Source organism: Bacillus sp. RO2, assembly GCF_012911845.1.
Lineage (GTDB): Bacteria > Bacillota > Bacilli > Bacillales > Bacillaceae_I > Sutcliffiella_A.
The window spans coordinates 1-57,671 of record NZ_JAAXCU010000031.1 but is presented as its reverse complement, the minus strand read 5'-3'; the positions used below and the strand labels follow the sequence as shown (position 1 = coordinate 57,671).

General features: G+C 40.7%; 68 protein-coding genes, 1 pseudogene and 1 other annotated feature (1 of these 70 running past the window's edge). Of the genes and pseudogenes, 62 read left to right on the top strand and 7 right to left on the bottom strand.

Going from position 1 to position 57,671, the window contains the following annotated elements:
- The 29 genes from HF078_RS06910 to HF078_RS06770 all read left to right on the top strand — a co-directional run.
- Positions 1-569, top strand: partial view of a hypothetical protein gene (locus HF078_RS06910; RefSeq protein ID WP_169290461.1) — the 3' portion only. It extends 250 nt beyond the left edge of the window; the window shows 569 of its 819 coding nt (coding positions 251-819); its start codon lies beyond the left edge, outside the window; the stop codon is at positions 567-569.
- Positions 570-739: 170 nt separating this feature from the next.
- On the top strand, positions 740-958 hold the full coding sequence (locus HF078_RS06905) for a hypothetical protein (protein WP_169290460.1): 219 nt from the start codon (positions 740-742) through the stop codon (positions 956-958).
- A gap of 185 nt (positions 959-1,143) precedes the next feature.
- Entirely contained in the window at positions 1,144-1,752 is a 609-nt protein-coding gene (locus HF078_RS06900; RefSeq protein WP_169290459.1) for a hypothetical protein, read from the top strand.
- A gap of 199 nt (positions 1,753-1,951) precedes the next feature.
- A complete protein-coding gene (locus tag HF078_RS06895) occupies positions 1,952-2,239 on the top strand; it encodes a hypothetical protein (RefSeq protein WP_169290458.1) in 288 nt (95 codons plus the stop codon).
- A 99-nt stretch (positions 2,240-2,338) separates the two neighbouring features.
- Entirely contained in the window at positions 2,339-2,710 is a 372-nt protein-coding gene (locus tag HF078_RS06890) for a hypothetical protein (protein WP_169290457.1), read from the top strand.
- 27 nt (positions 2,711-2,737) lie between these two features.
- Positions 2,738-2,953: a hypothetical protein gene (locus HF078_RS06885; protein ID WP_169290456.1), complete on the top strand. Its 216-nt coding sequence runs from the start codon at positions 2,738-2,740 to the stop codon at positions 2,951-2,953.
- Positions 2,954-3,033: 80 nt separating this feature from the next.
- On the top strand, positions 3,034-3,321 hold the full coding sequence (locus HF078_RS06880; protein ID WP_169290455.1) for a hypothetical protein: 288 nt from the start codon (positions 3,034-3,036) through the stop codon (positions 3,319-3,321).
- A 59-nt stretch (positions 3,322-3,380) separates the two neighbouring features.
- Positions 3,381-3,710 (top strand): HNH endonuclease, encoded by a 330-nt coding sequence (locus tag HF078_RS06875; protein ID WP_169290454.1) that lies wholly within the window; start codon positions 3,381-3,383, stop codon positions 3,708-3,710.
- 107 nt (positions 3,711-3,817) lie between these two features.
- A complete protein-coding gene (locus tag HF078_RS06870; protein WP_169290453.1) occupies positions 3,818-4,132 on the top strand; it encodes a P27 family phage terminase small subunit in 315 nt (104 codons plus the stop codon).
- Complete coding sequence (locus HF078_RS06865; RefSeq protein WP_169290452.1) at positions 4,129-5,814, top strand: terminase TerL endonuclease subunit; 1,686 nt, start codon at positions 4,129-4,131, stop codon at positions 5,812-5,814. Before HF078_RS06870 ends, HF078_RS06865 begins: the two co-directional genes overlap by 4 nt.
- A 17-nt stretch (positions 5,815-5,831) precedes the next feature.
- Positions 5,832-6,977 (top strand): phage portal protein, encoded by a 1,146-nt coding sequence (locus tag HF078_RS06860; protein WP_169290451.1) that lies wholly within the window; start codon positions 5,832-5,834, stop codon positions 6,975-6,977.
- A complete protein-coding gene (locus HF078_RS06855; RefSeq protein ID WP_169290450.1) occupies positions 6,974-7,744 on the top strand; it encodes a head maturation protease, ClpP-related in 771 nt (256 codons plus the stop codon). The genes HF078_RS06860 and HF078_RS06855 overlap by 4 nt, the downstream gene beginning before the upstream one ends.
- Before the next feature lie 24 nt (positions 7,745-7,768).
- On the top strand, positions 7,769-8,932 hold the full coding sequence (locus tag HF078_RS06850; RefSeq protein WP_169290449.1) for a phage major capsid protein: 1,164 nt from the start codon (positions 7,769-7,771) through the stop codon (positions 8,930-8,932).
- 13 nt (positions 8,933-8,945) lie between these two features.
- Entirely contained in the window at positions 8,946-9,242 is a 297-nt protein-coding gene (locus tag HF078_RS06845; RefSeq protein WP_169290448.1) for a hypothetical protein, read from the top strand.
- On the top strand, positions 9,229-9,597 hold the full coding sequence (locus HF078_RS06840; protein WP_169290447.1) for a phage head-tail adapter protein: 369 nt from the start codon (positions 9,229-9,231) through the stop codon (positions 9,595-9,597). Before HF078_RS06845 ends, HF078_RS06840 begins: the two co-directional genes overlap by 14 nt.
- Positions 9,594-9,986 (top strand): hypothetical protein, encoded by a 393-nt coding sequence (locus tag HF078_RS06835; protein WP_169290446.1) that lies wholly within the window; start codon positions 9,594-9,596, stop codon positions 9,984-9,986. Before HF078_RS06840 ends, HF078_RS06835 begins: the two co-directional genes overlap by 4 nt.
- Positions 9,986-10,363 carry a gp17 family tail completion protein gene (locus HF078_RS06830; protein WP_169290445.1) on the top strand — a complete coding sequence of 126 codons (378 nt, stop codon included), beginning with the start codon at positions 9,986-9,988 and terminating at the stop codon, positions 10,361-10,363. The genes HF078_RS06835 and HF078_RS06830 overlap by 1 nt, the downstream gene beginning before the upstream one ends.
- Positions 10,364-10,381: 18 nt before the next feature.
- Complete coding sequence (locus tag HF078_RS06825; protein WP_169290444.1) at positions 10,382-10,984, top strand: major tail protein; 603 nt, start codon at positions 10,382-10,384, stop codon at positions 10,982-10,984.
- 2 nt (positions 10,985-10,986) lie between these two features.
- Positions 10,987-11,334: a hypothetical protein gene (locus HF078_RS06820; RefSeq protein WP_169290406.1), complete on the top strand. Its 348-nt coding sequence runs from the start codon at positions 10,987-10,989 to the stop codon at positions 11,332-11,334.
- Positions 11,335-11,377: 43 nt separating this feature from the next.
- Positions 11,378-11,740 (top strand): phage tail assembly chaperone G, encoded by a 363-nt coding sequence (gpG, locus tag HF078_RS06815; protein WP_169290443.1) that lies wholly within the window; start codon positions 11,378-11,380, stop codon positions 11,738-11,740.
- A complete protein-coding gene (gpGT, locus tag HF078_RS06810) occupies positions 11,737-11,925 on the top strand; it encodes a phage tail assembly chaperone GT (protein ID WP_169290405.1) in 189 nt (62 codons plus the stop codon). The genes gpG and gpGT overlap by 4 nt, the downstream gene beginning before the upstream one ends.
- A gap of 34 nt (positions 11,926-11,959) precedes the next feature.
- Complete coding sequence (locus HF078_RS06805; protein ID WP_169290442.1) at positions 11,960-15,421, top strand: phage tail tape measure protein; 3,462 nt, start codon at positions 11,960-11,962, stop codon at positions 15,419-15,421.
- 14 nt (positions 15,422-15,435) lie between these two features.
- Entirely contained in the window at positions 15,436-16,869 is a 1,434-nt protein-coding gene (locus HF078_RS06800) for a distal tail protein Dit (RefSeq protein WP_169290441.1), read from the top strand.
- Between the two features lie 46 nt (positions 16,870-16,915).
- Positions 16,916-21,658, top strand: a complete 4,743-nt coding sequence (locus tag HF078_RS06795) for a phage tail spike protein (RefSeq protein WP_169290440.1) — start codon at positions 16,916-16,918, stop codon at positions 21,656-21,658.
- Between the two features lie 54 nt (positions 21,659-21,712).
- On the top strand, positions 21,713-22,144 hold the full coding sequence (locus HF078_RS06790; protein WP_240951688.1) for a hypothetical protein: 432 nt from the start codon (positions 21,713-21,715) through the stop codon (positions 22,142-22,144).
- On the top strand, positions 22,144-22,371 hold the full coding sequence (locus HF078_RS06785) for a hypothetical protein (RefSeq protein WP_169290439.1): 228 nt from the start codon (positions 22,144-22,146) through the stop codon (positions 22,369-22,371). Before HF078_RS06790 ends, HF078_RS06785 begins: the two co-directional genes overlap by 1 nt.
- Positions 22,372-22,449: 78 nt before the next feature.
- The gene (locus HF078_RS06780; RefSeq protein ID WP_169290438.1) at positions 22,450-22,830 is read left to right on the top strand and encodes a hypothetical protein; all 381 of its coding nucleotides are present in this window, start codon (positions 22,450-22,452) and stop codon (positions 22,828-22,830) included.
- Between the two features lie 2 nt (positions 22,831-22,832).
- The gene (locus HF078_RS06775; RefSeq protein WP_169290437.1) at positions 22,833-23,075 is read left to right on the top strand and encodes a hypothetical protein; all 243 of its coding nucleotides are present in this window, start codon (positions 22,833-22,835) and stop codon (positions 23,073-23,075) included.
- A gap of 127 nt (positions 23,076-23,202) precedes the next feature.
- Positions 23,203-24,090, top strand: a complete 888-nt coding sequence (locus HF078_RS06770) for an N-acetylmuramoyl-L-alanine amidase (RefSeq protein ID WP_277350511.1) — start codon at positions 23,203-23,205, stop codon at positions 24,088-24,090.
- Between the two features lie 185 nt (positions 24,091-24,275).
- Here HF078_RS06770 and HF078_RS06765 read toward each other — a convergent pair whose 3' ends face one another.
- The 5 genes from HF078_RS06765 to HF078_RS21260 form a co-directional block, all read right to left on the bottom strand.
- Positions 24,276-24,905 carry a hypothetical protein gene (locus tag HF078_RS06765; RefSeq protein WP_169290436.1) on the bottom strand — a complete coding sequence of 210 codons (630 nt, stop codon included), beginning with the start codon at positions 24,903-24,905 and terminating at the stop codon, positions 24,276-24,278.
- Positions 24,906-24,921: 16 nt separating this feature from the next.
- Positions 24,922-25,254, bottom strand: coding sequence for a hypothetical protein (locus tag HF078_RS06760; RefSeq protein WP_169290435.1), 333 nt, complete (start codon positions 25,252-25,254; stop codon positions 24,922-24,924).
- A 122-nt stretch (positions 25,255-25,376) separates the two neighbouring features.
- Entirely contained in the window at positions 25,377-25,928 is a 552-nt protein-coding gene (locus tag HF078_RS06755; protein ID WP_169290434.1) for a hypothetical protein, read from the bottom strand.
- 146 nt (positions 25,929-26,074) lie between these two features.
- Positions 26,075-26,332, bottom strand: coding sequence for a hypothetical protein (locus HF078_RS06750; RefSeq protein ID WP_169290433.1), 258 nt, complete (start codon positions 26,330-26,332; stop codon positions 26,075-26,077).
- Positions 26,329-26,532, bottom strand: a complete 204-nt coding sequence (locus HF078_RS21260; protein ID WP_481748003.1) for a helix-turn-helix transcriptional regulator — start codon at positions 26,530-26,532, stop codon at positions 26,329-26,331. Before HF078_RS21260 ends, HF078_RS06750 begins: the two co-directional genes overlap by 4 nt.
- A 226-nt stretch (positions 26,533-26,758) precedes the next feature.
- On the opposite strand from HF078_RS21260, the gene HF078_RS06740 reads away from it, so the two are divergent.
- From HF078_RS06740 to pheA, 18 genes and pseudogenes are all read left to right on the top strand, one after another.
- Positions 26,759-26,902: a hypothetical protein gene (locus HF078_RS06740; RefSeq protein WP_169290431.1), complete on the top strand. Its 144-nt coding sequence runs from the start codon at positions 26,759-26,761 to the stop codon at positions 26,900-26,902.
- Between the two features lie 392 nt (positions 26,903-27,294).
- Complete coding sequence (locus HF078_RS06735; protein WP_169290430.1) at positions 27,295-27,585, top strand: hypothetical protein; 291 nt, start codon at positions 27,295-27,297, stop codon at positions 27,583-27,585.
- Between the two features lie 290 nt (positions 27,586-27,875).
- A pseudogene (radC, locus tag HF078_RS06730) lies at positions 27,876-28,181 on the top strand (RadC family protein); the annotation flags it as partial.
- Between the two features lie 193 nt (positions 28,182-28,374).
- Positions 28,375-29,391, top strand: coding sequence for a rod shape-determining protein (locus tag HF078_RS06725; protein WP_010195904.1), 1,017 nt, complete (start codon positions 28,375-28,377; stop codon positions 29,389-29,391).
- Between the two features lie 14 nt (positions 29,392-29,405).
- A complete protein-coding gene (gene mreC, locus HF078_RS06720) occupies positions 29,406-30,299 on the top strand; it encodes a rod shape-determining protein MreC (protein WP_169290429.1) in 894 nt (297 codons plus the stop codon).
- Positions 30,296-30,820 (top strand): rod shape-determining protein MreD, encoded by a 525-nt coding sequence (gene mreD / locus HF078_RS06715; RefSeq protein WP_169290428.1) that lies wholly within the window; start codon positions 30,296-30,298, stop codon positions 30,818-30,820. The genes mreC and mreD overlap by 4 nt, the downstream gene beginning before the upstream one ends.
- 309 nt (positions 30,821-31,129) lie before the next feature.
- Positions 31,130-31,849 carry a septum site-determining protein MinC gene (gene minC, locus HF078_RS06710; RefSeq protein ID WP_169290427.1) on the top strand — a complete coding sequence of 240 codons (720 nt, stop codon included), beginning with the start codon at positions 31,130-31,132 and terminating at the stop codon, positions 31,847-31,849.
- A gap of 3 nt (positions 31,850-31,852) precedes the next feature.
- Positions 31,853-32,653: a septum site-determining protein MinD gene (gene minD, locus HF078_RS06705; protein WP_148987777.1), complete on the top strand. Its 801-nt coding sequence runs from the start codon at positions 31,853-31,855 to the stop codon at positions 32,651-32,653.
- Between the two features lie 332 nt (positions 32,654-32,985).
- The gene (locus tag HF078_RS06700; RefSeq protein WP_346775318.1) at positions 32,986-33,585 is read left to right on the top strand and encodes a peptidoglycan DD-metalloendopeptidase family protein; all 600 of its coding nucleotides are present in this window, start codon (positions 32,986-32,988) and stop codon (positions 33,583-33,585) included.
- The gene (locus HF078_RS06695; protein ID WP_277350510.1) at positions 33,578-34,447 is read left to right on the top strand and encodes a M50 family metallopeptidase; all 870 of its coding nucleotides are present in this window, start codon (positions 33,578-33,580) and stop codon (positions 34,445-34,447) included. The genes HF078_RS06700 and HF078_RS06695 overlap by 8 nt, the downstream gene beginning before the upstream one ends.
- A 31-nt stretch (positions 34,448-34,478) precedes the next feature.
- Entirely contained in the window at positions 34,479-35,930 is a 1,452-nt protein-coding gene (locus HF078_RS06690; RefSeq protein ID WP_169290425.1) for an Rne/Rng family ribonuclease, read from the top strand.
- Between the two features lie 58 nt (positions 35,931-35,988).
- Positions 35,989-36,077: a sequence feature (ribosomal protein L21 leader region), on the top strand.
- Between the two features lie 15 nt (positions 36,078-36,092).
- Positions 36,093-36,401: a 50S ribosomal protein L21 gene (rplU, locus tag HF078_RS06685; RefSeq protein WP_060664909.1), complete on the top strand. Its 309-nt coding sequence runs from the start codon at positions 36,093-36,095 to the stop codon at positions 36,399-36,401.
- A 15-nt stretch (positions 36,402-36,416) separates the two neighbouring features.
- Positions 36,417-36,743, top strand: a complete 327-nt coding sequence (locus HF078_RS06680; protein ID WP_169290424.1) for a ribosomal-processing cysteine protease Prp — start codon at positions 36,417-36,419, stop codon at positions 36,741-36,743.
- Positions 36,744-36,755: 12 nt separating this feature from the next.
- Entirely contained in the window at positions 36,756-37,046 is a 291-nt protein-coding gene (rpmA, locus tag HF078_RS06675) for a 50S ribosomal protein L27 (RefSeq protein ID WP_168863583.1), read from the top strand.
- A gap of 225 nt (positions 37,047-37,271) precedes the next feature.
- A complete protein-coding gene (locus HF078_RS06670) occupies positions 37,272-37,802 on the top strand; it encodes a Spo0B C-terminal domain-containing protein (RefSeq protein WP_169290423.1) in 531 nt (176 codons plus the stop codon).
- Positions 37,803-37,858: 56 nt separating this feature from the next.
- Positions 37,859-39,142, top strand: a complete 1,284-nt coding sequence (gene obgE / locus HF078_RS06665) for a GTPase ObgE (RefSeq protein ID WP_169290422.1) — start codon at positions 37,859-37,861, stop codon at positions 39,140-39,142.
- A 248-nt stretch (positions 39,143-39,390) separates the two neighbouring features.
- Entirely contained in the window at positions 39,391-39,834 is a 444-nt protein-coding gene (locus HF078_RS06660; protein ID WP_010195933.1) for an ACT domain-containing protein, read from the top strand.
- Between the two features lie 49 nt (positions 39,835-39,883).
- Positions 39,884-40,744 (top strand): prephenate dehydratase, encoded by an 861-nt coding sequence (gene pheA / locus HF078_RS06655; RefSeq protein ID WP_169290421.1) that lies wholly within the window; start codon positions 39,884-39,886, stop codon positions 40,742-40,744.
- Positions 40,745-41,546: 802 nt separating this feature from the next.
- Here pheA and HF078_RS06650 read toward each other — a convergent pair.
- Entirely contained in the window at positions 41,547-42,083 is a 537-nt protein-coding gene (locus HF078_RS06650; protein WP_010195937.1) for a transcription repressor NadR, read from the bottom strand.
- Between the two features lie 4 nt (positions 42,084-42,087).
- Entirely contained in the window at positions 42,088-43,230 is a 1,143-nt protein-coding gene (locus HF078_RS06645; protein ID WP_169290420.1) for an IscS subfamily cysteine desulfurase, read from the bottom strand.
- A gap of 143 nt (positions 43,231-43,373) precedes the next feature.
- Between HF078_RS06645 and nadB the strand changes: the two genes are divergently transcribed.
- The 15 genes from nadB to yajC all read left to right on the top strand — a co-directional run bounded on the left by nadB (position 43,374) and on the right by yajC (position 57,416).
- Positions 43,374-45,005 (top strand): L-aspartate oxidase, encoded by a 1,632-nt coding sequence (nadB, locus tag HF078_RS06640; protein ID WP_169290419.1) that lies wholly within the window; start codon positions 43,374-43,376, stop codon positions 45,003-45,005.
- The gene (gene nadC, locus HF078_RS06635) at positions 44,962-45,807 is read left to right on the top strand and encodes a carboxylating nicotinate-nucleotide diphosphorylase (RefSeq protein ID WP_169290418.1); all 846 of its coding nucleotides are present in this window, start codon (positions 44,962-44,964) and stop codon (positions 45,805-45,807) included. The genes nadB and nadC overlap by 44 nt, the downstream gene beginning before the upstream one ends.
- Positions 45,807-46,910, top strand: a complete 1,104-nt coding sequence (gene nadA / locus HF078_RS06630; protein ID WP_169290417.1) for a quinolinate synthase NadA — start codon at positions 45,807-45,809, stop codon at positions 46,908-46,910. Before nadC ends, nadA begins: the two co-directional genes overlap by 1 nt.
- Before the next feature lie 346 nt (positions 46,911-47,256).
- A complete protein-coding gene (gene safA, locus HF078_RS20785) occupies positions 47,257-48,663 on the top strand; it encodes a SafA/ExsA family spore coat assembly protein (RefSeq protein ID WP_240951687.1) in 1,407 nt (468 codons plus the stop codon).
- Positions 48,605-49,435: a hypothetical protein gene (locus tag HF078_RS06620; protein ID WP_169290416.1), complete on the top strand. Its 831-nt coding sequence runs from the start codon at positions 48,605-48,607 to the stop codon at positions 49,433-49,435. Before safA ends, HF078_RS06620 begins: the two co-directional genes overlap by 59 nt.
- Positions 49,436-49,493: 58 nt before the next feature.
- Entirely contained in the window at positions 49,494-50,234 is a 741-nt protein-coding gene (gene nadE / locus HF078_RS06615) for an NAD(+) synthase (protein ID WP_169290415.1), read from the top strand.
- Positions 50,235-50,334: 100 nt separating this feature from the next.
- Complete coding sequence (locus HF078_RS06610; RefSeq protein ID WP_169290414.1) at positions 50,335-51,090, top strand: YhcN/YlaJ family sporulation lipoprotein; 756 nt, start codon at positions 50,335-50,337, stop codon at positions 51,088-51,090.
- A gap of 166 nt (positions 51,091-51,256) precedes the next feature.
- Positions 51,257-51,823 carry an intercompartmental signaling factor BofC gene (locus HF078_RS06605; RefSeq protein ID WP_169290413.1) on the top strand — a complete coding sequence of 189 codons (567 nt, stop codon included), beginning with the start codon at positions 51,257-51,259 and terminating at the stop codon, positions 51,821-51,823.
- A gap of 168 nt (positions 51,824-51,991) precedes the next feature.
- The gene (gene ruvA, locus HF078_RS06600; protein ID WP_169290412.1) at positions 51,992-52,603 is read left to right on the top strand and encodes a Holliday junction branch migration protein RuvA; all 612 of its coding nucleotides are present in this window, start codon (positions 51,992-51,994) and stop codon (positions 52,601-52,603) included.
- A 43-nt stretch (positions 52,604-52,646) separates the two neighbouring features.
- Positions 52,647-53,648 carry a Holliday junction branch migration DNA helicase RuvB gene (ruvB, locus tag HF078_RS06595; RefSeq protein ID WP_169290411.1) on the top strand — a complete coding sequence of 334 codons (1,002 nt, stop codon included), beginning with the start codon at positions 52,647-52,649 and terminating at the stop codon, positions 53,646-53,648.
- Positions 53,645-53,845 carry a DUF2905 family protein gene (locus tag HF078_RS06590; RefSeq protein ID WP_168862821.1) on the top strand — a complete coding sequence of 67 codons (201 nt, stop codon included), beginning with the start codon at positions 53,645-53,647 and terminating at the stop codon, positions 53,843-53,845. The genes ruvB and HF078_RS06590 overlap by 4 nt, the downstream gene beginning before the upstream one ends.
- Positions 53,846-54,262: 417 nt before the next feature.
- The gene (gene queA / locus HF078_RS06585) at positions 54,263-55,291 is read left to right on the top strand and encodes a tRNA preQ1(34) S-adenosylmethionine ribosyltransferase-isomerase QueA (protein ID WP_169290410.1); all 1,029 of its coding nucleotides are present in this window, start codon (positions 54,263-54,265) and stop codon (positions 55,289-55,291) included.
- Between the two features lie 29 nt (positions 55,292-55,320).
- Positions 55,321-55,848, top strand: a complete 528-nt coding sequence (locus HF078_RS06580; protein WP_169290409.1) for a GNAT family N-acetyltransferase — start codon at positions 55,321-55,323, stop codon at positions 55,846-55,848.
- Positions 55,849-55,968: 120 nt separating this feature from the next.
- Complete coding sequence (tgt, locus tag HF078_RS06575; protein ID WP_169290408.1) at positions 55,969-57,108, top strand: tRNA guanosine(34) transglycosylase Tgt; 1,140 nt, start codon at positions 55,969-55,971, stop codon at positions 57,106-57,108.
- Between the two features lie 44 nt (positions 57,109-57,152).
- The gene (gene yajC, locus HF078_RS06570; protein ID WP_169290407.1) at positions 57,153-57,416 is read left to right on the top strand and encodes a preprotein translocase subunit YajC; all 264 of its coding nucleotides are present in this window, start codon (positions 57,153-57,155) and stop codon (positions 57,414-57,416) included.
- Positions 57,417-57,671: the final 255 nt, after the last annotated feature.

Genomic DNA, 57,671 nt, shown 5'->3' with positions numbered 1-57,671 from the left:
TTTTAGCAATTGTTATAACACTAACTGATTCTTATGGGCAAAAGGAAAATATAAAAAAACTAGAAGAAGTTAGTCACGAAATGGATAGCTCGGTAAGAAATACTCAATTAATTTTATCAAAAACCTTTGAGAAATCTGAGGAGCATATAAAAGAGTTGATAACATTAAAGGAGGAACTAAAAAAACATTATGAAGAGTCAATTAATGAATTGCAAAATAAAATACATGATGCGTATGATCAATCAGGTGTTATTGATAAAGACAAATTTGATAAAATTGTTGAACAGTCATTAAGAGAAGCGAATAAGAAAATAAAAAATGAAAGAAATTACAAGAAAGAATCACGTGAAGATATAGCATCATACGTTGTAAAAGAAATTGAATCCAAACATGGGTATGGCAACATACCTAAGGAAGATATTGAAATTGCCATTAAGGATACACTCACAATGATAGATTATATCGAACCAGATATTTTGAAATATGAAGTAGAAAAGATGTTTAAATATATGTTAGATAAAGGATACATTCATCAATTCAAAAATGGATATTCAACTTTACCTTTTTGAATGACAGATTTTTGGCAGAAACTTGGCAGAGCATTTCACTTTAAAGGTGTTATTATGGTATTAATGAAATATATAAAGAGGGCATCACTCAGTTTGAGTGGTGTCTTTTTGAGTGACAAGAAGGAAAAATGTCTCTTTTTGAAGAATTTTATCTTTAAGGGGGAGATTTTATGGATGAAAAAGTATTAGAGGTTAGGATGTATCCAAGAGAAGAACACGATAGCAGTTTTCAAATTTACGTAGATGAATTATTGAAATATGGTTTGTTAGAAGGTCCTGCTGTTATTGGGATAGCTAAACAAATTGTCGATAGGGGAGTAGATACTTTAAGCCAAAATCAAATTAAAACGTTTATTGAACACGGATTAACAAAAGGGAATTATGTATAGCAATGTGAAAGGTGCGCATTTGAAATTCCTTGGTCTGAAATGTTCACAGCACTAGATCATGATTATTGTGCCTATTGTAGACATATCTTAGAAAAAGAAGACTAGGTTGTCATAATTTGACGAACGATAGGAGTTGTCCTTGTAGTTCCTTTTGCTCATAATTGAGTGGAAGGGAGTGGAAGTTTATGAAATTTACTATTGATGTATCTACTATGATTAGAACGGAACACAGACTAAAGAAAGACGGTTCTTTTAAGAAATTTACTGGGGCTGAAGAAAAAGAATTACTTGAAGATGATATGACTTTTGATAGCTATAATGACGCTAAATATTGGAAGAGTAATACTGAATATATAGAAGTGGAAGAAGAAAGAATAGAGGTTAACCCAATAATATCTAACCTTACTGATCCACATGTAAGTATTAGGCCGCATAGAACAGGTAAACCTAGGTATAGTTTTTTTTCTGAAGAAGAACTAAAAGAAGTATTATTATCTGGAGATGATTCTACAAACAATTCTTTAATTGTTGATTTTGAAGGAAAACTACATTTAATACCTTTTGAAGAAGCAAAAACTAGAGGTTATGCTGCCAGGTTTGAAACTTATATGGCTGGGAACGGTTATGTTGGTGCAAGAAGTAGTTTAAATCACATAACAGATACTTATTTAAGTTTACTAGAGGCATGGAGCATTCATTTGTCAAGTCATGATATGATTTATAGAGATTATCCAAGTAGTCATACTAAGGAGCAATTAATATCAGAGATTAAAGAGAAAATTTCAAAACTGTAGTAGTAATATTCAATAATGTAATAGGAATTTTTTTATAGAAACATTTGATCCAGGTACAGGTGGTCATAAAGTTATGGACTTGGGAACGTTAGGAAACTAAATAGGTATTCATAAAAGCATCCTTTCGAGGGTGTTTTTTGTGCAGGAAAAACCTTCCTTTTGTAGAATGGTTAATTATAACAATTAAAGGGAGTTTAGTATGGATGAAGGTACATTATTTAGTAAGGGTAAGCCAAGTTGCCTAACAGTGAAAGACTATAAAAGATATATACTATTGATAGAAAAATACAGCAATCATGATGTTTTTTTAATAATTGATATGATAGTTAAAATTTTTGAAGCAGAGTCAATGAAAGAAGCTAAACAGAAGTATAAAGCTTCTTTGAAACAAATTAAGAATTTATCGTTTGGAAGTTATACAAAGCAAGATTTTTATGGGCTTTCTCACATTGCCTACATCTCTAAAATCACTGTTTATAGAAAATAGAAATTCATTGAAGGAAATTATTCTTATAAGAATATATACACACATATTTTATATTGCGTAGTAAAATAGTCTCATTAATATGTAAAAGGAAGATGAGACGTGAACTATGTTGACTATATAGATGCAGTAGATATTCTTGGTTGCTTACATGATAAAATTGAATCTATTATTGAAAAACTGGAATCATTTAGACTTACTCAAGGTGCTAAAGAGAAAGAGATGGTTAAAACTGAACTACAAGACATCAAAAGAAATGTGAAAAAGCATTTGGACTTGTTTCTGCATAACGATGCCAATATATATATTAATGAATATCTAATACCAACTTTAAGTATTTGTAGTTACATTCTTTCTAAAATTGGTACTAACCGAATCAATGCTAATAGTTACAAGAATGTGATACAACATTTTCACCAGGTCCAATTCTATGTCCAGAAATACTACAAATCTATTTTAAGCAAATCGTATTAAATATGGACTTGGAGAAGGAGAGAAAACATGAATTTGAAAAGATCATTTATTACAGCGTATTTGCCAGTTGAAGTGAGATTTGATGTGTTTCAAACAAACGAGAGTATTGACGTGTTTCTTTGGAGCAAAGGACTACGAGGTGCCCATATAAAAGGTACAGATGAGGAGGAAACTATTCAATTAGCAATTAAGCAGTTTGAAGAGGAAAATGGTGTAAAGGTGGAACTGCCAAAAAATAAATAATACATAAAGCATTCTTTCGAGGGTGTTTTTTTAAGATTTCTTAATGTGGAGCCGATAAAGTATTTGGAGGTGGTGCATGTATGAAATGGGAAAAATGTAGAAGATGTGGAAGTAACAGAGTTGTTAGTAGATCATCAGGTGGAACGGGCATAAAGCTTATAATATTAAGCTTTATTCTATTTGGTATATTAAATGCTAGGAATACCGAGAGTATGGTACTTTCATTGCAAAGTATGGCAAATTCATTGCCAAGTATTGTAGTTGGTGGAATAGGAGTAGTATTACTTCTATTCACAGGAAGATTGGTTTGTAAGGACTGTGAATTGCAATGGGTACCAAAAAAGGCTATGAATAAAAAAGCATCCTAATGAGGGTGCTTTTTATTTTGGAGAAAGTGAGGAGTCAAATATGATTAGGTTGGTTCTAATTGATTGAATACAAAACCAAAGAACAAAAGAGAAGGTTCTATCGTTCAAAAGAATGGGAGTCATTAAGGCAGCAAGCTTTGAAACGAGACAACTATGAATGCCAACACTGCAAGCGTGAGGGAAAGGTTCATATAAACTCTCGAAAGGTAGATGGAGAAAAGAAATCTATTGAGATAAATGTGCATCACAAGTACGAGATAGAGTTCTATCCTCAGCTTGCTCTTATGCTAGATAACTTGGAAACACTTTGTTTAAACTGCCACAACAAAACACATGGCCGAGTATTTAACCAGGCAAAGAAAAAGAAATGGGATGACGAAAGATGGTAACACCCCCCCATTCAAAGGTTAGTGAAATATATTCAACCCGGGGACCGGGGAGGGGGGTGTTCTGTCCAGATTTTAAGAGAAAATCTTCACGTAAGGGGGGTGGGTGAATGGCGGTAAGTGTATCAAAACTTCAAAAACAATTAATGAGCCGAATCGATACAGAGGATCTTGTGGAAGTTGAAAAAGTAGAACGTTATATTAGTCTTGTGAAGCTCAACAAGCAGCTGGATAGAGAAATAAAAAAAGAGGGGGCTACGGTCGTAACGGAGAACGGGGCTCAAAAATTTGTAAAAAGTCATCCTGCAGTAAATGACAAATTGAAAGTGAACGCTCAACTTTTGGCTATTGAAAAATCATTCAATTTTATAAGCGAGGGAACCCACCTTCCATCTGAGGAATATTCGGAAGCTGATTTAGTTTGATTGTTAATAAGTATGTAGAGGAATATATTAACCTCTGGAAATCAGAAAAAATAAAGCTAAATAAAGAACGTATTATGCTTATAAAATATTTAGAAGAACATGTGTTAAGTAGAGAAGATTTATATTTTAATGACGAAATGATTGAAAACTGTATTCGTTTTGGTGAGAAATGGTATTTTCCACTGCAGCCATTTCAGCGGTTTTTAATTGCTTTCGTCTTTTTGTTTTTCAAGCAAAACAATCGTGTATTTTATAGAAAACATTTTTGGATGAAGGGGAGAGGGGCAGGTAAGAATGGATTAATTTCTGTTGTTACTCACTTTCTAATAAGCTCATTACACGGGATAAGAGAATATCACATATCCATAGTTGCAAACTCAGAAGACCAAGCGAAAACATCTTTTGATGAATCTTACAATGTTATTGGTCGGTCAGGACCCTTAAAGGCAATGTTCAGAAGAACAAAAACACAAATTACCTCTAAAAAAACTGATGCAGTATTAAAGTTCCGAACTTCTAACGGTGAGACAAAGGATGGCTTGCGTGATGGGGCGGTTGTGTTTGATGAAATTCACCAATACGAGTCAAACAAAGATGTTCGAGTCCATATTAGTGGTCTTGGTAAGAAGCAACCACCGCGAGAATTTTATATTGGGACTGATGGATATGTTCGCGATGGATTTCTTGACAAGATGAAAGAAAAAGCAATGAAGGTATTAAAAGGAGAAGCCAGACCAAACGCTTTATTTCCTTTCATATGTAAATTGGACGCAGAAAGGGAAATAGATGACCAGGACAATTGGGAAAAATCAAATCCCATGTTAAGTCATCCTCGAAGCCAATATGCTCAAGGTCTTTTCGATACAATTCTAGAAGAGTATGAAGACTTAGAAGATGATCCAAGCAATAGAGAAGAATTTATGACAAAACGTATGAACTTACCTGTCACTGACCTGGAAAGATCGGTTGCTAAATGGGAGGAAATTGAAGCGACTAATCAGCATTTTCCTGAATTATCGGGGAAAGATTGCATAGGAGTTTTAGACTTTGCAAGTATTCGAGACTTCGCAGCTTGCGGTCTATTGTTTAGGCACGAAGGGAAATACCCGTTTTTAACCCATTCATACGCCAGAAAGGAATTTGTAGATAAATACTACAGTTATTCTAAAAAGCACGAAGCAGAAATGGCAAGAAAAAAGAAATTTGCACCTATTCGCGAATGGGAAGAAGCTGGCCATCTAACGGTACTGAATGAGGAAACCATCAATCCTAAACATATTGTTGACTACTTTATTAAACAAAGTCAGTTTTACAACATCAAAAAGATAATTGGAGATAACTTCAGGATGGAGGTCCTAAAGGTACCTTTAGAAAAAGCTGGTTTTGAAGTAGAAGTAATTAGAAATCCCAAAGCGATTCATAGTTTACTAGCACCTAGGGTGGAATTAGGTTTCGCAAATGGACAATTCATTTTTGGTGATAACCCTTTAATGCGATGGTACACCCAAAATGTATTGGTCAAAATTAAGAAAGATGGTAATAAAGAATACGAAAAGAAAGAACCAATCCGCAGAAAAACAGATGGGTTTCAAGCTTTTGTATGTGGGCTATATCGAATTGATGAAATCAGTGAATACAAGATTGAAGACACATTTGATGCCCTCGAATCCCTGAACTTCTAAATGGGAGGTGATATAAATTGGGATGGTTAGGTGATATTTTAAAGAAAAATAGTGAGTTGGAGTCCCTATTCGACTTAGACTTGTTTACGCAAGAATCCAGCAACAGAGCATATCTAAAAAAAATAGCGCTGGAAACATGTATAAGCTTTATAGGAAGAACCATTAGTTTAACGGATTTCAGAGTTTTGAAAGATAATGTGAGGCAAAAAGATGAATGGCATTACCTTTTGAATGTCCGTCCTAATACGGATCAAAGCGCAGCATCATTCTGGCAGGATTTTATATATAAGTTGATTTACCAAAATGAAGTTCTGGTTATTCTGACCGACACCAACGACCTTCTAATTGCAGATAACTTTGAAAGAGAAGAATATGCGGTGTATGCCGATCGATTTAAAGATGTAACCGTCAAAGATTATACTTTCCAACGAACCTTCTCAATGGATGAAGTCATCTATGTCACATTCAACAATGAGAAATTAACAAAATATATGGATGGTATGTTCAATGATTACGCAGAATTGTTCGGAAGGGTCTTTGATATCAACCTGATTAAAAATCAAGTGCGGTCAACTGTAGGGCTGGAGGCTACACAAGATTTAACGGATCAGAACAGACAAAGGCTTCAAGAGTTCCTAGATAAACTGTTTAACTCGTTCCGAAAAAATTTAGTGGCTATCGTTCCTAGATTGAAAGGGTTCGACTATAAAGAAGAGTATAAAGGTGAAGGAACACATTATACTGCTGAAGAGTTAGAAAAGATTAAGAAGTCACTAATTAATGATGTTGCTGAAATTTTAGGAATTCCTAATGCTCTTGTTCATGGTGAACTGACAGAATATGAAACTAGTATTACAGCATTCGTCAAATTTTGCATCAGTCCCCTTTTAAAAAAAATACAGGATGAACTAAACGCAAAGCTATTCGAAAAGAAGGAATATCTAAGTGGAAATCATATTGAAGCTAAATTCATACCGTACAGCAGCATCTTCGATATAGCACAATCATTTGATAAATTGGTAGCTTCCGGAGGCTTTACGAGGAACGAACTAAGAGTTGAAGTAGGTTATGACAAGTCTGATAATCCAGTCCTGGATGAATTTGTTTTAACCAAGAACTATCAAGCTGCTACAGAAACCGAAGGAGGTGAGACAAATACATGACAATAAGAATAGATGTTAAAGGTCCAATCATCTCTAATGATGAAGCCTGGATCTATGAATGGTTTGAAATTGAGGCAACTTGCCCAAAGACAGTGACATCAAAGTTGCTAGAAGCTAATGGAGAAGATGTGACAGTCTATATCAATAGCCCAGGTGGATATGTAGACGAAGGTTCAGAAATCTATACGGAATTAAAAAACTATTCCGGACATGTAGAGGTTCAAATTGTAGGTCTAGCTGCAAGCGCGGCATCCGTAATTGCGATGGCAGGAGATAAAGTGAAAATTTCACCGACAGCTCAAATAATGATACACAACGCATCGATGGGATACCGTGGTGACCATAGAGATATGGAAAAGGCAGCTGAAATACTAAAAGTTACAGACCGAGCCATTGTAAATGCATATGTCATTAAAAGTGGAATGTCAGAAGAAGAACTCCTGGGAAAAATGGCGGATGAAACCTGGATGGGTGCTCAGAAAGCTTTGGAGTACAAGTTTGTGGATGAAATAATGTTTATGGATAATGCAATCAAGCTAACAGCATCTTCATCTCCAAATATGATTCCTCCAAAAGTGATTAATAGTTTAAGAAACGGTTTTCCTAACAAAGCGGATCCAAACCTTGTGACACAAGATAATTTAAAAGAGATGCTAACTCATTTTAAGAAGGATTTCTTGGAAGAGACGAAAATGAATAATGAAAAGCCTAATGAACCTAAAGCGACTGTTACTGCAGAGAAACCGCAAATAAGGTTCATTTTTTAATTTTAAATAACGGAGGGAAATTATATGACCATGAAATTAAAGGGTACCATGAATAATTTTGAAGCAAAAAAAGCTGCTTATATGACGATGGTGAAGGAAGCAGAACAGGATACTGTAAAACTTTCGAATGCATGGGATGAAATGCAAACAGCCTTGGCAGAGGATTTAACGGAAACAATTACTGCAGAAGTGCGTTCTCAGCAAATGGATGCCCAAATCTTAACGGCTCGTGGACAAAATGTCCTTACTTCCAAAGAGAAGAAGTTCTTTAATGAGGTTATTGAGTTTGGTGGATTCAATGAAGATGCTATCCTTCCAGTAACAACTCAAGAACGAATTTTTGAGGATTTAGTGGAAGCGCACCCACTATTAGAGGCGATCGGTCTTCAAGATCTTGGAGCAGTTACTCGCTTTATTAAGTCTGATGCGACTAAAGCATATGCATGGGGCAAATTGTTTGGGGATATTAAAGGACAGGTTAGTGCAGCATTCTCTGAAGAGCAAATCGGTCAATTAAAGCTAACGGCTTTTGCTGTTATTCCAAAAGATATGTTGGAATTGGGGCCAGTGTGGGTTGAGCGTTACGTTCGCACCCTTTTAGTAGAATCCTATTCTGTAGGTCTTGAATATGGCCTAGTGAATGGACGAGGTCCATCACAAAATGAACCAATTGGACTTATGAAAAATGTTGATAAAGAAACAGGTGCTGTGACAACTAAAACTGCAACAGGTACATTGACGTTTGCGCCCTCTCAGTTTGGTGAAATCATCGCTGGAGAATTGCACGATGTAATCAAAGCGTTAGCAGTTAGTGAAGACGGAAAATCCCGAAAAGTATTAAATAAAATTGTGATGGTCGTTAATCCTATAGATGTAATCAGTGTCCAAGCTAGGAATACGATTCAAACAGCAAACGGTCAGTGGGTAACAGCATTGCCTTATAACATCAAAGTAGTTGAGTCCGAAGAGATTCCAACAAATCAAGCACTTTTCTTCGTAAAAGGGGAATATCTTGCTGCTGTTGCAGGTGGATACAAAGCTAACAAATTTGATCAGACACTGGCTATCGAGGATGCAATGCTTTACACGATTAAACAATTTGCAAATGGAAAACCGAACGACAACAAAGCGGCACTACTATACACTTTGGATATCAAGTTTCAAGCGCCACAACCAGCAGGTGCTTAAGGAGTTGGTTTGATTGGAAGTAACAGACCAATTGATTCAAGAATTCAAAGAAAGAATGCATATTAGCCATGATGAAGACAACAATCTAAAGCGCTTGTTGTCTTTTTCTATAGCTTATGTTAAATCAAAGGTAAAAAACATTGATATAGAGACGAACCTCCAAGCAAAAGAACTGGTATTTGAACGAACTCGATATGCTTACAATGATGCGTTGGAATATTTCGAGAACAATTTTATCAGTCAAATCAACTCTCTAATTTTAGAAGCAGCTTTGAAGGAAATGGAGGCAAGCGAAGATGCAACCATTTAAATACAAACCTCCAAAAACAACCTCAGGGAATCTTAGGACCCCTGTTACTTTCTATGAACCCAAGCCTAATGAAGGTCCTGAGCCTGGTGAGCAAGTGAATACCGTTCTTTATGAAGCTATGGCCAGTATAGATACGGTTTGGATGAAGGATATAGAAGTGGCCAAAGCAAACGGCACCCTTTCTGATCTCACCCTAACCATACGAGATTCGAAATCCACCTATATCCCAACCAATAAGCATTATATTGCAATTGATGCGGACGGTTATCGAGAGCATCGATATAACGTTAAGCATGTACAGCCAGATTTACAGAACCGACAGTTTATTAAAGTAGTCGCGAGCGTGGTTACATGAGCGTAAAAATCCATGGTTTAGATAAGTTATTGCAAGACCTTGAAAATCGCTTAGGTAATGTGGCCATGCAAAAAATTAGCGACAAAGCATTAATGGATGCAGCAGAAATATTTGTGGATGCGCTAATAAAAGAATTTGCTAGTTTCCGAGACACGGGGGGATCCATCGAAGAAATAACGATATCACCCATTATGGTTGTTAATGGTGTCCGAACTATTAAAATTCATTGGAGTGGACCTAAAGGTCGTTATCGCATTATTCATCTTAATGAGTGGGGGACCATTAAGAATCCACGTCCACGAGGGAAAGGCGCTATCGCAAGGACGCTGAACAATGCCAAAAAAACCTACCAAGACGCCTTGAAAAAGGCAATTAAGGAGGCTTTGTAGTGGATATTTTAGATGCGGTTTATCAAATATTAAAGGCTGATTCCTATATCGCTGAACAGATAGAGAACCGCATTAAATATTATGAATACCCAGAATCAGGCGCTGTAGACAAACCTTATATGGTTTTAGAGGAAGTTCAACCGGCGCAGCCTAGCACCTTCGCGGATGGGACGTGGCTCACATTGGATGTTCATTTGCATGTGGAAATATGGAGTCCTAATAGAACCATCACCCGGCTACTTGCCGAGAGAGTTCGAGATCTTATTTGGACGAAGTTTAAGATTGGCCAAAGAGGAGGAATTCCGGAATATGATAACGGCGTATTTCGTGATGCCAGAAGATATCAAGGCCTGATATATAAAGAAGATCTAAATTAATTAGAAGGAGAGATTTTGATGTCTGTAGAAAAAAATTACCGGGCTTCTACTGGTGTAGATGAATTTTATTACGGCCTAATAGGGGATGGCATTATAGCAAGTTCTATTGAACGTGTGAAATTCTTGCAGGAGATTACTGTTGAAATGCCTCAAGAAGTGGTGCGAGCTTATGGAGACAATACTACTGCAGAAATGGCCGTGTCAAACGGGGATATTTCCGTCAATTCTACGTTCCACAAAATCCCTATCGAGGATAAACAACGTCTATTGGGATTGGAAACGGTAGGGGGTTTAACCGCCATCGGGGGAACAGACAATCCTCCATATGTGGCAGTTGTTTTTGCCAAAACTTTTCAAGATGGGTCGAAGGAATATGTAGGACTACCAAAAGGAATCTTCACTCGTCCGAATGTTTCCGGTAGCTCAAAAGCTGGTGGAACTACTGCGTTTAATACAGAGGCAATTGTGGCTCAATTTATGGACAGAAAAGTAGACGGGTTTGACTCCGACAAGTCCGTCATCTTTGCAGCGGATGAGAAAGGTATTAATACAAATCGAGACGCATTATTTCTAAAAATATTCGGGACTGCTCACCCACTAGCAGGACCAGAAGGAGCGTAAACATGAAGGTAGCTGAAATTAAGTCCAAACTTACTACACTAGGCGTGGAATTTGATGATAAGGCAGGAAAAGAGCAATTGGCCAAATTGTTAAAGGAAAACGAAGAGAAGACGGAAGAACAACCTGTAGAACCCAAGGAAGAGACAGACGAACAACCCGAGGAGAAAGAGGAATCCGTAAAATACGTTGTTATCCATGACTTCAAAGATTTGGAGGATAACAATACCGTATATATCAAAGGGGATATCTTTCCAAGAAGAGCCGATGCAAATCCTAGCCAAGAAAGACTGCAAAAGCTGCTGTCCAAAAACAATAAGATAGGAAAACCATTGATTAAAGAACAGGCGTAAGCGCTTGTTCTTTTTTACTTTTTTTGAAAGAGAGGAACAAAACATGGCAAATTTAAAGCGAAACAGACTGGAACTTGTAAAAGAAGTGAACGGAGAAGAGGTAGTAACAGAAAACTACCTTACACCCGTCTTTATTCCGTTTGGGGTTGTGTACGAAGCGATGGACTTGAAAGACGAAATAGAGGGGCTTGTTAAAAAGTCCGATCCAGGAACAGAAAAAGAATTAATTGATAGAATGATTCTTTTTATTACAGAAAAAATCTACAATAACCAATTCACAAAGGAAGAATTGATAAACGGATTGCATGCGCCTAATGCCATGAGAGAGTTACAAGAACAGGTTGCTTTTGTTGCCAACGGTCACCAATCTGATGCTACAAAAAAGTTCTTAGAGAAGAAGAATTGAGTGATGAGGACTTTTCTTCTTCCAAACAAAAGGAATACATGGACAGGTTGATTCTTCAGATGATGAAGAATGGGAAGGACATCAATGAAATACTTAATATGCCCTTTCATTTCATAGTAGAACTCATGAGAGAAGAAAACAAGCCAAAAGAAGTTAAATCCTTATTCGCTGCATTTGGTGGTTAGGAAAAACTTGCATGGTTGGAAAGGAGGGTAAAAGATGGAGAAAATTGAGGGTCTTTCAATAGGGTTGGATTTAGATTCGATTAAAGTCGAGAGTGGTCTCAGTAGTCTAAATTCTAAATTAAAGCTCGTCAATAGTGAAATGGCTGCCAACATGTCCGCATTTGATAGAGGGGATAAGTCACTAGAAAAATATCAAACTAGTTTAAATGGTCTCAATAAGAAGCTGGAAGTACAAAAGGCTGTAACGGAGAGTGCATTGAAGACCTATCAAAAAATGGTGAAGGAATATGGAGAAGGTTCAAAAGAAGCAGAAAAAGCTGCACAAGATTACAACAAACAACGAGCCTCACTAAATAATTTATCGCGTTATATTGATCGCACAACTGAAGAAATGAAACAGTTCCGAAAAGAGCAGGAACGTGGAGAGTCCAAACTATACGCTTTTCGAAATTCCCTGGACAAAACAGGAGATTCACTAATCGGGATGGGAGACAAGATTAGAAATACGGGTCAATCCTTATCCATGCAGTTGACGGCCCCACTAATCGGTTTCGGAGTTGCAGCTGGTAAAGTTGCATTAGATTTCGATAAGGCTTCCGGACAGATCCAAGCAGAACTGGGGATATCTGAAGAAAAAGCAAAAGAACTTCACGAGACAGCCAAAGAATTGTGGGAAGACGGGTTTGGCGATAGTTTAGGTTCTGTTTCGGATAGGGTCGCTGGCGTCACCAAAGCACTTGGAGACTTGAGTAAAGTAGATCTTTCTTATGTTACTCAGGGTCTTGAGTTGTTCGAATCAAGAGGATGGGGAGACCAGCGTGAAACTTTAAGGGCCATGAAAGTCCTTATGGAACAGTTTGGTATGTCTTCACAAGAAGCGATGGACTACTTAACAAAGGGATTCCAAGAAAATCTGAACTATAGCGATGAATTTTTAGACACCGTTTCCGAATACTCAACTTACTTTGCTGAACTTGGATTTTCAAGTGATGATATGTTTGCAAAGTTGAAAAGTGGTGCGGAAACTGGCGCTTTCCAGCTGGATAAAGTAGGAGACTCCATGAAGGAGTTCTCTTTAAGGGCCAAAGATGGTTCCAAATCAAGTACAGAAGCCTTTCAACTTCTTGGTCTAAATGCTGAAAAAATGACAAGTGAGTTTAATAAAGGTGGAGACAGCGCCAAAAAAGCCTTTGAGAAGGTACTAAAAGCTCTCCAAAAAACCGAAGATGAGACTATTAGGAATCAAATTTCCACTGGACTATTTGGGACTCAATATGAAGATCTTGGAGAAAAAGCCTTTGATGCCATGCTAAAAGCCAGCAATGGACTAAATAATGTAGAAGGATCTACAAAAAAGGCTAGTGATGCTCTACGTGATAATTTTGGAACAAGAGCAACCAAAGTGTTGAGAGATTTTATATCTGACATGGAACCGGTTGGAGAAAACTTGCTTGTAATTGCTGAAGACATATTACCTAAGGCAGCAGATGCCATAGGAGATGTAACAGGAGCTTTTTCCGATTTATCTCCTGCAGCACAGGGGAATATCATAAAATTTGCAGGCTTGGCAGCTGCAGCCGGTCCGGCAGCCGTGGTGTTAGGCAGTGTGACCACTACTATCGGAGGATTGGCAAAAGGGGTTAGTAGCCTGTCGGGATTGCTTGGAAAGGCCGGAGGGACGGGCCTCCTTGGTCGAGTTGGTTTAATGGGAATCGCTAGTGGACCTGTTGGCTTGGCAATTACAGGGGTTGGCTTATTGGGGTTAGGTATTTATTCCCTAACAAGAGATACGGAAAAACTGCACGAAGTTAATTATAAATTGATTAATAGTGTCAACGAAGAAATTACCGCGATGGATAATTTATCTTCCAGTTTTGAGGATCTGCACAATAAAAACAAACTGACTACCGATGAAACACTTCGATATATGGATATCATGGACGAACTAAAAAAGGCGAAAAGTGAAGAAACTATTTCAGCACTGACCAAAGAACAAGAACGTCTACTTGAAAAATCAGGTTTTACAAACGAAGAAATGGCAAAGTTTCTTGAGTTAAATGATCAAATTGTTAAGAATACACCGAACGTCACTAGCGCGGTATCAGATCAAGGAAATGCCTACATTGACAATTTAAATACTTTAAGAGATTTGAACACAGAAAAACGTGAAGAGTTATTATTGACAGCTGAACGAGAACTGGAAAAGGCGCTAGAAAATGAAGTGCAATTACTCCGTGAAGAAAAAGAACTTATAGCTGACATAAATGTTACGAATAAAGAAATTGACGATACTTATCAATCCAGGCTTGGAAAAATCTCAGAGTTGGAACAAGAACAGATTAAACAAAAAAAGATTAATGATGAAATTAAAACATTAAAGGGTGAGCTGGATAATCTAGACGGAAATGCGCTAAATAAGGCAGAGTCCAAATTGGCCTTGCTCGAATTAGAAAAAGCAGAGCAGGATAGCATTGTAGAATCTATAGGTTTTGAAAAAAAAGAATTCGATAATGTTTATGATAAATTGCTAGAAAAACTTAAAACGAAAAACAAAGACCTGGAATTGACCCGGGAAGATATTAGAGAAGTAGGGAATCTAACTGCTGATTATGAGGAGTTAATATTAAAACAGGTTGGCTTAACTTCCGAAAAAGGAAGAGGGATTGAAAAGCTACAAGAAGAGCAAAGAAATATTGATGTTTTAAGAAAGAAGCTAGAAGAATTTAAAGGCCCTAATGGAGAAATAACTGACGAATATAACGAACAAAACGCAAAACTAACTGAACAGCAACGGAAAATAGACGCCGCAAAAAGAAAACTTGAAGATATGAACACCGTTGCTGGCAAGACGGTTTATAAGGACGTAAATATTCGTTCTAACCCCTCTATTATTGATTTCAATAGTGGTTTAGGTGCAACTATATCTAAACGTGTTCAATTAGCTCTTGGTGACGTTTACGGGCCACGTATTTCTGCTTTTGCAAAAGGAACCCGAAATTCTCCAGAGGGACTGGCTTGGGTAGGAGAAGAAGGTCCGGAGTTACTACATCTACCTGGAGGATCTAAAGTTATTCCGAATGAAGATAGCGTGTCACTCATGAAAAAATGGAATATCCCCATTGCCAATAAAGGCTTTGCAACAGGTGGTCTGGTTAACACAAGTGGACTCTATCCAATTGCAGAAAATGGTTGGCCTGAATGGGTAATACCTACGGATCCAAGTCGAAGGACAGATGCTATGAAACTACTAGCTTTGGCTGGAAGAGATATCAGTGGAAATAAGCGTCCTTCTCAGTTCCCGAATGTTGGTGGACAGGATGACTCTGTTCTAAAGGAAATTCTCCAAGCGACATTGCAACAGAACAAGATATTAGTGGGAATCCTTCAAAAAGGGAACTCTTCATCTGGTATTGATTTCTCAGAATTAGCAAGTAGATTATACGAACCAATGAAAGAAATTATGGATTTTGAAGAATACAGAACAAGCAAATTTTAAAAGGGGGTGAAGCGATGCTTTACTCTTTTTCCTTTAACTCTATTAAAAAATCTTATGTAATCTGTGAGGTAGGCAAAAGAAGGTCTGCATTTGCACCAATTAGACGAAACTTTGTAAGCCTACCGGGCTTACCTGGCGCGCATCTAGAGAGTACCGATACAGAAGTGAGAATTATTCAGCAGCCCATTGTGATAAACGGGAAAGATAGATTAGATGTGCGAAAACTTGAGGAAGACCTTGCGGATTGGTTAATAACCAAAGATCCGGTCAAACTTATTTTTGACGATGAACCTAATCGGGTATATTTTGCCGTTATTGACGGTTCGTTAAACATTGAAGACATTGCAAGGTTTGGCAAGGGAGTTATCACTTTCATTTGCCCTGACCCTTATAAATACGGTTCTGAACTAACTTTTGCATCCCAAGCGTCCCTAGAAGAAGTTAATACATTAGTAATGAACAACCCAGGGACAAGAGAATCCTACCCAGTGTTTACTATGATTGCGAAGAAACCCATCACACATTTGGATATTATCGGACCGGATGGATATATGAGGATAGGTCGCCCGGTATCTGTAGAGGAGACTGTAATCAATCCCAGAGAGTCTATTTTGAACGACACCATGTCTACATTAGTGGGGTGGACTACTGCTCACAACGTAGATGGTGGGGTTCGTACTGGAAGCTTTCAAGCAAGTAGCAAAGGTTTCTCTGTTAGTGACTATGGAACAGGCACATCATGGCACGGTCCATCCCTTCAGAAATCGTTGTCGCAACAGCTTGAAAATTTCGAAGTAGAGATGTATCTTACTCTACACTCATTAAGGAATACGGAAGTAGGGCGAGTGGAATTATATCTGCTTGATGAAAATGGACAACACATTGGAAAAGTTGCGATGAAAGACATTCTAACAGGTGATTATAGCAACCAAGTGGAGGCAAGAGTGGGACCGTTAGTAACTGGCACCTATATAGCCAGCAGAACACCAGCTAATCCTAATGACTGGTTGCCATTTAAAGGAATTATCCGCATAAGCCGTGTGGAGGGAAGATGGTTAATCTATGTCGCAAATATTGCAACCCGTCACCGTGGTCCTCTAAGTGGAACGTATTTGGAATCAGGAGATTTAAAGAAACTTGCAGCTATACAAGTTCACATTGGAGTGAGCAAGGATAGGTTACCGTCTAAGATGGAGATTCATTATGTAAAGGTAAATAAACGAAACGTCATAACAGATGATAATGTCCCTTATATCGCTCAAGCTGGAGATGAAATTATTATTGACCATAGAAATGATTCCATCCTTGTGAACGGTGAGGAAATGCAAAAACTTAAAGGAGACTTCTATGCGTCTTTCTTCCCCATTCAAAGTGGAGATACTGCCTTAGTAATCTCACCAGGTGATGCAGTGGATATTGAAGGGAAAGTAAGGGGGGCTTACCATTAGTCAGATTCACTTTTTAGACCATCAAACAGACGAGATACTTTGCACATTGGTAAACAAGGTGAATTCCCCTGCCTTTTTCGATGATAGCCACGTAGAGAACATTAAGAACCTAGAAACCTATGACTTTAGTATGTTAGCAACCATTCCAGCTGCAGCACATGCAACTAAACGAAATCGAGTAATCATTCTGGATGATGACGGGAACTTACGGGAATTTATCATCCTGGAAACGGCTCAAAGAGATAAGAAAAAAAAGATAAAGACAGTGGCATCTTACATCGAACTGAAGAAGAGCAAGCGTATCTCTCCGGTGGTCCTAGAATCTCAAACAGTCAACATGGGCTTGGATTGGACGTTAGCAGGAACGGGATGGCAACGTGGGATTACAGAGTACGCTGGCATACGAAAAGTAACGATTGACGGGTACAAGGATCCGTACCAAACGCTCAAACAATTAGCTAGTTTGTTTGAGTTAGAGCTTCGTTTCCGCATTGTCGTAGATGGCAGCCGTATTGTTGGTAGATACGTAGACATGATTAAGCGCAGGGGCGAGGACACCAAAAAAGAAACAAGACTTGGGAAGGACCTAATAGGTGTCGAGCGAATTGAAAACTCCGACATTGTAACTGCTTTGAGGGTACTTGGCCCTGAGCTTGAAGATGGCAGCCGATTAGTTGTCGAAGTGAAAAACGAAGAAGCTAAACAACGTTGGGCGAGAGATGGCGAACACCTATGGGAAGATTATGAGCCATCCATAAGTGAGGATAACCTAACAGTTGAACGGTTGACAGAGCTTGGGGAAGCACAGCTGGCAAAGAGGATAAACACCACGGTACAGTACACAGCTGACGTTGTTTCAATGGAGGAAATATTCGGGTACACACACGAGAAAGTTCGTTTAGGTGATACCAATAGGATAAAAGACACCTCTTACTCCCCACCTCTTTACTTGGAAGCAAGAGTCATTGAGATACACCGATCTATATCAGCCGGAAAAGTAAAGAGAAAGTATGTCCTTGGAGATTTTATTGAATATGCAGAAGAAGATTTGATGAAAACCTTTCTGCAGTTACAACAAATTTATGGAGCAAAAGTTATCCGGAGTGACACACCTCCACCTATTCCAAAAGCAGGAATGCTATGGGTAGATACGAGTGGAGAGCGTGATGTCATTTATACTTGGAATGCTGCTTCTCAACAATGGGATAAGGCCACTCCAACCTTTGCAGAAGAGGTTGGGGCATATGACAAGGAAACGGTAGATTCCAAAGACCAAAGTGTTTATGACGATTCTACCTGGTACACCGACATTGTTGCAGAGGAAAAGAAACAACAAGCAATTGGTGAAAGTAAAAGCTATACCAATGCAGAGTTGGAAGCTAAAAGTTTAGCGCTTGAAGCCAGTATGGACGTTATCAGGAATGACCTTTTAGCAGTCGAACAGCAAGCACAGGAATCTATTACCCAGATCATCACCGTTCAAGACCAATCTATTCTGGACATTAGTAATCTGCAAACAAGAGCTGATAACCTCCTTACTTTAGCAGAAACGAATAAAGCTGATTTAGTAGCGGCCAACGGAAAAATTGTGACGGTAGAACAAAACATCAATACGCTTGAAGGTAGCATGGTGACTACCATTGACCAATTGACAAGCATTGATGGAATAGTCTCACAGCAACAAACTACCATTGAGAATCACGCTGGCCTAATATCTGAAAAAGCTAGCCAAACTACAGTAAATACTCTCACCGGACGAGTTACGACAGTAGAAGGAAGTTACCAAACTTTAGCCGGACAGGTGACATTGAAAGCAAACTCAGCAGATGTTTATACCAAGTCTCAAATGAATACGGAACTGGGGAAGAAAGTAGATACAACTATCTACAACAATAAAGTGGCTCAACTTGATGTAAGCATTAATGGGATTCTGAACCGAGTTTCTGACACAGAAGTTTCTATAGATGACTTAAGTGGGGAAATTACAATCACTAAGCAGAGTGTTGCTACATTAGATATTAAAGCAAATGGGATTGTATCGGATGTGAGCCTTCTTACTCAAACCGTTACTAATCAGGGTAATCAAATTACTAGTGCGAACAGTACTATTTCTCAGCTATCTGATCAAATTACCCAGAGAGTAACTAAAACGGAGTTTAATGCTTTGGAAATTGGTGGGCGTAATTTGCTAGAAAATAGCAAATCACTGTACATGTTATCCAATAATAATAGTGTTTATCCAATAGAAGACCAAGCATATAGTGGGATAAGGAGATTCCGTCGTGTTGCGGGTACAAATAACGCGATTTCATGTTATACTCCTTCATTTGTTACTACAATCGTGGGAGAAACTTATACCGACTCTATAAAAGTAAAACCGGATAAAGATATCACTTTAAGATTGTATAACGGAACCAGCAAACTATGTAAGGCTGGTATATGGACTACATTATCCTTTACTTATGTTGCAACTGCGACAAGCACTAGATACTTTGGAATTTATGGTGACAATGGGTATGTCGGAGGTGTAGCAGTCTGGATAGAGTATAAAGAAGCAAAGACTGAAAAAGGTAATAAAATCACTGACTGGTCTCCCGCGCCAGAAGACGTACAAGGTCAAATTGATGGACATACAGGAAGAATCACAACTGCAGAGAGTAGTATTCAACAACAAGCAGGGCAGATTGCCAGTAAAGTAAGTCAAATATCTTACGATACGGACAAGGCTGGAATCGTTAGTAGACTCAATACTGCTGAAAGCACTATTACACAACAAGCTGGTTTGATTGAACAGCGCGTGACGACTACTACTTATAATGCTGGAATTTCAGGAAAAGAGGATACAGTATACAAACAAACAACCGCGCCATCCCATTTGAATGGTCGGTTATGGGTGGACACTTCGAAGACGCCTAATATTTTGTATAGAAGCACAGGGAGTGCATGGGTGAAAGCTACACCAACTACCGCTGGTGAAGTGAGTGCATATTCCTCATCTGATGGTACCGCCTTAGCTAGTCGTATAACCACAGCTGAAGCATCAATCACTACACAAGCAGGGCAAATACAGTCGAAAGCTTCGCAAACCTCAGTCGATACCTTAACCGGTAAGGTAAGTACGGCTGAATCGACAATCACACAACATGCTTCGGCTATCAATCTTAGAGTAGAAAAAAATGGTGTTATTTCGTCTATAAATCAATCTTCCGAAAGTATAAGGATAGCAGCTAACAAAATTCACATCGACGGGAGTGTAATATTTGCAAATGGGTATGACCCTACAGGGAAAATTTCAGAAATGGGCAGAAAAACTTCTGGAACGGGTTCCTCATACGGCAACCAATGGACGAAAATCGGGACGTTGAGTATAAAAGCCCAATATCATGCAGGAGATGTAGACATACACATCACAGGGAGTGGTAGTTCAAATGGTGATGGACGATGGGCGATTTTACATTGGCGTGTCAAACAGCAAGCACCTTTAGGCCAACTACCTTTTCACTCAATTGAATATGGAAGTGGCACCTATATAAAGCCAGAACACTTCAAATCCATCATTGTTACAAATACTACATCTGAAACAATAGCAGAATTGTGGATTAAGATTCCATCAACATATGAGAACTATGTTTATACCACTTCGAATATAGCGTATGCCGGAGGAGGCGGTACATTTACGTGGATCGAAAACTCTTCATTTGTTGTGGAAGGTAGTTTGCCAACTGGGAATACAGTAAAAGGGACAGATAAAAGTCATAATCCAACTACAAGTACAGTTGATGGTTGGCGAATGACAGGGAAAACAACAATTAATGGCGGACGAATTGAAACTGATACTATCACAGCAGTCCAGATAAAAGCCAATGAGATTTCAGTGGTCCATATTAAGGACTTAAACGGCCTAAATATTAACAATCAGTTCGTTGTGGATAGTTCTGGTAACGTAACCCTTAAAGGTAAGCTCGAAGGAGTAACAGGAAGTTTTTCTGGAAGTGTTTCAACTTCCGGAGCAGGCGGTAGTATCGTGTTATCTGGAGATAAATTAACCAGTTCCAATTCTTCTTGGACAAGTGAAATCACAGGTGGCAGGATGGTCTCTAGGCTTGGGACAGAAAGTGGTCTATCCACTACATTAAATCCAAATGGGGTTTTTCATAAACGCGATAACAGAACAATTTTTGCTTTAACTGACCGATTAGAAAATGGTAGGTATACTGCAGATCTTTGGGCGGAACAAGCTGATTCATTCGATTTAAAGGTAGGAAATTCGGGTGGAAATCCTATAGCGCGTTTTGGTTTTACTACTAGCACGGATGGACATTCCGTCTTACGAATAGGCAATGTATCCATTAAAGGTCTGGCTACAACAGCTAAAGTACAGATACGTGACTACAATGATAGTGTATATTCCGATTTACAGGTTGGAGCTTTCCAATATCAATCTATGAGTCAATTTTCTCGCAGGGATTACAAGAAGAATATATCAGATGTGGTTATCAATCCTCTTTCATTCTTGAACGAGTTGACCTTTAAAGACTTCCACTACAAAGAACAGTCCGATTTTGATAGGAAGCATCTTGGTTTAATCTTGGATGAAACCGACCCATATTTTCATGATGCCACTGGTGAGGGAATAGACACACTCCGGTTGTTACACGTAAATACGATGGCTATCCAAGACTTGGACAAGCGTGACAATCAACAACATCTTGAGATTGAAGCACTAAAGAAACAAGTGGCTGCGCAACAACAGCGTATTATTGCACTGGAAAACCAAAAAGCATCTTAAACAGACAAGGAGAAATCTTTGTCTGTTTTTTATTAACTTAAAATGGAGGAATACATGATGAAAGTAACGATTAAAAAAGGTTTAATGGTCCCTATTGCAAATTTTATGTATGAAATTGAGCTTGTGAGAAAGCAATCCAGAATGAGACGACAGCTTATCAAAATCTTGAACGAACATGAGGAAACACTCAAGGATGATAAACGTCACATGCTTGAGGAACATTCCAAGAAAGACGAAGAAGGAAAAGCCCTTATTAACGATGGCCAATATCAACTTACAGATAAGGACGCCTTTACAAAAGATTTAAAAGAATTAACCGAAGAAGAGATTGTCATTGAAGGGGAAGGGAATCGGGAGATGATTCGTTCCATCCGATCTACCCTAAAGAAACTAGAGGACAATGTATATAAAGGCTCTGATTCGGAGATTTACGACTACCTATGTGATCAATTCAGTGTGGATGAACTTGAAGGAGGTGAAAACTAATGCCAACAATCAAAATCCAAATTTCCCAAACTGCCTATTTGTATAATCAAGAAACTGGTGAAGTGGATGCAGTACATGTGCATTTTCACGGGTTTAACCAGGACAGAACTATCAACGTAAATGGGTTTATTCCTTTTACATTGGAAGAATTTCAGGGCAATGAGAGTCTAACTGTGCTAGCCGGGTTGGTAAGGCAGCAACTTGTGGCGCAATTATCAACAGAGTAATAGAAAAAGAAAAAAGGGGCAGAAATGCCTCTTTTAATGTTAGGGGGCGTCAAGTTGTTGTCATTGGAGGAGGAGCGAATGAGGGAGCAAGATGTAAGAGAAATGAAGGACGGAATTAAAGACATACAAAAGACCCTCCACGAAGTTGATAAAACGGTGTTCAGTCACACGGAGAAGTTTGAAAATCTTCGCAACGTAAAAGAAATGGCCGAACGTACGGACGAAAGCGCTAAGTCAGCTCACAAACGTATTGATAAGGTAGAGGACGATATAAAAAAGCAATTTGATGAATTTAAGGAACTGGTCGAAAATTCTAATAAAATGCATGAGGACAACTATAAAGGCATGAAGGCTTTCGCGTGGAAAGTCTTTTTTCTTTTTGCCACACCATTTGCAGCTGGATTCGGTGCTTTTTGCTGGATCATTTTTAAAAATGGATTAAGAATTGGAGGAAATTGATTATGTACACAAAACCACAAACATGGAAAGACTGGGGTATTTTATTAAGCGCTTGGGGTTCTGCGGTTGCTATCTTTCTAACTGCATTATTTGGATGGGATTTAGAGAAGTATGTAGGTCCCTTTGTAGCAGCTATCATGATGACAGCATTCCTTGCCTGGAACCTATGGGGAATATGGAAGAACACATATGTCAGCAAGAAAGCTCAACAAATGAAAGAGAACGCATTAAAATGCAAGGATTAGTCAAGAAGTAAAGCTGCCACTTGTGGTGGCTTTTTATTTTGGGGAGGTGAGGGAGATGTAGAAAATAGATTTTTAGTCTTAAAGGAGAAGTTATATATCAAAACAAAAATTTATGAGGTGATGAAGAATGTTAAAAGTATTTATTGATCCTGGTCATGGTGGAACAGACCCAGGTGCAGTCGGTAATGGTCTACAGGAAAAGAACTTAACTTTGCAAATTGGCACGCGAGTAAGAGATATGCTCGTTAATGAGTATAACGATGTTTCTGTATTAATGAGCCGTACTGGTGATCAAACTCTATCGCTTACTCAACGAACAAACGCAGCCAATGCTTGGGGAGCAGATTTCTTACTATCCGTCCATATTAATGCAGGTGGTGGAACCGGGTATGAAGATTTCATTTACCCAGGAGTAGGAGCCCCAACAACCACATATCAGAACCTAATTCATGAGGAAATTATGAAGCTCGTAAACTTCCGAGATCGTGGAAAGAAGACAGCAAATTTCCATATGCTGCGTGAATCTAACATGCCAGCTCTACTAACCGAGAATGGATTTGTGGATAATGCGGAAGATGCAGCAAAGCTTAAAACAGCTTCTTTTATTGAGAATGTTGCCCGTGGCCATGTGAATGGGATTGAACGAAGCTTTGATCTGACAAGAAAAACATCGGCCGTCTATCATACTGTAGTTTCAGGTGACACGGTTTATTCTTTAAGTCAACGATATGGCAGCACGGTCCAACAAATAAGAGACTGGAATAACCTCGATAGCAACTATACAATTGTTGTTGGCCAAGTACTATTGGTTGCGGGTGGGCCGAGCACTATTAGCAACACCTTCAAGGTAGCTCAAGGAAATTTACAAACTGATAGTATTGTTGAATACTTGAATTCCATTAATCAAGATTCTTCTTTTGCGAATCGGGAAAGGTTAGCGAAGAGATATAGTATCAATAATTACAAAGGGACTGCAGTACAGAACACTCAATTGCTGAATAAACTACGAAACTAAAATGAAAAGCCCTTCTCAATAGAGAGGGGCTTTAATAAATATAAATGAGGTGTTAATTATGTCTTTTATAAATGATGTTATTAATCTAACTCAAGGTCAATTATTAATTAAATATTGGTATGTCTGGATTACCGTTGTAATTATTTTTTTTCTGCTACTGAAATTTAATAACAAAAAATAAGTGATTATTCTAAGCAGAATTTACAAAATACTTGCCCAAAGGAACTAATACTGACGATTTCGTTAAGCATATTATCTAAACCACTACCGATAGTCATGCTACCTTGTCCAGTTTGTACAAAACCGTGTGATTTTAACTTCCCTATTGCCCCAACGATAGCATATTGATTAATGCCTGGTTTTTCTATAGCCCCAACACGAATATTAGAGCCATAATTATGATTTAAAAAAATTAATACTTCACATTCTAGTAAGCTCATTCCTCCTAATGTTTCAAGGAAAAACTTCCTCTCATCAAAGTTATTTGTTACAGGATTTATCAAAGTGTTTTTGAGATATTTTTTAAAGTATTCACGTTTTTGTGAAGTATGTTCTCTTTCTAAGGCTTCATTAAACTCTTCCATTATTGCAATAATTGCATCAGTATTATGCTCTTGGAAATCTTTAAATCCCTCTTTAAACCCTTCAAACTCAGCATATATTTCTTGATAAAAAGACTCGATTCTTTTAAATCTCTTCTCTTGTTTGGATCCGAAATAAGCAGTGGCCATTGCACCACCTACATAAGGTATTAATTGCATTCCTGATTGGACTGCTATTTCGAATTTGTCTTTTCCATATAATTTATCGCTCATAAACTCTTCTCCTTATCTATTGTAGGTTTACTGAAGGATGTATAGGATTTAACAACAACAGCATTTCCAATCCCGTCATATTAGGCAACTTTTCAAAAAAGTCTTTAGCTTCCTTGTATTTTTTAAACATAAATGCCTCTAGCTCTAAAACTATGTAATAACTTTCTGTATTGGTATCCTTTTGAATTCTGTATAGTCTAATCACTATTTCTTTCGAGAATTGGTTAAACCCTTTGGACAAAATTAAAACCCCTACACCAGGGTGCGAAGGACTAATTGCTGTCCCTTCAATCTGCATACCCTTTAACATTTCCTTTGGCACTTCAACTTTTACATCATTTAACCACATAATCATCCCCCCCATATTTACTATATTTCGACAATATAACAAATAATTCCTTTCTGATTTCCAAATAATATAAAAAGACAACCATCCTAAATGGAGGTTGTATCTATTTATATCTAAAATTATTAATCTACGACTAAAAAATGCTCCAGTTCTGAGCTCACTATTGGATAAACATAAGTAAATACTTCTATGGCAAACTGTACTTTTAATCTTCCTCCTAAATAATAACCTGATTGATCAACATAGGTGGAAGTAGCATCACTCGAGCTGTGGCCATTAGAAATTATAAATTGATTCTGCTTTCTTCCCTCCCCTTGATAATATTCAATCTCATGTTCTCTCATATTCCTGAGGTCTCTAATTTCAGGTAAATCGTTATCAATTTTTATTAAGAGTTCCTTAAGAACAGCATTATATCGGGTACCTAACTTAATCCAATCTCTAGCTTTATTCAAGGAGATGATTAGAAAATATTCTTTAGTTCTTGATTTATCCCAAATTTCATCAAGTTGTTTTTTTATCGTTACAGGATTATTTCTTATTATTTGTATTAATTTAGATTGTTTTTTTTGAAGTTCAATTATCTCTTTCGCTTCATCTAATACAGCTTTGGACCATATCTTAGCTTCCCATAAAGACATATATTTCAAACCTTGGTCTTGGGTATCATGCATTTTTAAATTTCCTTTCTAAAGAAAAGTTAATAAATTTATTTAATCCTCGGCAAGTAGCCTTACCAGCAACTCTCCTGTCAACCTTAGCTTTTCCCACAGCATTTACATCTCCAAAATGTTTGGCTAATGTGTAAAAAAACCTCTTATTATAAGTTATTCGTAAAATCACTCGTTGACTTCATATTATCATGCCAAGCGCTGATGTGTAATTTTATTATTCCCTTTCTTATACAATTACCATTTCTGATAATCTTTAAAGATCCACCGGCAGTTTGCCACTTGCCAGCATACTCATGTTCCCCATCAACATAGTAGTTTTTTCTTCCTTCCTCTTTCTTTAGAATACCAACAAGTCCATTTTCAGGATTTCTTATTAAATCCTCAACTTCAATTTTATTTCTCAAACACTATCACTCTCTTTAACTTCGACTCTATCGTCTAACTTTACCCAAATTCGTTCAATTGGTCGATTTAACTCTGTGGCTATGGCATAGGCTATCTCAAAACTCGGGAGACTCCTTTCGGTTACCAGGGCGCTTAAGGCTGTCGTACTCAATCCTATCTTCTTAGCAAACTTGATCTGGGTAAAGGTAGGACTCTTCATTTTCTCCTCAGCAAACATCAATCGTAAATTACATGTAAATCCTTTTATCGGCATCGTAACACCCCCACATATTCCATTCAACATCCACAAAAGCAATTCCTTTTATAAGAGTGAAGTGCACAAATAAAAAATGTAATCTAAGTTGTAATAATATAAGTCCGCTTACATAGATTTAATTAAAGGCGTACAAAAGACGCTAAATAGACGTAAGGAGGGGATTTTGTTAATGAAGATGACTAAAGAGTTAGCAGAAGTCTTATTGACGCGTACAGACGTATATCTAGCGTCTGAGGGGCACACATTGCTTTTAGAAATAGTGGAGGAGGTGACGTCCGATAATGGTGTACCGTCCAACAGTAAGGTATCATGACGTCTTTCGAAAGTATGTGGATGACCTAAACAAGGTGACGTCTTTAGATCGTAACCAAATTATTAGAGCTGCATTATTCACGGCTGCCTTTTCTCCACAATTTCAACAGCTTATGAAACCCTATTTCTATGATCAAGAGGGAGGGATTGGCGTCCCTTTACCGCAACCTAAATGGTCCTTGAGGGAGGCTAAATATTGGTTGGAGCAAAATGCGGAAATATACGGACAAAATGCGGTAAAAGACGTCCCTACTCCCGCCTTAGAGTCGCAAGGGGAGGGGAGGAGAATAGAGATAAAAAACAGAGGTGGCATTAGCCTCTCCCTCCCCGGGTGAGATAGTTACACTGTAACACGGATGACATTGTCAATTGGTAATGACATTTTAGGAGGTTATGAGAGTGATAGAGGGGAAGGGGCTAGGTGGAAAGAAGGTAAATAGAGTTGGAATCTCATTGAATAATAGTTACCAGAAGAAACTAAATAGGCTGGCCATTGCTTGTCAGACTAAACCAACTACCTTGGCCGGTATGATTGTTGAGAGGTGTCTGGATGACGCCACAATGGTAGAACAGCTGCAGAATGAATTGGGTGTCTTTGAGGCGTATAGGGTACTGCTATTTAAAAGTCATGATGAAAGTGACGTCAAATATTTACTAAAGGGAGAGACGTCCATATGGAGTTAGTAAGCCTTATCACTGGAGTACTGGCGACGTCTTTTGCAGTATGCTTATTTAGTAACCAGAAAGACGCCCAGGAAAGGCTTGTGGATGATGATCAAATGGGGATTCCTAGACGTCTTGTAACATTATCATGCCAATCTTGTAGAAAACTTAAACATCACAGGGAAATCCAAGAGAACTTATTTGTGTGTACAAAATGTAGACGGCATATTGATTTGAGGTAGGGAATGTAATGGTATTTTAGAATATAAATAGAGCAACCTGATGTCGGTTGCTCTATTCGTATTTAAGTAAATTATATATGCCTTTACTTGAATACAAAAAATCAGGTTCTTCACCAGCAAACTGTCTTTATTGGAAGTTTGAATGCAAGCATCGTGCATCCTCGCGAGGTGTTCAAGGAAGCTTTCAGGCGATCAGCGGCATCCTTCATTTGTATCCATAATCATCCATCTGGAGACCCAGCTCCTAGTCGTGAAGACATAGATGTGACGAAACGACTCAGTGAATGCGGAAAGCTCATTGGCATAGAGCTTTTGGACCATTTAATCATTGGAGATCAGAAATTCATCAGTTTGAAAGAAAAAGGCTATGTGTAAGTACTATGCTTTTTTCATATCCTACGCTATAATATTACTCATGAGTTTGGAAGGATAACCTTCTTAATCCATCAAATTTCTACAATAAACGTTATCCACATGTTAATGAAAATATATGGGCATGCTTCGTCCGTTTAATCACTTTTCATTTACCACTATTACGCATTAGTATCAGAAAGGGAGATACACTTATATGTTTGGAACGAGAGATCTTGGTATTGACTTGGGAACAGCCAATACATTAGTTTTTATTAAAGGAAAAGGGATTGTTGTGCGTGAGCCGTCAGTTGTGGCGCTGCAAACCGACACACGATCCATTGTTGCGGTCGGGAACGACGCAAAGAACATGATCGGTCGTACCCCGGGGAATGTTGTCGCATTGCGTCCGATGAAAGACGGAGTTATTGCGGACTACGAAACAACGGCAACGATGATGAAATATTATATTAAACAAGCGTTAAAAAACAAAAGTTCCTTTTCTCGCAAGCCATACGTGATGGTATGTGTACCATCCGGGATTACAGCGGTAGAAGAAAGAGCGGTAATTGATGCCACTCGCCAAGCTGGCGCGCGTGACGCGTACCCAATCGAAGAACCGTTTGCAGCTGCAATTGGTGCGAATCTTCCGGTTTGGGAACCAACTGGAAGCATGGTGGTGGATATCGGTGGAGGTACTACAGAAGTTGCCATCATTTCACTTGGTGGAATTGTTACTAGCCAGTCCATCCGTGTTGCTGGTGATGAAATGGATGATGCGATCATCGCTTACATCCGTAAAAACTATAACTTGATGATCGGGGAACGCACAGCGGAAGCGTTGAAGCTTGAAGTTGGTTCTGCAGGAGATCCAGAAGGCATTGAACCAATGGATATCCGTGGCCGTGACCTATTGACAGGTCTACCTAAAACGGTAGAAATCACTGCTAAAGAAGTGGGAGAAGCGTTAAAGGATACAGTAACGGCTATCGTTGATTCTGTAAAAGCCACATTAGAGCGCACTCCACCAGAGTTAGCGTCTGATATTATGGACCGTGGAATTGTACTTACTGGGGGCGGAGCTTTACTTCGCAACTTAGATAAAGTAATCAGTGAAGAAACGAAAATGCCGGTTATCATTGCTGAAAACCCATTGGATTGTGTTGCTATCGGAACAGGGAAAGCATTAGATTATATTGATGAGTTTAAAAAGAAATCAAGAGATTATCGCTAAGTAGGTGTTAAGTCATGCCACAATTTTTCCTCAATAAAAGGTTGATTATTTTGTTGGTGAGCTTAATTTTTCTGGTGGCATTGATTGGTTTCTCTTTAAAAGAACGGGACGATTTGACATGGCCTGAACAGTTTGTAAAAGACACAACAGGCTTTGTCCAATCTATCTTTTATAGGCCCGCACATGTTGTCGCGGGTTTCTTTGATAATGTAGGATATCTAAAGGATACGTATGAAGAGAATAAAGTGCTGCGTGCTAGACTAGAAGAATATGCTCTCTTAGAAACGAAAGTCCAAAAGCTAGAACAAGAAAATGAAGAATTCCGCGAAGTGATCGGCGAACTCGATTCACTGAGCGATTATGAACCAAAACCAGCCACAGTGATTGGCAGAAATCCAGATCAATGGGTCGAACAAATTACACTGAATAAAGGTAAGCAAAATGGCGTGGAAAAAGATATGGCCGTTATCACATCAGGCGGTCTGATCGGTAAAATCAAGCAAGCCAATGCTTTCACTTCTACTGTGCAATTATTGAGTTCATTGGATCCTAAGAATCGAATCTCTGCATACATACAAGGAGAAGAAGATATCTTCGGATTGATTGAAGGATATGATGAAGAAAAAGGTGCCCTGCTTTTAAAAAGAATTCCTCACCAAGCAGAAGTAAAAGAAGGGGAGACCGTTTTATCCTCTGGACTTGGTGGTGTATTCCCTGAAGGATTAATGATCGGGGAAGTAACAGAAGTAGTGGCAGATGAGTATGGATTAACGCAAATGGCCTATGTGAAGCCTGCAGCTGATTTCTATGACATCAACCAAGTAATGATAGTTAAACGAACACTAATATCAGGTGATGAACCAGTCGAATCAGAAGAAGAAGCAACTGAAGAGGGGGGCTCTGAGTGAGAAAATATGTCTTACCAGCCCTGCTTCTTTTCTTGTTTATCCTGGAAAGCATGAGTGTCGACTTCTTTGGACTGCACAGTTTTCATGAAGAGTGGATTATTGTGCCGAGGTTTATGCTGATTGTCATTGTTTTATGTGCCATCTACACTAGCCCGTATGTAGGTTTGATTTGCGCGATGCTCTTCGGCTTTTTGTACGATGTGGTTTACACAGAAATTTTAGGTGTGTACCTGTTTGCATTCGGAATATCCGTCTATATCGTGTCTAGTATCTTACGATTTGTGAATACAAACTACTTGATCTCCTTCCTAATGGTGTTGGTGTCCATCTCTATTACAGAGCATCTCGTATTTGGCATTCACTCCCTAATCGGAACCACAGAATTGACACATTCCGACTTCCTATCCATGCGCATGGTACCAACACTCATCTTCAATGCCATCATCGCATTACTCCTGCTCTTCCCAATCAAACTGTTCATGGAACGCCTGGCAATCGAGCAGAAAGATGAGTTGACTTAAACTTTGTAAGTGGTTCTATTAAAGTTTAAAAGATTTCCCTGTAGATTGGAGTGCAAGGGGTGAGACTCCTACGGGAGGTAGCGGTAGACTTGAGACCCTACAGGCGAAGCCGAGGAGGCTCAAGCACCGCCCCTTGGAAAGCGAACCCCTGGAACGAAAATCAACAGGAGTAAAATGGAATCGTATAAATTTAGGAGTTTCCTAAAAAAGCCCAATCCCTATCAAATGGGACGGGCTTTTCCATTACATACTAATTCTAGCAATCTTTTTTTATTTTATGAGTATAGGAAAAAAGGAAATAGAAGGACGATGTCGAATTATATACTTGTTGAGGTGAACGTCGTGAATAGACAAAAACAACAGTATGTAACCATTAAGGGCACAAAAGAGGGCCTAACCCTGCATCTCGATGATACATGCTCATTTCAAGAGCTTTTAGCTGAAATAGAAGCAAAACTAACGTCGAATAGCAATCCAGACGAAACCCCGCTCCTAGGAGTACGTTTAAAAGTAGGGAATCGTTTTCTAACCAATAAGCAACAAGAAAAACTACGAGATGTAATACGAAGCAAGAAAAATTTTATCGTAGAAGACATCGAAAGCAATGTCGTCACAAAAGAACAGGCCATTCAGTGGAAAAAGGAATCAGAAATTGTTCCTGTTGCACGGATGATCCGTTCAGGACAAGTCCTTGAGGTAGAGGGAGACCTTCTCCTCATTGGCGATGTGAATCCTGGTGGAACAGTGAAGGCAGGCGGCAATGTCTTTATTCTTGGTGCATTGCGCGGCAGCGCGTATGCAGGACTTCAAGGGAAAAAAGATGCCGTCATTGCAGCGAGCTTAATGAAGCCAACCTTGCTTTCAATCGATAACACGATAAACCGCGCTCCAGATTTAAGTGAGCAACTAGAAGGAAGCAGTGAAATGGAGTGCGCCTATATAAATGATCAAGATCAAATTGTCATAGACCGCTTACAATTGCTTTCACAACTAAGACCGATGTTAACACGGCTTGAAAGGAGAATGTAACAAGTGGGAGAGGCTATCGTAATTACTTCTGGTAAAGGTGGAGTCGGCAAGACAACAACTTCTGCAAATATCGGGACGGCTCTTGCCTTGCAAGGAAAAAGAGTATGTTTAGTAGATACAGATATCGGGCTTAGAAACCTCGATGTTGTCATGGGACTTGAAAACCGTATTATCTATGACCTGGTGGACGTGATTGAAGGACGTTGTAAAACGCACCAGGCCTTAATCAATGATAAACGCTTTGAATGCTTAAAGCTTTTGCCGGCTGCTCAAACAAGTGACAAGTCGGCGGTAAAACCTGAACAGATGAAGAAACTAGTTGCAGAGCTAAAGCAAGACTATGATTATATTATTATAGATTGTCCTGCAGGAATCGAACAAGGCTTTCAAAACGCCATTGCCGGCGCCGACAGAGCCATTGTCGTCACCACTCCTGAAGTTTCCTCTGTTAGAGACGCAGACCGAATTATCGGATTGCTTGAAAAAGAAGAAAATATGGAACCACCAAGGCTTGTCGTTAACCGTATCCGTAACCACATGGTGAAGAACGGTGAGATGTTAGATGTTGATGAAATTGTATCCATCCTGGCAATCGATATTATTGGAATCGTAGCAGACGATGACAGTGTCATCCGTGCCTCCAACAGCGGCGAACCAATCGTTATGGATACAACAAGCAAAGCATCCATTGCCTATCGCAACATCGCAAGACGAATCCTAGGTGAATCCGTTCCACTACAATCCCTTGAAGATGAAAACAAGGGAGTTATGTTTAAAATTAAAAAATTCTTTGGTGTACGTTAAGGAATATGTGAAGTCGTCTCTTTTATTGTGACGGCTTTATTTTATTTTTGAGAGAAAACTGGGCTTTTAATAAAAACCGTGCCCTCCGTCATATCCTCCCGGGACAAGTCATAAAATGGTACAAACCTATTTGCGGGAAGGGTGTTTGTATGAACGATCGGATAGCGGAAATAAAGAGACGAGCCGCAAAGAGAAGACGGCAGCGGCAGAATCAGTTGGCGAAAAGGAACAATTTAGGATCATCGCAACAGTTGGTCCGGGATGAGGAAAGGTATGGGGGTTCTAGTTACACCTCTTATGAAGGGGGACCTGATGGAGGTGGGGGGCATCCGTTGTTCAACAAGGAGCTTTTCCTGTTTAAGATTTTGGCATCGGCGATTCTTGTGCTGGTGGTAGCCATCATGTTTCAGAATCCCACAAGTACTTTTGAAAAGCCGCGTCAGTTTGTTTCTAAAACGATGGAGCAGAGTTTTCAGTTTGCAGCGTTCACTTCTTGGTATGAGGAGAAATTCGGAAAATCGTTGGCGTTGTTGCCATTGCCGAAAAGTACCGATCAGCCAAACGTCAATGCGGATGATTATGTCATACCGGCTTCTGGACGAGTTTTCGAAAGTTTTGAAGCGAATGGCCAAGGTGTGATGGTGGAAACAATGGCTCATTCAAATGTAGAGGCGATGAATGGTGGGTTTGTATCGTTTGTAGGGAACAGAGAGGATACAGGCAAGACGATTATCATCCAGCATCCAGATGATAGTTATACGTGGTATGGGCAGCTTGGTGAAGTAGATGTGAAGCTATTTGATTTTATTGAAACAGGCGACGTGCTCGGGAAGACCACGGTCCTAGAAGATGGTTCCAAAGGGATGTTTTATTTTGCCATCCAAAAAGATAATGAATTTATCGACCCTATGCAGGTGATCTCATTTGAATAATAAATGGCTGAGGCTAGTACAGAAGATTCATGTACATCCACTAATGTGGTTTCTCGCCGGGTTGGCCATTTTAACGGCGAATTTCCGGGAGCTGCTTATATTATTTTTTATTGTATTTATCCATGAATTGGGCCATGGGATTGCGGCAACTCACTATAATTGGCGCATCAAACAGGTGTTGTTGCTGCCATTTGGCGGGGTTGCCGAAATGGAGGAGCATGGAAACCGTCCGTTAAAAGAGGAATTGGTTGTGACGCTTGCTGGTCCTCTGCAGCATGTTTGGCTTTCAGCAGGCGCATTTCTTCTTTTTAAGCTAGGCTATCTTTCTGCTGGTATGTGGGAAATGTTTTTTACTTTTAATATCATGATTTTCCTCGTGAACCTTTTGCCAATCTGGCCGTTGGATGGTGGAAAAATCATGGGGTTGTTGTTTAGCCGTACATCCGCTTTTGCGCAGGCGCATGAGCGAACGTTACAAGCTTCCTTTGTGTTCTTGGCGCTTTTTTGTGCAACATATCTGGTTATTGACCCGTTGCACATTAATATATGGATCATCACAGTGTTCCTGTTTTTTTCCTTATATACAGAGTGGAAACAGCGGCACTTTGTCTTTATGCGCTTTTTGATGGAACGTTATTATGGAAAGAATAATTCGTTTTCAACGATTACGCCGATTGTTGTGGATGAAAAAGAGAAGATTCACCAAGTGCTTCAAAAGTTTAAAAGGGACTGCAAGCACAATATTATTGTAATGAAAGGAAAGGACAAACAGCCTCCGCTTGACGAAAATGAACTGCTGCATGCTTATTTCAAGGAGAAGTTGACGACAATTGATATAGGAGATATCCTGTATTCATACTAAAAACTTCACTTCGAAAGCTGAGGCTAATTCATTGATAGAGTTAATTATGGATATGAAGGCGACAGAAAAAAGAGTCGCGATAAAAGAGGATGGTAAAATTTTCGAGTTGCTGATAGACCGGCCGACAACTCATCCGATAGAAGGGAATATTTATGTTGGTCGCGTTGTGAATGTCCTGCCAGGCATGCAAGCCGCTTTTGTTGATTTTGGACAAAAGAAGCCGGGATATCTTCACCGCGACCATTTGTGTTCCTATCAAACCTCCACACTTTCTAAAGCGGAAAAGGAACAGAAAGGGATTTCTCATTTTGTCCACCAAGGGGAAGCAATACTTGTACAGGTGGTAAAGGAGGGCGAGGGAACGAAAGGGGCAAAATTGACTGGGCTTCTAGAGTTTCCAGGTACACATATCGTGTATCAGCCTTATGGAAAATACAAAGCAATCTCCAAGAGAATGTCGGATGTTAAAAGGCAGGAATGGCGGAAGCTTCTGCAAGAATGGCTGACTTCGGATGAAGGGGTTATTTTACGAACGGCAAGTGAGCATGTTGAGGCAGATTTGGTAGAAGCAGAACTGCTAGAGTTGCAGCGACAGTTCCTTGAGGTGCAGGAGAAACAGAGTGCATCAGTAAAGGTGCCCTCTCTTGTCCATGAAGAGGATCATTTTTTATCAAAAATCATTCGGGAGATTCCACCTGCTGAGGTAAAACTTGTGGAGGTAGATCATGCGGGGACTTCGCAGTTTTTTAAAAAGAAGGGTTATCCTGTCCGATTTTATCAAGGCAAGGAAGGCATTTTTAAAAGAAGAGGCATGGAGCAGGAGCTCGAGAAAGCGTTGAAACGGATTGTTTGGCTGCCAAGCGGCGGGTATATCATTATCGAACATACTGAAGCGATGACGGTCATTGATGTGAACACAGGTAAATACATAGGGAAAACGGGGCTGCAAGAGACCGTGTTGAAAACTAACCTCGAGGCTGCTGTGGAAATTGCGAGACAGCTTCGGCTAAGGCAGATCGGTGGCATCATTATTGTTGATTTCATTGATATGGCAAGTGATTTGGAGCGACATCAGGTGTTAAGTCAAGTGAAGGCGGGGGTTCAGAAAGACCGCTCACATGTGAGAGTGATTGGATTTACGGAATTAAATCTGCTACAGTTGACACGTAAAAAAGTTCGTGAACCATTGACGAAGATGCTGTTGCAGCCTTGTTCGCCTTGTGACGGGAAAGGGGTTGTGTTCTCTGTAGATACCGTTACCTACCAGCTGGAACGGGAACTGTTGGAGTTTAAAGGGAGCGATGTGGAAGCATTGGTCGTGGAAGCAAGTCCGGAAGTGGTGGACAAGCTGATGGGTTTGCCTGATATAATGGAGCGTAGTGGTCTCCAGATTTATTTTATAGAAAAAGACGGGGTACCACGTTTTGATATACGTTTTGCCGGATCTGTTGAGGATGCGAAAGAAAGGGTAAAAACGCTGTGAAACCTTATTGACATAAGGGTTTGGAATATGCTAAGATGTTCTTTGTTAGTTTGTAGCACCCGTGCTACAACCGCACAGTCCAGGTTCCATGAAATATGGGCGTGAATTCGTTACATATACCTGACACTGGCGAGTCTGAGTCTATTGAGGAGGTGCAAGAGAATGTACGCAATTATTGAAACAGGTGGTAAGCAAATCAAGGTTGAAGCAGGTCAAACGATCTACATCGAAAAACTTGATGGTGCTGCTGGAGATGTAGTAACTTTCGACAAAGTTCTTTTCGTTGGTGGCGACAATGTTAAAGTTGGTAGCCCACTAGTAGCGGGAGCAACTGTAACGGCTAAAGTTGAGAAACAAGGTCGTGCGAAGAAGATTACTGTATTCAAGTACAAAGCGAAGAAAAACTACCGTAAAAAACAAGGTCATCGTCAACCTTACACAAAAGTTACTGTTGATGCAATCAACCTGTAATTTAAAGGTGATCGGATGATTAAAGTTACAATTAAGCGAGACGATCACAAACTGATCCAATCGTTTACCATAACTGGACATGCTAACTTTGCCAAAAAGGGTGCAGACATTGTGTGTGCTGGTGTTTCTGCTGTATCTTTCGGTGCAGTGAACGCGGTCATGTCACTATGTCAGGTTACTCCTGATATTGAGCAAGGGGCAGATGGATTTTTAAAGTGCTCGGTTCCATCCGGTTTGGATGAGGCGACACATGACAAAGTACAACTGTTGCTAGAAGGTATGGTTGTGTCTTTAGAGACGATTGAACGTGACTATGGAAATTATATAACCATTTCTAAGTAGGAGGTGGAATACATGTTAAGATTAGATCTTCAGTTCTTTGCTTCCAAAAAGGGAGTAGGTAGTACTAAAAACGGTCGTGACTCTATCTCTAAGCGTCTTGGCGCTAAGCGTGCAGACGGTCAACTAGTATCTGGTGGTTCTATTTTATACCGTCAACGCGGTACTAAAATTTACCCAGGAGCAAACGTTGGACGTGGTGGAGACGATACATTGTTCGCGAAGGTTGACGGAATCGTTCGTTACGAGCGTCTAGGCCGTGACCGCAAACAAGTTAGCGTATATCCTGTTGCTCAAGAAGCATAATTCCAAAGGAACTCTAGCCTATGTTTAGGTTAGAGTTTTTTTAATGCGCCGGATAAACGGCCAAGCGGTAGATAGCACGTGTTAGATAGAAGGTAACTTTATATTATTCGACGTCGTTAACGAAAATCCTTTGGGGGTCTGACCCCCTTTTCTTCTTTTTTTGTGCTATAATCGACATAGTTAAGTAGGATTTGGAATTAAAGTTTGGACTAGGGGTACGGTATTATGAGAAATAGAGGGACGTTGGATGTGTTGCGTCATTCGAGGCATGATTGGCTGAATCGGATTCAGCTGATTAAGGCGAATTTGTCGCTTGGGCGTTTGGAGCGAGTGAATAATTTGATAGAGGAGATTGTGCTTGAGGCCAATCACGAATCCAACTTGACGAATTTACAAGCCCCTGCATTTGCCGAATATCTGATTACATTCCATTGGGAACCTAGATTATTTTCGTTGGAATATGAAATTATCGGAGAGCCTGTAAATCTGTCAAAAGCGGATGAGTTATTATACAAATGGATTTCTTCTTTGTTTACCGACCTAGAAAATGCGGTAAACAAAAAAGCAGATAACCATTTGTTTTTAAGTTTGCATATAGAAGAGGCGGAAATTCGTTTCTTTTTTGATATAAATGGAATACTAGAAGATACAGACTTTTTAACGGCATGGCTGCAAAGACAGCCGGAGAGTTTCTCAGTGGTTGAACAAGAGATAACCCTTGAGCAAAGTACCATCCAAGTGTCTTACAAGTTTTAAAAAATGAACGCAAAAGGTTTTTTATTTACCTTTTGACATATCGGAGTGAATAATCAATGTTTGTCGATCAGGTCAAGATTTATGTTAAAGGTGGCGACGGTGGGAACGGAATGGTTGCCTTTCGTCGAGAAAAATATGTACCGGATGGTGGACCAGCCGGCGGTGATGGCGGTAAAGGAGCGGACGTCATTCTTCAAGTAGAAGAAGGCTTGCGCACACTGATGGATTTCCGTTACAAACGTCACTTTAAAGCAAACCGTGGAGAACACGGAATGTCCAAAAACCAGCATGGAAGAAATTCTGAAGCCATGATTGTAAAGGTTCCACCGGGAACTGTCGTTATGGATGATGATACAAAAGAAACATTGGCTGACTTAACAGAACACGGCCAGCAATATGTAGTAGCAAAAGGTGGCCGTGGAGGTCGCGGGAATACACGTTTTGCGACACCAAGAAACCCTGCTCCAGAAGTTGCTGAAAACGGGGAACCAGGTCAAGAGCGCTATGTTGTTCTTGAGTTGAAAGTGCTTGCAGATGTAGGACTTGTAGGATTCCCAAGTGTAGGGAAATCCACACTTCTTTCCGTTGTTTCTGCAGCAAAACCGAAAATTGCCGAATACCATTTTACTACTATTGTACCTAACCTTGGTGTAGTAGAAACCGAAGATGGCCGCAGCTTTGTTATGGCCGATCTTCCTGGATTGATTCAAGGTGCACATGAAGGTGTGGGGCTTGGACATCAATTCCTTCGTCACATCGAGCGTACAAGGGTCATCATCCATGTCGTGGATATGGGTGGATTAGAAGGCCGTGATCCTTATGAAGATTACAAAACAATCAATGAAGAGTTAAAAGAATACAACCTGCGTCTGACAGAGCGTGCGCAAATTGTTGTAGCTAACAAGATGGACATGCCGGATGCGGAAGAAAACCTTGAGACATTCAAGCAGCAAGTAGGCGAAGATGTAAAAGTCTTCCCTATCTCTGCGCTAACTCGCAGTGGTCTTCGTGATCTTTTATATGCAGTCGCGGATGAGCTCGAACATGCACCAGAATATCCATTATATGAAGAGGAAGCAATTGAGCAACGCGTCGTTTACAAGCACGAGGAAGAAGAGCTACCATTCATGATTACTCGTGATCCAGACGGTGCCTTTGTACTTTCAGGTGAAAAACTTGAAAAACTGTTTGTAATGACCAACTTCAACCATGAAGAGTCCATCAAACGTTTTGCCCGCCAGCTTCGTGGTATGGGTGTCGATGAAGCATTGCGTGCACGCGGTGCAAAAGACGGCGACATCGTTCGTCTACAGAAATACGAATTCGAATTTGTTGAATAGATTAGCCAGAGGGGATAATTCATTTTATCCTCTCTTCTTTACATATGCATAATATTTGCAGTGATTACCTCCTGTTGACTGTAGCACAAGGTGTGAGATTCCGACGGGAGGTAGCGGTAGACTTAAGACATCGCAGGCTTGCCGAGGAGACTCAAGCACCGACCCGCGGAAAGCGAACACCTGGAGCGAAAGTCAACAGGAAGATAACGAGATACTTAATAATGCCTTAAAAAAAGGAGAGATATCCGATGTTAGAGGAGAAGTTCTTTTTAGTGCGGGAAGACGTATTGCCAGAAGCGATGAAAAAGTCGATTGAAGTAAAAGAAATGCTCGCACGCGGAAAAGTGGATTCCATTGCAGAAGCGGTTCAAAAAGTGGACCTTAGCCGCAGTGCCTTTTACAAATATCGTGACACCGTTTTTCCATTTCACACCATGGTTAAAGAAAAAATCATGACCTTGTTTTTTCACCTGGAAGATCAGACAGGTGCGTTATCGCAACTTCTAGCAACGGTAGCAACAGTCGGCTGTAACGTGTTGACGATTCACCAGACCATCCCGCTGCAAGGAAAGGCAAATGTGACGCTTTCACTTGATATGTCTGGTTTAAAAGGTGATATCAACGCTTTACTTTCGATGCTGAAGCGATTAGAATTTGTAGATAAAGTAGAGATCTTAGGGACAGGCGCTTAACTTTAGGTCTACCCTTTGGAAGCATAGTGGAGATAGGGGAGTAGAGAGCATGACGAAAATTGGATTTTTAGGACCGAAAGCAACATTTACTGATATGGCGGTTACAAAATTTTTTCCAGAGTCTGGTAAAAAAGCATTTTCCACGATACCTGAGTGCATGGATGCGGTGTTAGATGGGAAGGTTGACATGGCGGTCGTTCCACTAGAGAACGCTATTGAAGGATCTGTAAATGTGACGCTGGATTACCTTATTCACGACTGTCCTTTGCCGATTGTAGGCGAACTGACCATTCCAATTAGTCAGCATTTATTAGTTCATCCTGATCATATAAAAAATGGCGGAGAGTTGGAAGTAATCTATTCCCACTCCCACGCAATTGCCCAGTGCCATAAATTCTTACATAAAAACTTTCCGAATGCAGTGTATGAAACCACTTCTTCCACTGCAGCTGCCGCAAAATTGATTTCTGACCACAGACTATCCAAACAGGCAGCCTGCATTGCCAACTCGCTTGCTGCAAAAGAATATAACTTAAGTGTGTTGCAAGAAAATATTCATGACTATGACAACAATCATACCAAATTTATTATCCTGCACCGTGATGAAACTGTAATGCTACAAAATGAAGAGTACAGCAATGTAGGGGAGAAGACTACCCTCATGGTGTCGCTCCCAACTGACCAATCGGGCGCACTTCACCAAGTGTTATCCGTATTTGCATGGAGAAAGCTGAACCTATCAAAAATAGAGTCCCGCCCAATGAAAACGGGTTTGGGTAACTATTTTTTCATTATTGATATTAATGAGGAAGTGGCTCATCCGTTGATTCCGCCAGCGATTGAGGAGCTGGAGGCACTTGGTTGTTCGGTGAAATTGTTGGGGAGATATAATAGTTATTTGTTGAAATAGTGTTGTATTGTTGGAAAAATCCGTCTAGGGGTGCTGAAGTAAGGGGCATCTTTGGGCGGTTTTTTTGTTGTTGATGGGGGCGGGGATTCTATACGACCGAAGGGAGATGGAAGCAAGAGGAAAAGTCAAATAGAACGGTTCTATACGCCCGAAGCGAGGTGGAAGCAGGAGGAAAAGTCAAATAGAAAGGTTCTATACGCCCGAAGCGAGGTGGAAGTAAGAGGAAAAGTCAAATAGAACGGTTCTATACGCCCGAAGACGGGAGAAAGTAGGGTAAAAAGTCAAATAGAAGCGTTCTATACGACCGAAGCGGGATAAAGAGCAGGTAAAAGGTCTAACAGAAACTTGTCTCTCCGCCCGAAACCACCGCGATTTTGGCAAAACGGTAGCAGAGAAGCCTTGTCTCCGCCCGAAACCGCCGCACCCTTCGCAAAAAGGTAGCAGAGAAGCCCTGTCTCCGCCCGAAACCGCCGCACCCCCCTTCGCAAAACGGTAGCAGAGAAGCCTTCTCTCCGCCCGAAACCGCCGCACCCTTCGCAAAACGGTAGCAGAGAAGCCTTCTCTCCGCCCGAAACCGGCGCACCCTTCGCAAAAAGGTAGCAGAGAAGCCTTGTCTCCGCCCGAAACCGCCGCACCCTTCGCAAAACGGTAGCAGAGAAGCCTTGTCTCCGCCCGAAACCGCCGCACCCTTCGCAAAACGGTAGCAGAGAAGCTAAGCCCTCCGCAAAACCACCCCGCCTTCAGCAATACAGTACGAGAAAGTCTCCAGCTCTCCTCAAGTCAGCTTCATAGCCACCACTCCCTACTCCACAACCATCCCAGCTTCCTTTAAAGCCGCACACGCTGCATCCAGCTTCTCCTCGGAATCGGCCTCTATCGTATGCAAATGCGTTCCATCCGTCAACTGAGATAAATAAGAAGCGTTCGTTTGCTTTATTTTCCGAATAAAAGCATCCACTTCTGCGCGGCTAGACACCATGACAGATGCGTTCAAATCGCCATAGACAGGATGCTCGATTCTCACGTCTTTGACTGTTACGCCGTGGTCGACGAGGATGTATAGTTCTTCTTTTGTCCGGTGGGGTTCGTGGAAGGACACGATAATTCGTTCTTTTTTTACCTGTTCACCGAAAGGTTTCATGTAGACGTAGCCTTGGCTGGTTGCAAGGATCGGTTCGTTTTTTGCTTTTAAGAGGGAGATGTCCTGGACGATGACTTGTCGGCTTACATTGGTTCGTCCTGCTAACTCTCCGCCGGTAAGAGGCTTGTCTTCTGTTTGCAGCCAGTGCAAAAGGAGGTTTCGTCGTTCTTCCCCAAGTACTTTCTTTTCTTGTGTCATAAGTTTAGTCGCTCCTTTTCATCTGTTCTTCTATAATTTCCTTAAGTGCCCCGACAGTAAGCTCAAGGTCTCTGATAGTGGTTTGTTTTCCAAATGAGAGGCGAATGAATTCCCGTGCCTCATCTGGTGTTTTCCCGGTGGCAATCATTGTTCTTGAAGGGGATTGAGACCCCATTTGACAGGCACTTCCTGTAGAGATGGCAATGCCTCTTCGGTTGCATTCAAGCATGACGTGCTGTCCTTCAATACCTGGTATTCTCAAGCCGAGGATATGAGGAAGGCCTTGTACGCGTTCTCCTTCGACTACAATGGGAAGCCAAGATTGTTGAATCAATCTGAGAAAGTGGATTCGCATCGTTTCATACTTTTCTTTTATATCCTGCATAGATGCTTCCATTTGTTGGGCAGCAGTTAGGAATGAAGCGATACCTGGGACGTCTACCGTGCCGGGGCGCATTCCTTTTTCATGACTAGCGCCTTCGTAAATGGATTTCCAAGTTGCTTTTGGATTGATATATAAAGCTCCGACGCCTTTTGGTCCATAAATTTTATGGGATGATATGGAGATGCTTGTAAGGTGGAGCTTTTCCACGTCTATAGGTATTTTACCAAATGTCTGGACACAATCGCTATGAAAGTGGATGTTTTTCCCCTTAAGGAGTTCCCCGATCGCTTCAAGAGGCTGCAAGATTCCCGTTTCGGAATTAGCATGATGGATGGACACAAGGCAAGTATCCTCGCGTAATGCTTCTCTTAATTGGGAAAGAGCAATAATTCCATTGGAGTCCACAGGCAGCCACGTTACTTCATAGCCCTCTTTTTCCAAAGTCTTGAAAAGTGAATGAATGGAAGCATGTTCTGTCTCGGTGGTGATAATATGCTTTCCTTTTTTCTCACAGCCTTTTAACAAGGTGCGTATAGCAAGAAGATTCGCCTCACTGCCGCCGCTTGTAAAATAAATACCTTCTTTTTGCCCCGAAATTATCCGTGCAAGCTCACCGCGGCAGGTTTCCAATAAATCCACTGCGGTGGTGCCTGTGTCGTGTAAACTGCTGCTGTTTCCGTAATAATTTCGTGCCACATGCTGGTAGGCCTCCAAGGCTTCGTTGCTCATTGGGGTAGTAGCTGCGTAGTCGAGATAGATCATGTTTGAATACTCCCTCCCCTTAGATGACTGCTACATTTAGTAATATCTAGCAATCTTTCGGTCTTTGAAAAAATCTCTTGTCATTAGTATAGAAATGTGTAAATATAGGTGTCAAGACACTTATATACACAGGAGGTTTTTTTGTGTCTAGTTTACAGCGAGATGTGATTGTAGTCGGTAGTGGACTATCCGCTTTGTTGACTGCAAATTATTTAAGTGAACATATGAATGTGATTATCTTCACAAAGTCGAGTAAAAACGATAATAATTCTTTTCTTGCACAAGGAGGAGTTGCTTGTGCTATCGAACATACAGATTCTTGGCAATTGCATTACGAAGACACGCTTGCTGCCGGCTGTTATCACAATGAGGAAGATGCGGTGGAATTACTGACAAAATGTGGGCCAGGTGAGTTGCAGGCATTAATCCAGAATGGGATGCAGTTTGATCGTGACGTTCTTGGTGAATTTTCCCTTGGTATGGAAGGTGCTCATTCAAAAAGAAGAATCCTTCATGCAGGAGGAGATCAAACCGGCAAAGAATTGATGGAATGGCTCCATTCCAAGCTGTCTAAAAAAGTTTTAATGGTAGAACATGAAACCGTTATCAAGTTACATGTCCAAAATAACCAATGCTGTGGAGTTCAAACCCTCAATTCTAATGGAGAACGGACAAATTACTTTGCCGGAAAAGTGATTTTGGCAACAGGTGGAGCGGGTTCCCTGTATCCTTATACTTCAAATAATGAGAGCATTACCGGCATGGCGCTGTCTCTCGCTTATCAAGCGGGAGCGACATTGACAGATTTGGAATTCATGCAGTTTCACCCTACGATGCTGTCTGTTGACGGAAAAGCGGTCGGACTTGTTTCAGAAGCAGTTCGAGGGGAAGGAGCATTTCTCCAGAGTGGAAAAGGCCATCGGTTCATGGAACATGTACATCCAATGAAAGACTTGGCACCAAGAGATGTTGTCTCCCGTGCCATTTTTCAAGAGTTGGACAACGGTGAAAAGGTATACCTGAATATCTCCAACGTGGAGCAATTCCAGACAAGGTTTCCTGCCATCACTAAGCTATGCACAAAGCATGGTATCGACTTAAAGTCTAATCTTATTCCTGTGGTACCGGGGGCTCATTTCTATATGGGCGGCATTCATACAACCGTTCATGGAGAAACAACGCTTCGGGGCTTGTACGCTGTTGGAGAAGCTGCCTGTAATGGGGTGCATGGAGCAAATCGGTTGGCGAGTAACTCTTTGCTTGAGACCATCGTTTTTTCAAAGACGCTTGCTGATCATCTTTTAGCAGAAAAAGTAATAAGCCATCATTTGCTTTGGCACCAAACATCTACTGACAAAATAGATATGGATTTGCTTCAGCAAAGGGCAGTGCCACTTCCACCAAAAGAAGAAATTCAACACATGATGATGAAGCACGCTGGAATTGTCCGGCATGAGGAAGGGTTACTGGAGTTAAAGGAATGGCTGGAACTTTTCCAACCATACTGCAAGGCGTTGAATCAACTAACAGATATATTACAAATAAAAGAAATAGAGGCCATCCACATGCTTCAGTTATGCTTTCTGATAACAGAAGCGGCCCTGCAAAGAAAGGAAAGTCGTGGAGCCCATTTTCGTTCTGATTTTCCAGTAGCTAAAGAATCTTGGAGACAGGTACGAATTTTGCATGTTCAACAGGGAGAGAGCGTATTGGGAAAGGAGAAAGTGATAGATGAATATAATCATGCTGCAAGAGATGCTGCGTCATTTTTATAAAGAGGATATAGGGGAAAAAGATTTAACTTCTGAGGCACTTTTTGCTGAAAACGAAATAGGATCAGGAACGTTTATTGCAAAAGAAAACGGTATTTTCGTAGGAGAACAGATTGTTATGGAAGCAATGCGTTTACTTGACCCGGCAGTCCAGGTAACTCTTTTCAAACAAGATGGAGACAAACTGGAAAAAGGGGAAGTGATTGCAAAAGCGGAAGGGAAAATGAGGGCTTTACTTGGTGCAGAAAGAGTGACGCTGAATTTGATGCAGCGAATGAGTGGGATTGCGACGCTGACTGCAAATGCCGTTTCAAGACTTGATAGCAGCCATACGAAGGTCTGTGATACAAGAAAAACGACTCCGGGCTTAAGAATGTTGGAAAAATACGCTGTTACTTGCGGTGGAGGAAACAACCATCGTTTTGGATTGTATGATGGTGTGATGATTAAAGATAATCATATCGAGTTTGCCGGAAGCATCACAAACGCGGTTCAACGTGTGCGCGAAAAAGTCGGACATATGGTCAAAATTGAGGTAGAAACAGAATCGTTGGCACAGGTTCAGGAAGCTGTTGGGGCTGGTGCAGACGTCATTATGTTTGATAACCGCACTCCGGAAGAAATAAAAGATTATATCGAGCATGTGCCAAAGCATATTACAACAGAGGCATCAGGAGGTATTAATTTAACCAACCTCGCATCCTACCGGGACACGGGTGTGGATTATATTTCCTTAGGACTGCTGACCCATTCAGCAAAATCATTAGATATTAGTTTCAATGTTGGGGCGAAAGGGGTTTACTAATGAACATACTAGATTTAGTGAAAAAAGATAACGGGCTGTTGCCTGCCAAATATCGTGAAATGACAACTGAGGAAATGAGAACAAGAGTTAAGGAAATAAAAGAGAAGCTTGGAGCGGATCTTTTTATTCCTGGACATCACTATCAGAAAGATGAAGTCATTGAATTTGCTGATGCGACAGGGGATTCCTTGCAACTTGCACAAGCTGCAGCAGACACAACGGCCACCTTTATCGTTTTTTGCGGCGTGCATTTCATGGCAGAGACTGCAGACATTTTGACAAATGAAAATCAAGTAGTGGTATTGCCGGATATGAGGGCAGGCTGTTCGATGGCGGATATGGCTGATATTCATCAAACGGAGCGGGCGTGGGAAAAGCTTGAAAAGGTTTTTGGCGACACAATGCTGCCATTGACGTATGTGAACTCCACTGCAGCCATTAAAGCCTTTTGCGGAAAAAGGGGTGGGGCTACCGTTACTTCCTCCAATGCTCACAAAATGGTGAAATGGGCATTCACACAAAAAGAAAGAATCTTATTCTTGCCAGACCAACATCTTGGTAGAAATACTGCTTATGATTTAGGGATTCATTTAGAGGAAATGGCAGTTTGGAATCCGATAACGGATGAACTGGAATACGATGGTGACCCTTCAAATGTAAAAGTAATCCTTTGGAAAGGGCATTGTTCGGTTCATGAAAAATTCACTTTAGGCAATATTGAACAGTTGAGAAGAGATAAACCTGAAATGAAGATTCTCGTACATCCAGAGTGTACTTGGGAAGTGGTCCAAAAAAGTGACCTCGCAGGAAGTACGAAATATATCATTGAAACAATAGAAAAAGCGGAAGCAGGCAGCCAATGGGCAATCGGAACAGAGATGAACTTGGTAAACAGAATCATTCAACAGCACCCAGACAAGGAAATTGTTTCACTAAATCCAAACATGTGTCCATGTCTCACCATGAACCGCATCGACCTTCCCCACTTACTATGGGCACTTGAATCCATCGAAAGCGGACAAATCATCAACAGGATCCAAGTTGAACAAGATGTAGCACAACAATCCATCTCAGCACTAAACAAAATGCTCGAACACGCCTAAAAAAGTACTGTTAGGGTTGAATTTTAAAAGAATGCAGTTTCTAGCTGTTGATTGAAGCAAATGGCGAAGACTCCTGAGGGAGATAGCGCTAGGTGGAGACCCCGCAGGCGTAGCCGAGGAGGCTCCAGCAGCGCCCCTAAGAAAGCGAAGCCATTTGCGGAAATCAACAGCGGTGTTTAAGCGAATAATAAAAATGGGCACCGTCGGAAAAAATTTATTTTTCCCTGCGGTGTCCATGTTTTTTATCATAAACTCCCTTTTTGACGCATAAGTTGATGTGAAGAATAGTGGCAAAATGCCTACACAACTCATAGACTGTAAAGACTTTGCTAAGGAGGGAAAATCCTTGAAAATCCATATTGTCCAAAAAGGGGATACATTGTGGAAGATTGCCCAGAAATACAATGTGAACTTCGAAGAACTAAAGAAATCGAATTCACAACTAAGCAATCCTGACATGATTATGCCTGGAATGAAAATAAAAGTGCCGATGGCAGGGGTACCTGTCAAGAAAGAAAGCCAAGTGATGGGTGTGAAGAAAGAAGCGCCAAAGCAAGTAATGGGAGTACAGGCGCCTAAAGCGCAACATCCTTATAAGGAGATGCCGAAAAAGCCTGCAGTAAAAGAGCAACCAGTAAAAGAAGCTCAGAAAACACCATACACTCCGAAAATGCCGCAATTGAAGCCGTATTTTCCCGAAGTGGATGTAAATAATTATTTGACGGTTAATGTTCCGCACAAGCAGCCTAATGAAAAAATGCCTAAGATGCCGAACATCAAAATGCCAAACGCGAAAATGCCGAACATAAAAATGCCAAATGTGAACATGCCTGTAAACATACCAAAGCCTAAAGAAGAGAGTCCTGAAAGTCCTGAACAGGTTATGGGAGTGCAACAACCAGCTATGGAAGAATGCTATCCAGTATCACCAGTATTGCCTGGAAGCGGGTTATGTCCTCCATGTCCACCACACCATCATCACCATCACGGATGGGGACCAGGATGGGGTGGACCAGGAATGGGAATGCCGGGGATGATGCCTGGAATGCAAGGAATGGGAATGCCAGGGATGATGCCTGGAATGCAAGGAATGGGAATGCCGGGGATGATGCCTGGAATGCAAGGAATGGGAATGCCAGGGATGATGCCAGGGATGCAAGGAATGGGAATGCCAGGAATGATGCCTGGAATGCAAGGAATGGATGGATCACAAGTAATGGGAGTGCAACAAGGGGAAGAATCTCCTGATGTTGATTACGGGCAAATGCAACAACAAATGATGCAGCAAATGCAACAGATGCAACAGATGGGCCAAATGCCGAATATGAGCAATGAAGAGATGGAAAGTGCCGTAATGGGTGTTCAAGATCAAATGGCTCAAAATGGAATGCCAGGAATGGGCATGCCGGGAATGATGCCAGGAATGGGCATGCCACAAATGATGCCACAAGGAATGCCTATGGGACCAATGGGAGGGTATCCGTGCTATCCGATGGGGCCAGTATCCCCAGGTTCAGGATTCGGACCAATGGATGGTAATCAGCAACAGGTCGCAGGAGCAAGCTCCGGTGGAGATTGTGGCTGTGGAGCACCTCAAGGTTATCGAAATGATGTTCCTTATGGTTATGCACCTTATGGCTATCCTGTTGCTCCGGGCTATTATAATCCTCAAGGTTATGGGTACGGAGTTTCAAATGAAGAGCGAAATGAAGGATCAGATTTTGAAGGTCCAGAAATTGATGATGAAAACTGATCAACCGATCTTTAGAGACGATTTCAATCGAAATCGTCTTTTCTTTCGTCTCTCCCTGGAAACAAAGCTTGCGATACATTCCTACAGTAAAATAAAAAATAATCTCTATAAAATACAAGCAGAAAATGGTTTATATATTTTAAAGGGCTATTCTGAACCTGGCAATTTGGAATCCATCATACAGGTTAGCCAACTTCTACATAAGAACGGTTTCCATGAAGGGCTTATGTACGAAAAATTTAATGATGGTCAATTCCTCCTTTTAGAGCAAGGATTAGTATGGGTGTTGTTAAAATATATCGTTCCTAAGCGAAAGTTCAGCTTCTCTAAAACAGAGGATAGAACTACTGGACTGAATACCCTGCAAAATTTTCATCATCACAGTAAAACAATCATACCCTTTTTGCCATTTGAGTTGCCAAAAGAAAACATGATTGTCAAATGGCAAAACCGGCTTAAAATTTTTGAAAGTCATGTCCCATTTTTATCAAAGTGGTTTAACCCTCATGTAATCGGTGAAATTGTATACTATAGTCATTTTGCACTGAATGGGCTGATGAAAGAATATGTGCAAACAGAGGAAGTGATTCTTCACGGTGATGTGGCGAGTCATAATTTTATTAGAGCTGCAGATAATAAGGTGTATTTAATTGATTATGATTTACTTTCAGTTGGAAGTGCTGAGTGGGATTATATCCAATATGCAAGCCAAGCAGCTTTGCCAACCTTTCCTACTTTATTTCTACTTGGGAATTGCGCAAACAATTTTTGACGAATTACAACAATCTGATACAATAATTTATATTGCTAATTGGAGGGAAGAATACGTAATGGAAGAAAAAATTTCCAAGTTGGTACAATGGATACAAGAAAAAGTAAAAGATGCAGGACTGAATGGAGCAATTGTCGGGGTAAGTGGTGGAATCGATTCCGCTGTTGTAGCTCATCTAATCAAAAGGGCATTTCCTGAAGATTCTCTAGGTGTCATTATGCCTTGTAAAAGTGACCCCAAAGATCAAGAATATGCGCTAGAAGTTATCGAGAGTTGTGGGATTTCCCATACGACTATCGACCTTTCTGAGACACACACTGTTCTTTTCTCTGCGATGGAAAAACAGCTAAAGGAAAAAGGCGAATGGAACGAGGAAACATCCAGACTTGGTGATGCAAATACGCGTGCGCGTCTTCGTATGACGACCCTTTATGCAGTGGCCAACAATTATGGTTATTTGGTAGTTGGTACAGATAATGCGGCAGAATGGCATACTGGCTATTTTACTAAATACGGAGACGGTGGAGTAGACTTAGTTCCACTTGTGAATTTAACCAAAGGTGAAGTTCGTGAAATGGCGAAAGTACTAGGAGTACCGGACAGCATCATCAGTAAGCCGCCAAGTGCAGGATTGTGGGAAGGCCAGACGGATGAAAATGAGATGGGTACAACTTACAACATGATCGACAGCTATCTTAAGGGCGAGGAAATTCCTGAAAAAGATAAGCAAATCATTGATAGAATGCATAAACGTACAGAGCATAAGCGTCAACTGGCATTCGGACCTCCAAAATTTTAAAAGCTTGGAGAGAACTAACAAAATAAAACACCCCTTAACTTGTCACCCTAATGGAGAGTACATCTTTTGTACTCAACTGACTCGTTAGGGGGTTTTTACATTGAGGAAGTCACTATTCACTGTAACCTCTGCGGCACTTTTAGTTGGCGGTCTGGCGGGATGCGGCCAAAAGGAAAGTGCAACAGACAATAGGTATTATGAGGAAACAAGACCTATTGGGTATTATACAAGCGAAAACAATCCTTATGTAAACAATGACCGTACACGTCGCGAACCGGAAGAAAGGGGAAATGCCCGTCTTCTGGAGGATAATGATGGTCCTTTGAATGAAATTTTGGACCGATCTGTGATCTACGACGAAAACAGAGTAAGACGTAACAAAGAAAATGGAGTCAGAAATGCAACAAACCGTAACTATGATGGCGGGGATTTGAATATTGGATATGATACGCCACATTACAGTCGTACAGATCAGAACTATCACGGACATCTTAACGGGATCGAGAATGTAGGGAATCCTTCATATTACAATAATTATGATGGCAACCTTGCAAATCGGATTGTTAAACGTGCTTCTAAGGTAGATGGAGTCGATGATGCCCGTGTTTTAATCAATGGGGATGAAGTGCTTGTTGCGGTAAATCCGGAAAATGGAGCAGATGATACACGTCAACTAAAACGCGAAGTTCGTGAAGCAGTTAAACCGCTTTTGAAAAATAAAGACGTACGCGTTGCCGTTGATGCAAGTGTGTACAGTACAGTCAGAAGTGTGGATAATGATTTGCGTAATGGAGAATGGCATTTGCAAGATTTGGACGAAACAATGCGGGGAATTTATCGCACCATGACAAGATAACTTTTTAGGAACAGCCTCTAATGATAGGGGCTGTTTTTTTTGTGTAGAAATTTTCCCCTTACTCATGGTTAATATTCCTAAATATGGTCAAACTAAAAAAGGATAAGACCAATAAATTGTTGGGATAGAAATTAAACTAATGAGAATGTGAGGGGGCAATGTAACAATGAAACCCATCATACTTAAAAAGTGGATCCTACTGGTAGTTGTCTTCGTTGCCGCATCTGGATTGCTTTATACGTTTGCCACTTATGAAGGTGCAGCAGATGAGAATGAATATGTGGATGAAGAAGTACTGGAGGATGCGTTTGAAGTAAACGGTCCATTGACATTGAAGGTTGTGTTGGAACGAATCTATCTTGATGGCGAGGTCAGTGAGGAAATTCTGGATGAGACCGTTTGGGCAATGGAAGACTTCTGGGCGCAATACGAGGATTGGCAGGTTATCGACCTGGATGGAGAACAAGTGGTGTTTCAACAATACATTGATGATATATCACCTTTATTGAAATCTAATGGATACTTTGGAATCTCCGATGATGGAATTTTAACTATATATGAAGGAAAGCCAACAGAGGCATCCAAGATTATACAATCCTTTTTCCAGATTGATGTAGGAAAATTGGAAAGCCACCAGCACGAGCAATTAAAAGGTGGAATTAAAGTGGGAACCAAAGATGATTATGTGCAAGTATTGGAGACCTTCAAGCCTTATACGACCAAAAAACAATAAACAGACCGGCATCTTGCTGGTCTGTTTTTCGCATTGGTCCGAATCAAGGTTAATTTACCTTAACAATTGCACTAAAATATGCTATCTTTTTCTTTTGAGCCGATAGTTTCTTCTATTCATGGTAAAATGGAGAGTAGAAGCTGAACGAAAAAGGAGAGTATTTTTACGTTGATCGATTTTATTAGAGGTTTTGTCGAATACGTGTCACCGGAATATGTTGTGGTGGAAGTGATGGGAGTCGGATATCAGGTGAATGCGCCAAACCCTTTCATCTATCAAGTGGACCGCGACAAAGAAGTGACCATTTATACATATCAACATGTCAGGGAAGATATTTTGGCCCTATATGGTTTTAAAACGAGAGAAGATAAAAATCTGTTTATGAAGCTTTTAAACGTTACAGGCATCGGTCCAAAAGGGGCACTTGCCATTTTAGCATCTGGACAGCCGGCACAGGTGGTACATGCCATAGAAAATGAAGATGAAAAATTCCTTGTTAAATTCCCGGGTGTGGGAAAAAAGACAGCAAGACAAATAATATTAGATCTAAAAGGCAAGCTCAACGACCTTGTACCAAGTGCTTTTCCAGATCTTTTTCAGCCTGACGTAGAAGTAAATGTCACGACAACTTCCAGTTCTGCATTGGATGAAGCATTAGAGGCATTGAAAGTATTAGGTTATGGTGACCGGGAAATCAAAAAAATTGTCCCTGCATTGAAAAAAGAAGACCTATCAACAGATCAATATGTAAAAAGAGCATTACAGCTCCTCTTGAAATAATATGGGACTTTAACCACTGACTTAGGAAAGGGGGAACCAACTGATGGATGATCGCATGGTTTCACAGGATGCAACCTTGGAGGAGCATTCTTTAGAATATAGTTTAAGGCCCCAAACCTTGCAGCAATATATTGGACAAGATAAAGTGAAGGAAAACCTGGAAGTGTTTATACAAGCCGCAAAAATGCGCCAGGAAACCTTGGATCATGTCCTGCTTTACGGACCTCCCGGACTTGGGAAAACGACGCTTGCAGCCATCATAGCGAACGAGATGGGAGTGCAACTTCGCACAACAGCAGGACCTGCCATTGAGCGTCCAGGCGACCTTGCAGCAATCTTGTCTGCATTAGAACCAGGAGATGTCCTTTTTATAGATGAAATTCACCGTCTTCATCGTTCTATTGAAGAAGTTCTTTATCCTGCGATGGAGGATTACTGTCTGGATATCGTGATAGGGAAGGGACCAACCTCAAAATCTGTCCGTCTTGATCTTCCTCCTTTCACGCTTGTTGGTGCTACTACAAGAGTGGGCTTACTAACAGCGCCTCTTAGAGACCGTTTTGGCGTACTGAGCAGGTTGGAGTATTATAACGAAGAGCAGTTAACGGAAATCTGCCTGCGCACTGCACAGATCCTGGAGATTGGATTAGAGCAGGACGCAGCTATCGAGATAAGCAGAAGAGCAAGGGGAACTCCGCGTATTGCTAATCGGCTATTGCGAAGGGTGAGGGATTTTGCCCAAGTATTAGGAAAAGATACAATTAGTGCATCTCTAGCAAAAGAAGCGTTAGATCGCTTGCAGGTAGATAAACTTGGATTAGATCATATCGACCATAAGCTACTGATGGGCATCATTGAAAAGTTCCGTGGTGGTCCTGTTGGGGTGGATACAATCGCAGCAACCATTGGAGAAGAATCCCATACCATTGAAGATGTGTATGAGCCATACCTCTTGCAAATTGGGTTTCTCCAACGCACTCCACGTGGCCGGATCGTGACAGATTTAGTGTACCGTCATTTCAATATGGAGGTGCCAAAAGAATAATGGAACTGCCTAAAATGCTGATGGTAATTGGAGCAGTACTTTTAATCGTAGGATTTCTCTGGCAAGTCGTTGGAAAAATCCCAGGAGACATCGTCGTGAAAAAAGGCAATGTAACCTTCTTCTTCCCAATCGTAACCTCCATCATCATCAGCATCGTGCTCAGTTTAATATTTTATTTCATCGGCCGTTTTAGATAAAAAATATTCTACCTGTAGACTGGAGTGCAAGGTGTGAGACTCAAGCGGGGGCGTAACGGTAGATTGAGACCACGCAGGCGAAGGAAGCCACTGAAAAACTGAATATTCATGTACTAAGTGATTTCTAGCTGTGGATTGGAGCAAAAGGCGAAGACTCCTGAGGGAGATAGCGGTAGCTTGAGACCCCGCAGCAAAGCGAGGAGGCTCAAGCACCGCCCCTAGGAAAGCGAAGCCATTTGCGGAAATCCACAGCGGTGTTTGAACAACACCTTAATTTTAAATACTTTTTCAGTGGTTTCCAACTCAGCGAGGAAGCTCAAGCACCGCCCTCCGGATAAGCGAATACCTGGAACGAAAAGATACAGGAGTTAAAGTACACTCTATGATATAAGAAAGCAAACAAGAAAAGGTGACACTATGAAGATAGATTTATTTGATTTCCACTTACCAGAAGAACTGATCGCACAAACTCCACTAGAACAAAGAGAAGCATCACGCCTAATGGTACTGAACAAACAAACCGGAGAACTAACACACGAACCCACTTTCCGCTCCATCTTGGACTACGTAAATGAAGGCGATTGCCTTGTCCTAAATGATACAAGAGTATTACCTGCACGTCTTTTTGGCGTGAAAGGTGAAACAGGGGCAAAAATTGAAGTACTACTATTAAAACAAATTGAAGGTGACACTTGGGAAACCCTCATAAAGCCTGCTAAACGTGTAAAAGAAGGCACTGTGGTCTCCTTCGGTGATGGTCGTTTAACTGCCATTTGCACCGGCGAAAGCGAACATGGTGGTAGAAAACTTGATTTCCGATATGAAGGCATCTTTTACGAAGTATTAGATAGCTTAGGAGAAATGCCGCTACCTCCATATATCAAAGAACAACTAGAAGACCGCGACCGTTATCAGACTGTCTTTGCAAGGGAAACTGGTTCAGCTGCAGCTCCGACAGCAGGTCTCCATTTTACAGAAGAACTGTTAGATGCTTTGAAGGATAAAGGAGTACACACTGCTTTCATTACCCTTCATGTAGGGCTTGGAACATTCCGGCCAGTTAGCGTGGATTCCGTAGAAGAGCATGATATGCATGCAGAGTTTTATCAGATGTCAGAAGGCACTGCAAGACTTTTAAACGAGGTTCGCAGCAATGGTGGAAGAATCATTACAGTCGGCACCACTTCGACACGAACACTTGAAACGATTGCACGAGATCATGGAGAGTTTAAAGAGGCAAACGGATGGACAAACATATTCATATACCCGGGTTATAAGTTTGCTGCCATTGACGGCATGATAACAAACTTCCACCTACCAAAATCCACTTTAATCATGCTTGTCAGCGCTCTTGCCGGTCGCGAACACGTTATGCACGCATATGAAGAAGCAGTTAAACAAAGATATCGATTCTTCAGCTTTGGCGATGCAATGCTGATTTTATAATGGAACTCTCTTGAAGAGGAGCAGAAAGAATGAACATTTTAATTCTTGATCCACAAGAGATTCCCGGGAATTTTCTTTCAGGCTTTAAGCGGTATCAGGAAACGAAGGTTGTTTATGTGGTCGATAACAATCAACTGCTGAAAAAAGAGGATGCGTTTGTAGATGATTGGAACGAGCAACAGAAACGGAACATTGCATCCCATCTTAGAAAAACCGCCGAAAAAGGTGGAGCAGTAATCTGTGTGAAAGAAGACGGGAAGGTACTAGGCTTTTCTGTCATTGAACCAGACCAATTTGGAACGGAATCAACCTATCTGGAACTTTCCTTTATCCATGTTTCAGCAGACTATAGAGGACAAAAGATAGGAGAAAAGCTTTTCCGAAAAACGATGGAAAAAGCAAGAGAGATGGGGGCGAACAAACTTTATATTGGAGCTCATCCAGCTGTCGAAACGCAACATTTTTACAAAAAAATGGGCTGTTTGCCTGCTCAAGAAATTCACCAGCCTATTTATGATCGAGAGCCCAGGGATGTGCAACTGGAAGTGACACTTTAGTTTGACCTGTGACATCAAAAGCTTTATATACTACCCTGCGAAAGCGAACAACCGGAGCGGAACTCTACAGGAGTTAGCCAAATCAATGAAATGCTTTATAGAAATCCTAAGGAGAATACAATGACAGCAATCAGATATGAACTAATCAAAACATGTAAACAGACAGGCGCACGCCTTGGCATCGTCCACACACCACACGGAAGCTTTGAAACACCAGTATTCATGCCAGTAGGAACCCTTGCCACAGTAAAAACAATGTCTCCTGAAGACGTCAAAGCAATGGGTGCCGGAATCATCTTGAGCAACACCTATCACCTATGGCTTCGTCCAGGTAATGAAATCGTCAAAGAAGCGGGCGGGCTCCACAAATTCATGAACTGGGATCGCGCCATTCTTACTGACTCCGGCGGCTTTCAGGTATTCAGTCTGAGTGACCTACGTAAGATTGAAGAAGAAGGGGTACACTTCCGCAACCATATGAACGGAGACAAGCTTTTCCTATCACCAGAGAAAGCGATGCACATTCAAAATGACCTTGGATCTGATATCATGATGGCATTTGACGAATGTCCGCCGTATCCTGCCACACATGAATACATGAAAAAATCTGTAGAACGTACATCTCGCTGGGCGGAACGCTGTTTAGAAGCACACCAGCGTCCACATGACCAAGGACTGTTCGGTATCGTTCAAGGTGGGGAATATGAAGATTTGCGTAAGTTAAGCGCACAAGACCTCGTATCCATGGATTTCCCTGGGTATGCAGTTGGAGGTTTATCTGTAGGAGAGCCGAAAGATGTCATGAATCGCACGCTTGAATTCACGACGCCGTGGTTGCCAACAGACAAACCGCGTTACCTCATGGGTGTTGGATCTCCAGACTCCCTAATTGATGGAGCGATTCGCGGAATTGATATGTTTGACTGCGTATTGCCGACTAGAATTGCTCGAAATGGGACATTAATGACTAGTGAAGGACGCTTGGTTGTTAAAAATGCAAAGTTTGCACGTGACTTTGGACCACTTGATCCTGAGTGCGACTGCTACACTTGCACAAATTATTCCAGAGCTTACATCCGTCACCTAATCAAATGTGACGAAACTTTGGGAATTAGGCTTACAACTTACCATAACCTTTATTTTCTGGTAAAATTAATGGAGGATGTCAGACAAGCGATCCGCGAAGATCGTCTGGGGGACTTCAAAGAAGAGTTTTTTGAGAAATATGGATTCAATAAACCGAATGCTAAGAACTTTTAAAATCTCTTCCCATACATGACTGATGAGAAAGGAGGCGTTACAACATGGATGGAATGTTAGGTGCTGTTTTACCTCTGGTACTTATGTTTGCTATTTTCTACTTCTTGTTAATTCGCCCACAACAAAAGCGTCAAAAGCAAGTTCGTGAAATGCAGACTAGCCTGCAAAAAGGGGACAAAGTTGTTACAATCGGTGGATTACACGGTATCGTGGATGCATTGGATGAGGACAAGATTGTCATCAAAGCAGGAGACGGATCTCGTCTTACATACGACCGCCAAGCGGTTAGAGATGTAGTTCAAGACTAATGAATAAAGAGCATGTTCCCTGTTGGGTTCATGCTCTTTTTTAATGAATAAGAAAGTATAAAAATTCAGTTGATTTCCGTTCCAGGCGCTTCGCTTGCCTGCGGGCGGTCCGTGAGCCTCCTCGGCTTGCTGTACTGACCCCTTAAAACTGGACACATATTTTCTAAGCAGCTTGCTCAAATCTAGCTCGATAAGCTACTGGACTTTTACGTTTTAATCTTGATTTTATTCTCAGGTGGTTGTAGTAAAGGATGT

Excerpts from the sequence above, each read along its gene's own strand:
- HF078_RS06725 (WP_010195904.1), top strand. The coding sequence starts at position 28,375 with ATGTTTGGAACGAGAGATCTTGGTATTGACTTGGGAACAGCCAATACA.
- HF078_RS06855 (WP_169290450.1), top strand. The coding sequence starts at position 6,974 with ATGACAATAAGAATAGATGTTAAAGGTCCAATCATCTCTAATGATGAA.
- HF078_RS06645 (WP_169290420.1), bottom strand. The coding sequence starts at position 43,230 with ATGATCTATCTCGACTACGCAGCTACTACCCCAATGAGCAACGAAGCC.
- HF078_RS06660 (WP_010195933.1), top strand. The coding sequence starts at position 39,391 with ATGTTAGAGGAGAAGTTCTTTTTAGTGCGGGAAGACGTATTGCCAGAA.
- HF078_RS06785 (WP_169290439.1), top strand. The coding sequence starts at position 22,144 with ATGCCAACAATCAAAATCCAAATTTCCCAAACTGCCTATTTGTATAAT.
- HF078_RS06905 (WP_169290460.1), top strand. The coding sequence starts at position 740 with ATGGATGAAAAAGTATTAGAGGTTAGGATGTATCCAAGAGAAGAACAC.
- HF078_RS06900 (WP_169290459.1), top strand. The coding sequence starts at position 1,144 with ATGAAATTTACTATTGATGTATCTACTATGATTAGAACGGAACACAGA.
- ruvB (WP_169290411.1), top strand. The coding sequence starts at position 52,647 with ATGGATGATCGCATGGTTTCACAGGATGCAACCTTGGAGGAGCATTCT.
- HF078_RS06740 (WP_169290431.1), top strand. The coding sequence starts at position 26,759 with ATGAAGATGACTAAAGAGTTAGCAGAAGTCTTATTGACGCGTACAGAC.
- HF078_RS06775 (WP_169290437.1), top strand. The coding sequence starts at position 22,833 with ATGTACACAAAACCACAAACATGGAAAGACTGGGGTATTTTATTAAGC.
- HF078_RS06680 (WP_169290424.1), top strand. The coding sequence starts at position 36,417 with ATGATTAAAGTTACAATTAAGCGAGACGATCACAAACTGATCCAATCG.
- HF078_RS06765 (WP_169290436.1), bottom strand. The coding sequence starts at position 24,905 with ATGAGCGATAAATTATATGGAAAAGACAAATTCGAAATAGCAGTCCAA.
- gpG (WP_169290443.1), top strand. The coding sequence starts at position 11,378 with ATGGCAAATTTAAAGCGAAACAGACTGGAACTTGTAAAAGAAGTGAAC.
- HF078_RS06780 (WP_169290438.1), top strand. The coding sequence starts at position 22,450 with ATGAGGGAGCAAGATGTAAGAGAAATGAAGGACGGAATTAAAGACATA.
- HF078_RS06755 (WP_169290434.1), bottom strand. The coding sequence starts at position 25,928 with ATGCATGATACCCAAGACCAAGGTTTGAAATATATGTCTTTATGGGAA.
- HF078_RS06850 (WP_169290449.1), top strand. The coding sequence starts at position 7,769 with ATGACCATGAAATTAAAGGGTACCATGAATAATTTTGAAGCAAAAAAA.
- nadE (WP_169290415.1), top strand. The coding sequence starts at position 49,494 with ATGGAAGAAAAAATTTCCAAGTTGGTACAATGGATACAAGAAAAAGTA.
- HF078_RS06805 (WP_169290442.1), top strand. The coding sequence starts at position 11,960 with ATGGAGAAAATTGAGGGTCTTTCAATAGGGTTGGATTTAGATTCGATT.
- queA (WP_169290410.1), top strand. The coding sequence starts at position 54,263 with ATGAAGATAGATTTATTTGATTTCCACTTACCAGAAGAACTGATCGCA.
- yajC (WP_169290407.1), top strand. The coding sequence starts at position 57,153 with ATGGATGGAATGTTAGGTGCTGTTTTACCTCTGGTACTTATGTTTGCT.
- HF078_RS06880 (WP_169290455.1), top strand. The coding sequence starts at position 3,034 with ATGAAATGGGAAAAATGTAGAAGATGTGGAAGTAACAGAGTTGTTAGT.
- HF078_RS06735 (WP_169290430.1), top strand. The coding sequence starts at position 27,295 with ATGAGAGTGATAGAGGGGAAGGGGCTAGGTGGAAAGAAGGTAAATAGA.
- rplU (WP_060664909.1), top strand. The coding sequence starts at position 36,093 with ATGTACGCAATTATTGAAACAGGTGGTAAGCAAATCAAGGTTGAAGCA.
- HF078_RS06760 (WP_169290435.1), bottom strand. The coding sequence starts at position 25,254 with ATGTGGTTAAATGATGTAAAAGTTGAAGTGCCAAAGGAAATGTTAAAG.
- HF078_RS06825 (WP_169290444.1), top strand. The coding sequence starts at position 10,382 with ATGTCTGTAGAAAAAAATTACCGGGCTTCTACTGGTGTAGATGAATTT.
- mreC (WP_169290429.1), top strand. The coding sequence starts at position 29,406 with ATGCCACAATTTTTCCTCAATAAAAGGTTGATTATTTTGTTGGTGAGC.
- HF078_RS06885 (WP_169290456.1), top strand. The coding sequence starts at position 2,738 with ATGAATTTGAAAAGATCATTTATTACAGCGTATTTGCCAGTTGAAGTG.
- HF078_RS06835 (WP_169290446.1), top strand. The coding sequence starts at position 9,594 with ATGAGCGTAAAAATCCATGGTTTAGATAAGTTATTGCAAGACCTTGAA.
- HF078_RS06800 (WP_169290441.1), top strand. The coding sequence starts at position 15,436 with ATGCTTTACTCTTTTTCCTTTAACTCTATTAAAAAATCTTATGTAATC.
- minC (WP_169290427.1), top strand. The coding sequence starts at position 31,130 with ATGTCGAATTATATACTTGTTGAGGTGAACGTCGTGAATAGACAAAAA.
- HF078_RS06650 (WP_010195937.1), bottom strand. The coding sequence starts at position 42,083 with ATGACACAAGAAAAGAAAGTACTTGGGGAAGAACGACGAAACCTCCTT.
- HF078_RS06670 (WP_169290423.1), top strand. The coding sequence starts at position 37,272 with ATGAGAAATAGAGGGACGTTGGATGTGTTGCGTCATTCGAGGCATGAT.
- pheA (WP_169290421.1), top strand. The coding sequence starts at position 39,884 with ATGACGAAAATTGGATTTTTAGGACCGAAAGCAACATTTACTGATATG.
- obgE (WP_169290422.1), top strand. The coding sequence starts at position 37,859 with ATGTTTGTCGATCAGGTCAAGATTTATGTTAAAGGTGGCGACGGTGGG.
- HF078_RS06620 (WP_169290416.1), top strand. The coding sequence starts at position 48,605 with ATGAAGAGCGAAATGAAGGATCAGATTTTGAAGGTCCAGAAATTGATG.
- HF078_RS06770 (WP_277350511.1), top strand. The coding sequence starts at position 23,203 with ATGTTAAAAGTATTTATTGATCCTGGTCATGGTGGAACAGACCCAGGT.
- HF078_RS06895 (WP_169290458.1), top strand. The coding sequence starts at position 1,952 with ATGGATGAAGGTACATTATTTAGTAAGGGTAAGCCAAGTTGCCTAACA.
- tgt (WP_169290408.1), top strand. The coding sequence starts at position 55,969 with ATGACAGCAATCAGATATGAACTAATCAAAACATGTAAACAGACAGGC.
- HF078_RS06605 (WP_169290413.1), top strand. The coding sequence starts at position 51,257 with ATGAAACCCATCATACTTAAAAAGTGGATCCTACTGGTAGTTGTCTTC.
- nadA (WP_169290417.1), top strand. The coding sequence starts at position 45,807 with ATGAACATACTAGATTTAGTGAAAAAAGATAACGGGCTGTTGCCTGCC.
- HF078_RS06580 (WP_169290409.1), top strand. The coding sequence starts at position 55,321 with ATGAACATTTTAATTCTTGATCCACAAGAGATTCCCGGGAATTTTCTT.
- HF078_RS06790 (WP_240951688.1), top strand. The coding sequence starts at position 21,713 with ATGATGAAAGTAACGATTAAAAAAGGTTTAATGGTCCCTATTGCAAAT.
- HF078_RS06840 (WP_169290447.1), top strand. The coding sequence starts at position 9,229 with ATGCAACCATTTAAATACAAACCTCCAAAAACAACCTCAGGGAATCTT.
- HF078_RS06870 (WP_169290453.1), top strand. The coding sequence starts at position 3,818 with ATGGCGGTAAGTGTATCAAAACTTCAAAAACAATTAATGAGCCGAATC.
- rpmA (WP_168863583.1), top strand. The coding sequence starts at position 36,756 with ATGTTAAGATTAGATCTTCAGTTCTTTGCTTCCAAAAAGGGAGTAGGT.
- HF078_RS21260 (WP_481748003.1), bottom strand. The coding sequence starts at position 26,532 with ATGAAGAGTCCTACCTTTACCCAGATCAAGTTTGCTAAGAAGATAGGA.
- nadC (WP_169290418.1), top strand. The coding sequence starts at position 44,962 with ATGAATATAATCATGCTGCAAGAGATGCTGCGTCATTTTTATAAAGAG.
- HF078_RS06820 (WP_169290406.1), top strand. The coding sequence starts at position 10,987 with ATGAAGGTAGCTGAAATTAAGTCCAAACTTACTACACTAGGCGTGGAA.